Consider the following 55,678-nt stretch of genomic DNA (forward strand, 5'->3'; position numbering starts at 1 on the left):
AGCAGCATGGCGGCCACCATCGGCCCGGCGTACACCAGCGCCGACAGCAGCGCGGTCATGCCGTGCGCGTCGCCGCCCAGCAGGCGCTGGATATGCAGCGGCCAGAACGGGCCGCTCATCTCCATCGCCCCCATCGAGACGAACTGGATCGCCACCAGCCACGCGAGCGGCGAGACCTTAGCCCGCATGGCGGCCCGGGCGCAGCGGGTTGGGCAGGCGGCCTACCACGTCGGCGTGGCTGTCGGCCAGACGCATCCGGACGAAGGACTTGGCCGGCCAGTCGTCCTCTAGCAGCGCTTGCCGTTCGCTCTGCCAGCGTTGCGGCTCGACGCGGTCTTTGAGCGCGTCGAACTCGGCCGCCACCCGCTCGGCCATATCGTCCCACAGCAGGCGCTCGGCCACGCCCCAGTGGCGCGCGCACAACAGAGCCAGCTCGCCGAGGTGGCACATGAAGACGCAATGCAGCAGCTTGTCGCGCACGAAAGCGGCGTCGTCCACCAGCGTCATCTCCGGGTCGTGCAACTCCAGGCTCAGCCCGTGCGCCTGCAAGGTGGCGCGGTGGATGCGGATGTCGCCGAAGTCGCGGATCAGCAAGCGATCCATCCGGCCGTCGCGCCCCATGATGGCGAAGCTGTTCTGCTGATGCGCCTCGAAGCCGACGCCGTACACCAGATACATCGCGAGCAGCCCTTGCAGCGCGCGCGCGCAGTAGCGGCGGAAGAAGCGGCGCATCGCCACGGTGTCGTCCGCACCCTCGGCCAAGCGCACCCACTGGCGCAGCAGCGGCTGACCCTCGCCGTCCGGCGCGAACAGGCTGCCCACCGGGATGGCCATTTCACCCTCGGCCAACGTGCCGAGCGGGTTGTCGCGGAACAGGACCGCCAGGTGGCGCGAGCGTTCGTCGTCGGCCGGCTGCGGCGCGTAGTGCACGCCGTAGCGCTCGGGCAGCACGGCCAATACCTGGCCCAGCTGCGGCTCGCGCTTGAGGATGCTGCGCAGCAAATGGCTGACGCGCGGTCCCATCCGCGCCGAGCGCGGCGATACCGTGCGCTGCACGCTGGTCAGGCGCAGCGACACAGGCAGCTTCACCATAGGCGCGCTGCGGCTGTCCGGGTGCGCCACGGTGCGGAACGACATGGTCGGCGCCGCGGTAAACGCCGTCACCCCGGTCAACACCAGATCCTGGCTGGCGATCTCGGCGGCGAAGGCCTGCGGCAGATGCTGCTGCAACTGCCACGGGTGTACCGGCAGCGGCAGGTAGCCGGCCGGATCGAGTCCTTGCGCTTGCAAGGCTTGGGCAAACCGGCGCGCCGCTTCGGGAAACACCTCTTGCCACCACGCGGCAAAATCGTCGGCGTCTTCCAGGCTTTCCAGGTGGGCACAGCGGCGGTGCAAGGCGGCCAGCTGTACCGGCAGCCGGCTTTCGAATTCCGGCGACAGCGCGATCACTTCTTGCGGCGACAAGCCTAGCTTGGTCTTGTGGTTCGGGTGCCACGGGTGGCCCAGCGTGCCCCACTGTTCGAGCAAGGCGGTCGGGTTGACGCCGCCGAAGCCGGCGCGCAGCCAATGCAGCAGACCGGCCGCGCCTTCCCTGGCGATGTCCTGCTCCAGCGCCTGGTTCCAGCTGTGGTGGTAGGCCAGGCACAGCACGTCGTTATCCAGGCTGTCGTCCAGTTCTTCGGCCAGCCGCAGCAGGTCGAGCGCCTGCGGCGCCGGCTGAAACAGCTCGGACAAGGCGGCAAGCAGCTCGGACGGGTAGCACATCTCGCGCGGCTCGACGCCGGGCGTGCACAGCCACACTCGGCCCTTCGATTGCCAGCTGCGCATCGCGCCCGGTTTCAGCGCGTCGAAACGGAGCATCTTGCCGCTTTGCGGCAGCGCCAGCCAGCGGCGGCCCTCGCCGTCCGGCACCAGCTGGGCGGTATCGAGCAGCCCTTCGCGAAACAGCGCCTGAATCAGGCGCTGGAAGCTGCGTTCGCGCGCCAGCGGCACGGCGTGGGCCAGGTCGGTCACACTGGTCTGGCGTTTCTGGAAGGCCGGGGTCTCCAATGCTTCGCCCCAGCGGGCAAATGCCTGCTGAAGTTTGGGCAAGGCTGCGGTCATGATCGACTCCTCTGAAAGCGTGTTGTCGACAGGACCTGGTCGCGCCCCGTCTTATTAAAGAGGAATCATTATCATTAAGATCTTTCTGGGGCGCAACGCCTTCATGAACGAATCGGGGAGGGAGGCGCGTTCTTGGCGCCGGTCCGTGATGAGCGTGGTCAGGCCGCATAGTCGGCAAAAAGCCGCGGGGCGATAATTCCCCTGCGACTGTCCCAAGCCGGACGGAGCAGGCTTTAGCGGGCTCTAGCCCGTCTTGATCGGCTTGGATTTGAAATTGAGGTAGGGCTGCAGCGCCTTGATCAGCGCCGGGTCGTCGGGCTCGGTCGGGCTGGAGAACGGCGTCACCCGGTTGCCGTCGGGCGAAACCAGATATTTGTAGAAGTTCCAGCGCGGCTTCTGGCCGCTCATTGCGCTCAGGGCCTTGAAGAAGGGCAGCGCGTCGTCGCCGGTCACGTGGACCTTGCCGGCCATCGGGAAGGTTACGCCGTAGTTCGCGTAGCAGACCCTGGAGATGTCCTCGGCGCTGGCCTTTTCCTGGTGGAAGTCGTTGCTCGGGAAGCCGACGACGACGAGGCCGAGCGCCTCGTACTGCTTGTAGACCGCCTCGAGCTTGGAAAACTGCGGCGTGAAGCCGCATTCGCTGGCGGTGTTGACGACCAGCACCGGCCTGCCCTGGTAGGCGCACAGGTCGATGCTGCCGCCCAGCAAGGCCGGCACGCGGTGGTTGAGGACGGGCGGGCAGGCGGCCAGCGCGGTGTACGGGACGGCCAGCAGGAAGGCGAGCAGCGGGCGTTTCATGATGGCGCTCCCGGGCACAATACTTTGACTGTAGCTATCGCGGCGAGCGCATCCAATTAACTGATTTTAAACAGATTGTTTGCATGAAAAAACCGCTCCTACGAGCGGTTTGGCATGGGCGAAAGGCGGGGGACTCAGGCCTGGCCGGCTTCCTGGCGCGCGAGTTCGGCGTCGACGTCGAGTTCGCGCACCGCGGCGATCAGCTGCTCGAACTGGGCGGGGCTCATCGAGCCGGCCTGGTTGAACACCAGCGTGCGCTTCTTCAGCACCATCAGCGTCGGAATCGAGCGGATGTTGAAGTGCGCGGCGAGGTCCTGTTCTTCCTCGGTGTCGATCTTGGCGAAGGTGATGTCCGGGTGTTTCTCGGCGGCGGCTTCGAAGGTCGGGCCGAACATCTTGCACGGGCCGCACCAGCTCGCCCAGAAGTCGAGGATCACGATGTCGTCGGTGTCGACGGTGGCGTTGAACGCGTCGCCGGTGAGGTTGATGAGCGCCATGGCGGCTCCTTTCAAGACGGGTTGCGGCCGGGCGGTCGCCGGCCGGGTGTTTTTCAAGATGGGCGCGGCCGCGCGCGGATGCAAGGGCGCGCGCGGATTGTATTTCGTCATGCAGTCGATAGCGGGCGACTATCGGCGGGGCGCTCAGAAGCTGCGCTTGGCGTAGCTGTCGCGCTCGATCTCGACCGCCTCGACCGAGACCTGCAGGCCGGCGCGCGGCGCCACCGTGTGCTGGAGCGCGTCTAGCACGAGCACGGTCAGCCGGCGTCGCGTGGCGAGATCGCGCCCGGACAACAGTTGCAGCCTGACGTGGACGAAGGTCGCGTCGCCGCCGCCGTCGCCGATTTCCACCGTGTCGCAGCGCAGCGCGCGGCTCTTGATGTCGCCGGCGGCGAATTCGCCGCAGCCGGCGAGCGCGGCGTTGACGGCGACGAGCGCGGCGCGCGCGTCGAAGGCGGGTTCGAGTCCGGCGCTGTATTCCATCACGACGTGGGGCATGGAGCGGTCCTTAAAACGTTGGCCGAGCCGGGGCGGCCGGATCATCCGGCATGGCGGATGCGCCAGCACTGGTGGATCTTCTTGTTGCGGAAGTCTTCAGGCACCGACTGCGCGCTGATGTCCTCGATCGCGTATGCCTCGGCCAGGGCCGGATCGAGCTCGAAGCTCCTGAGGTTGTTCGAGAAGTAGAGCACGCCGCCGGGCGCCAACAAGCGCATCGCGCCGTCGACGAGGCGGCGCTGGTCGCGCTGCACGTCGAGGACGTCGAGCATCTTCTTGGAATTCGAGAACGACGGCGGGTCCATCACGATCAGGTCGAACGTCTTGCCCTGGAAGGCGGCGTCCTCGAGGTACTGGAACACGTCGTCGCGGATCAGCGCGTGTTTGGACAGGTCGAGCCCGTTCAGTTCGAAATTGCGGCGCGACCAGTCCTGGTAGGTGTTCGACAGGTCGACCGTCTCGCTTTCTACCGCGCCGCCGGCCGCCGCGTAGACGGTGAAGCTGCCGGTGTAGGCGAACAGGTTCAAAAAGCGCTTGCCGGCGGCCTCGTCGCGCACGCGTTTGCGCGTGTTGCGGTGGTCGAGGAACAGGCCGGTATCGAGGTAGGCGTCTAGGTTGACCCAGAAACGCTGGCCGGCCTCCTCGATGACGAAGTCCTCGCCGGCCTCGCCGGTCTTCTCATACTGGTTCTCGCCCTTCTGGCGGCGGCGCGTCTTGAACGCGACGCGCTCGGCGCCGGTCACCTGGCGCACCACGGCGAGGCATTCGGCGACCCAGGCGTCGTATTCGGCGTCTTCCATCTGCCAGCCGGTGTCGAACTCGGCGACGTGCGCGTGCGCGCCGTACACGTCGACCGCGAACGGGAATTGCGGCACGTCGCGGTCGTATATGCGCCAGGCGTCGAGCCCCTGGCGGCGCGCCCACTTGGCGAGGTGCTTGTAGTTCTTGGCGAGGCGGTTGGCAAACGCGGCGTAGTCATTCATGGATCAGGAGTCCGGCAATGAAAAAACGCGCCCGGGGAGCGCGTCGGCAGTACATAAGCTTGGCCGAGGCTCGGCCAACCCTGCAATGATACTTCAGTTGTTCTGGTCGAGCGCGACCAGCTTGCGGTACACCGGCTCGGGCACGTAGTGGCGGATCATGCCTTCCCAGCCGGCCGGGCCGACCAGGCCCTTGACCATGGTCGACGACACCTCGGCGTATTCGCGCGGCGGCAGCAGGAACACGGTGGTGATGTCGGCGTGCAGGTCGGAGTTGATGTAGCGCATCGTGCGCTCGTACTCGTAGTCGCTGGCGGTGCGGATGCCGCGCACGATGTAGTTGGCGCCGACGCTGCGCGCGTAGTTGACCAGGAACTGGTTCTCGAACACCTCGACCTTCAGTTTGGAAAAACCGCGCGTGACCGCGCGCAGCATCTCGAGCCGTTCGTCGACGCTGAAGGTGCAGTGCTTTTCCGGGTTGACACCGATCGCCACCGTCAATTCGTCGAACAGTTCGACTGCCTCGCGGATCATCCACAGGTGGCCGTTGGTGACCGGGTCGAAGCTCCCTGCATACACGGCTCGCTTCAAGGTTCTTTTCCTTATCGTTGAAGGTTGTCCCTGATCCGAATGTACCTTGTGCGCTGCAGCAGGTCAAAGTCGTCCGGGCCTCGCGGCGCCGGGCGGCTCGGTCAAGGCCGGCTATTGATCGCCTCGGCGTGGTGGCACGCACCGGCGTAGAGGCTCGGGTCGGAAGACTCGGCCAGCCCTGCGTCGATCGGCATGAAGCCGTCGGCCCGTTCAGCGTCTTTTCAGGACGACGCTGCCGACCGAATAGCCGGCGCCGAACGACGACAGCACGCCGATGTCGCCCCCGGCCATGTCCTGGCTGTGAAGGTGAAAGGCGATCACCGAACCGGCCGAGCTGGTGTTGGCGTACGAATCGAGGATGACCGGCGCCTCGCTCCGCGTCGCGTCGCGGCCGAGCACGCGGCGCGCGATCAGCTCGTTCATCGCCAGGTTGGCCTGGTGCAGCCAGAAACGCTTGACCTGCTGCGGGGCGATGCCGAGTTGGCCGAGGTGGGCGACGATATGTTCGCCGACCATCGGGCAGACCTCCTTGAATACCTTGCGCCCCTGCTGCACGAACAGCTTGTCGACGGCGCCGACGCCCTCGGGCGCGCAGCGATTCAGGAAGCCGAAGTTGTTGCGGATATGGTTAGAGAACTGCGTCGCGAGTTTGCCGCCGAGGACCTCGTAGACGTTGGCCGAGCGTGCGGTATCAAACGCCTCGAGCACCAGCGCGGTCGCCGCGTCGCCGAAGATGAAGTGGCTGTCCCTGTCGCGGAAGTTGAGGTGGGCCGAGCAAATCTCCGGGTTGATCACCAGCGCGAGTTTCGCCTGGCCGGCGACGATCGCCGCCACCGCGTTCTGGATGCCGAAGGTCGCCGACGAGCACGCGACGTTCATGTCGTAGGCGAAGCCCGCGGCGCCGAGCGCCTGCTGCACTTCGATCGCCACCGCCGGGTAGGCGCGCTGCAGGTTCGAGCAGGCGACGATGATCAGGTCGACTTCGCTCGCGGCGCGACCGGCAGCTTTCAATGCGTCGCGCGCCGCGGCCACCGCCATCTCGGCCTGTGCCGACAAGGCGTCGTTGCCGCGCTCGGCCAGGTTCGGCGCCATGCGCCGCGGATCGAGCACGCCGTCCTTGTCCATCAGGTAGCGCTGCTTGATGCCTGAAGCGCGCTCGATGAAGTCGCTGCTCGACTCGGCCAACGCCTCGATCTGGCCGCTGGCGATGTCGCCGGCGTGATCCATGTTGTAGTGCGAGACAAACTGGTTGAAGGCGGCGACCAAGGCGTCGTTGCCGACTGCGTGCGGCGGGGTGAACAGGCCGCTGCCGCTGATCACGACAGGTTTCATGGGGGCTCCCTTTGACGGCGGCCGGGCGCTTGGCGCCGCGAAGCTAATGCGACGCTGAGCAAACGCACGGTTTAAACGATTGTTTGGCCGCATCATACACCAAGCCCTATAAGCCACCGCGAGAAATCCATCCCCATCGACGCAGAAACCAAGTAAAATACTCAACTTTGCCGGCGCCACAGGGGTGGAACCCCGAGTCCGGATAGTTGACTAAATTAGTCGGATATTCGGTATAATCGTTTCACCACCCCAAGGGAGTTCGAGACTATGCGCCTCACCACCAAAGGCCGGTTCGCGGTCACCGCCATGCTGGATCTCGCGCTGCGCGAAGCGGGCGGTCCGGTGACGCTGGCGGGTATCAGCGAACGCCAGGGCATCTCGCTCTCCTACCTGGAGCAGCTGTTCGGCAAACTGCGCCGTGCGCAGCTGGTGGACAGCGTGCGCGGTCCAGGCGGCGGTTACACGCTCGCCAAGGTCTCGGCGGACATCTCGGTGGCCGATATCATCGTCGCGGTCGACGAACCGGTCGACGCCACGCAGTGCGGCGGTCGCGAGAACTGTCACGACAACCACCGCTGCATGACCCACGACCTGTGGACCAACCTGAACACCACCATTTTCGATTACCTCTCCCAGGTCACGCTGGCCGGTCTCATCGACCAGCAGCGGACCAAGGAGACGAACGTTTTGCAGGATAAACGCGAGGCCGGCGCTCATCGCCGCGCCTGTGCCGAGTCCGTCACCGGCGCGGCCTGAGTCGCCGGTTCCGTGGAGAAATGACAATGAGCGAGCTCAAGCTTCCTATCTACCTCGACTACTCGGCCACTACGCCGATCGATCCGCGCGTAGCCGAACAGATGATTCCCTACCTGACCGAGAAATTCGGCAACCCCGCGAGCCGCAGCCACAGCTTCGGCTGGGACGCCGAGCAGGCGGTGGAGAACGCGCGCGCCGAGGTGGCGAAGCTCGTCAACTGCGACCCGAAGGAAATCATCTGGACCTCGGGCGCCACCGAGTCGGACAACCTGGCGATCAAGGGCGCCGCCCAGTTCTACAAGACCAAGGGCAAGCACCTGATCACCGTGAAGACCGAGCACAAGGCGGTGCTCGACCCGATGCGCGAACTCGAACGCCAGGGCTTCGAGGTCACCTACCTCGGCGTCAAGGACAACGGCCTGCTCGACATCGAAGAATTCAAGGCGGCGATCCGCCCGGACACCATCCTCGCTTCGGTGATGTTCGTGAACAACGAGATCGGCGTGGTGCAGGACATCGCGCAGCTCGGCGAAATCTGCCGCGAAAAGGGCATCATCTTCCACGTCGACGCGGCGCAGGCGACCGGCAAGGTCGAGATCGACCTCGAGACCCTCAAGGTCGACCTGATGAGCTTCTCGGCGCACAAGACCTACGGTCCGAAAGGCATCGGCGCGCTGTACGTGCGCCGCAAGCCGCGCGTGCGCCTCGAAGCGCAGATGCACGGCGGCGGCCACGAAAGGGGCTTTCGCTCGGGCACGCTGGCGACGCACCAGATCGTCGGCATGGGCGAGGCGTTCCGCATCGCCCGCGAAGAAATGGCCAGCGAGAACGAACGCATCCGCATGCTGCGCGACCGGTTGTGGAACGGCGTGAAGGACATGGAAGAAGTCTACGTGAACGGCGACCTCGAGCACCGCGTGCCGCACAACCTGAACGTCAGCTTCAACTTCGTCGAAGGCGAGTCGCTGATCATGGCGGTGAAGGATCTGGCGGTATCGTCGGGTTCCGCGTGCACCTCGGCCAGCCTCGAGCCGTCCTACGTGCTGCGCGCGCTCGGCCGCAACGACGAACTGGCGCACAGCTCGATCCGCTTCAGCATCGGCCGCTTCACCACGGTCGAGGAAGTCGACTACGCGGTCTCGCTGATGCGCGGCAAGATCGACAAGCTTCGCGAACTGTCCCCGCTGTGGGAAATGTTCAAGGACGGCGTCGACCTCAACAGTGTTCAGTGGGCGGCCCACTGATTGACTTGTGAGGTGGGACGGGAAACCGACACCTCACCCTCACAGGAGAACGAAAATGTCTTACAGCACCCAGGTTCTGGATCACTACGAACACCCGCGCAACGTCGGTTCCTTCGAGAAGGGCGACGAGACGGTCGGTACCGGCATGGTCGGCGCCCCGGCCTGTGGCGACGTGATGAAACTGCAGATCAAGGTCGGCGAAGGCGGCGTGATCGAAGACGCCAAGTTCAAGACCTACGGCTGTGGGTCGGCGATCGCGTCGTCGTCGCTCGTCACCGAATGGGTGAAGGGCAAGACGCTGGATCAGGCGCTGTCGATCAAGAACACTGACATCGCCGAAGAACTGGCGCTGCCGCCGGTGAAGATCCACTGCTCGATCCTCGCCGAAGACGCGATCAAGGCGGCGGTGGCCGACTACAAGCAAAAGCACGGGGAATAAGGCTCGGCCAACCCCTACAGCGGCTACCGCCCTCCGGCACGAGGGCGGCCCGCCGTTTCGCTAAGTACGAATCCGACCAGAAAGCTTGCGATGGCGATTACCCTTTCCGAACGCGCAGCCCAGCATGTGTCCGCCTTCCTTGCCAAACGCGGCAAGGGGCTCGGCGTCCGCCTGGGCGTAAAGACCACCGGCTGCTCCGGCATGGCCTACAAGCTCGAGTTCGTCGATGCGGCGATCGACGGCGAGGACATCGTGTTCGAGAGCCACGGCGTGAAGGTGTTCACCGACGCCAAGAGCCTCGCCTACCTCGACGGCACCGAGCTCGACTACACGAAGGAAGGCCTCAACGAGGGCTTCAAGTTCAACAATCCGAACGTGAAGAACGAATGCGGCTGCGGCGAAAGCTTCCAGGTCTGAGCCGGCTGCCCCTATGAACGTCGACCCCTTGAACGCCGAGACCTTCGGCCAGGACTTCTTTACGCTGTTTGACCTGCCGCGGGCCTTCGCGCTCGACGCGCCGCTGCTCGACGAGCGCTACCGTGCCGCCGCCGGTGAAGTTCACCCCGACCGTTTCGCACGCGCCGGCGACGCCGAGCGTCGCGTCGCGCTGATGATGGCCACCCGCGTCAATGAGGCGTACCGGACGCTCAAGCAGCCGCTTTCCCGCGCGCGCTACCTCTTGACGCTGCACGGCGTCGACACCCAGGAAGAAACCAATACCGCGATGCCGGCGGCCTTCCTGATGGCGCAGATGGAGTGGCGCGAGGCGGTGATGGACGCAAAGGCCGACCGCGACGTCGACGCGCTCGAACGCCTGGCTCGCGAACTGCGCGGCGATGCGTCCGCATTGACAGCCGAATTGCAGACCGCGCTCGATACCGCCGGCGACCTCGACGCCGCCGCGCTCTTGGTGCGCAAGTGGCGCTTCCTCGAGAAGCTCGAGCAGGAAATCGGCGACGCCATCGAAGCGCTGCTGTTCTGATCGCGTCCGGGCCGGCAGGCTCGGCCAACCTCTGCCCTACACGAAGACACCCACATGGCACTGCTGCAAATCGCCGAACCCGGCCTGTCCGCCGCTCCCCACCAGCACCGCCTCGCGGTCGGCATCGACCTCGGCACCACCAACTCGCTGGTCGCGACCGTCCGCAGCGGCTCGGCCGTCTGTCTGCCCGATGAGGCCGGCCGCACGCTGTTGCCGTCGGTGGTGCGTTATCTGGAGAACGGTGAGGTCGCGGTCGGCTACGCCGCCCAGGCCGAGCAGAGCCGCGACCCGGCCAACACCGTCGTGTCGGTCAAGCGCTTCATGGGCAGGGGCCTTGCCGACCTGTCGCACGTCGCGCGCGAACCGTACCGCTTCGTCGACGCGCCGGGCATGGTGCAGCTGGTCACCCGCGCCGGCACCAAGAGTCCGGTCGAGGTGTCGGCCGACATCCTGCGCGCGCTGAAGGTCCGCGCCGAGGCGAGCCTCGGCGGCGATCTGACCGGCGCGGTGATCACCGTGCCCGCCTACTTCGACGACGCGCAGCGCCAGGCGACCAAGGACGCGGCCAAGCTCGCCGGCCTTGACGTGCTGCGCCTGCTTAACGAACCGACCGCCGCGGCGATCGCCTACGGCCTCGACAACGGCGCCGAGGGCGTCTACGTCGTCTACGACCTGGGCGGCGGCACCTTCGACGTGTCGATCCTCAGGCTGTCGCGCGGCGTGTTCGAGGTGATGTCGACCAGCGGCGACTCGGCGCTCGGCGGCGACGACTTCGACCACCGCATCTATTGCTGGGCGCTCGAGAAAGCTGGCCTGCACGGCCTTACCCCGCACGACACGCGGCTGTTGCTGACGCGCGCGCGCGAAGCCAAGGAGACGCTGACCGAACATATCGAGACGCGCTTCACCGCCTTGCTGTCCGGAGGCCAGGTCATCGACCTCTTGCTCGACCAGGCGACCTTCCACGCGATCAGCAAGACGCTGATCGACAAGACGATCACCCCGGTGCGCAAGGCGCTGCGCGACGCGAAGATCGGCGTCGACGACGTCAAGGGCGTCGTGATGGTAGGCGGCGCGACGCGCATGCCGCAGGTGCAGCGCGCGGTCGGCGACTACTTCGGCCAGACGCCGCTGACCAACCTCGACCCGGACAAGGTGGTCGCGCTCGGCGCGGCGATGCAGGCCAACGTGCTCGCCGGCAACAAGCGCGACGACGACTGGCTGTTGCTCGACGTGATCCCGCTGTCGCTCGGCCTCGAGACGATGGGTGGCCTCACCGAGAAGATCATCCCGCGCAACAGCACGATCCCGATCGCGCGCGCGCAGGAGTTCACCACGTATAAAGACGGCCAGACCGCGATGGCGATCCACGTGCTGCAGGGCGAGCGCGAACTGGTGTCCGATTGCCGTTCACTCGCGCGCTTCACGCTGCGCGGCATCCCGCCGATGGTTGCCGGCGCTGCGCGCATCCGCGTGACCTTCCAGGTCGACGCCGACGGCCTGTTGTCGGTGTCCGCACGCGAGCAGTCCAGCGGCGTCGAGGCGAGCATCGAGGTCAAGCCGAGCTACGGCCTGTCCGACGACGAGATCAGCCGCATGCTGAGCGACTCGATCGAGCACGTCCAGGACGACATCGACGCGCGCCGCCTGCGCGAAGCCATCGTCGACGCCGAAGCGCTGATCGACGCGACGAAGGGCGCGCTCGCCGCCGACGGCGACCTGCTCGACTTCGACGAGCGCGAGGCGGTCGACGCCGCGCTGGCCGCCGCCGCCGCCGCCGTCGCCGGCGGCGAAGTGGTCGCGGTCAACGCCACCACCGCCGCGCTCAACCACGCTACCGAAACCTTTGCCGCGCGCCGCATGGACCGCAACATCCAGCGCGCGCTCAAGGGCCACAATATTTCCGAACTCTAAGGACGAACGCATGCCCCGTATCATCGTTTTGCCGCATGCCGACCTGTGCCCCGAAGGCGCCGTGATCGACGACGCGCCGACCGGCCAGAGCATCTGCGAGACGCTGCTCGCCCACGACATCGAGATCGAACACGCGTGCGAGATGTCGTGCGCCTGTACCACCTGCCACGTGATCGTGCGTGAAGGCGGCGACTCGCTCGCCGAAGCCGACGAGCTCGAGGAAGACATGCTCGACAAGGCGTGGGGCCTCGAGCCGCAGTCCCGCTTGTCGTGCCAGGCGCTCGTCACCGACCAGGACCTGGTGGTCGAGATTCCGCGCTACACGATCAACCTCGCGCGCGAACACCACTGAGCGGCGCCGCGATGAGCGAAGCGCAACACGACAGCTCGGTCGCCCGCGTCGCCTCGACGTTGGCCGAGCTCGGTCTTTACGCCGAGATCCGCGAGATGGCCGAGTCGACCCGCACGTCGGCCGAGGCCGCCGCGGCGATCGGCTGCAGCGTCGCGCAGATCGCCAAGTCGATGGTGTTCCGCGAGCTCGAGAGCGGCCGCGCGCTGATCGTTGTCGCCAGCGGCAGCAACCGCGTGTGCACGAACAAGCTGGCGACCCTCACCGGCAAGACCATCGCTCGCGCCGACGCCGCCTTCGTGCGGGAGAAGACCGGTTTCGCGATCGGCGGCGTGTCGCCTATAGCTCATGTCAGCGAAGTCGACATCCTGCTCGACCAAGACCTGTTCCAATATGAAGAAATCTGGGCCGCCGCCGGCAGCCCGTATGCGGTGTTCCGCACCACCGCCGACGCGCTCGCGTCGGCGAGCGGCGCCCGCGTGGCCGATATCAAGGAGGGCTGAACGATGAAATGGACCGACACTTACGACATCGCGATCGAACTGGCCGACACCCACCCGGACGTCGACCCGAAGAAGATCAACTTCGTCGACCTGATGAACTGGGTGCTGGCGCTCGACGGTTTCGACGACGAGCCCGGCCACTGCGGCGAGAAGATCCTCGAAGCCATCCAGATGGCCTGGATCGACGAGGCCGAGTGAGGCCCGTCGCCTGACTCGAGCCGCTCGAACAAAACGCCCCGCAGCGCGGGGCGTTTTCTTTTGTGCGGTGCTCGGCCGGCTTACTTGAACTTCATGTCGTTGACGACGTTCTTCACGCCCGGCACGTCCTGCGCGATCAGGCCTGCCTTCAGCATCTGCTGGTCGTCGGTCATCGCGCCCTCGATCTTGACGTCGCCCTTCTTGCTCGTGACCTTGAGGTTCAGCGGCTTGAGCGACGCATCCTTGTCGAGCGCCGACTTTACGGTGGAGGCGAGCGCCACGTCGGGGTCGACCGCGGCTGCGGCGGCCTTCGGCGCGGTTTGCGGCGCGGTGGTGCTCGAGCAGGCGGCAAGCCACAGCGGGGCAACGAGCGAAATCAGCAGGGTGGCGCGATTCACAACGCGGTTCATGGTGTTCTCCAGTGTCGATCGAGTGTGTGGCGGGCCCCTGTCGGCAGGGGCGGTCTTGTCTAAACAAGCGTCGATTCTAGGAAAAAACGGTTAAGAAAATGTTTCGGTTCGATTGCCGTGTCGTGAAGGCCGCATCGGGCCGGGCTTTAGTGCATGAAATGCTAAAGTCATTCTGTGGGGCTGTCGCCGTGCGCCGGTTCGCCATTACACTGGAATCATCGCGAGGGCCGCCACCCGGCCCGGATTCCACGGGAGCTTTGCATGTTCAAACTGATCATCGGCAACAAGAACTATTCATCGTGGTCGCTCAGACCGTGGCTCGTCCTCAGGATGCTCGACGAGCCGTTCACCGAGCACCAGATCCCGCTGTACCAGGCCGACTCGAAGGAACGCATCCGCGCGGTTAGCCCGACCGGCAGGGTGCCGCTGTTGATCGACGGCCAGCTCGCGATCTGGGATTCGCTGGCGATCTTCGAGTACCTGGCCGAATGCTTCCCCGGCGCCAGGCTGTGGCCGCTCGACCGCGAGGCGAGGGCGCTGGCGCGCGCGGTGTCGGCCGAGATGCACTCGGGCTTCTTGGCGCTGCGCGAGAACTGTCCGATGGACATCACGCACGAGGGCAAGACGCTGCCGAACCTGCCGGCGGTGCAGGCCGACATCGAGCGCATCGTCGCGATCTGGGAGAATCTGCGCCAGCGCTTCCAGGACGACGGCCCCTTCCTGTTCGGCCATTTCACCTTGGCCGACGCGATGTACGCGCCGGTCGTCACCCGCTTCAAGACCTACGGCGTCGAGCTGCCGCCGGCGTCGCAGGCGTACAGCGATCACATCCTGAGCCTGCCGGCGATGCGCGAATGGTGCGCCGCGGCGCGTGCGGAGATCGCCGCCGGCATGCTTGCTCCTTATTGAGCACACCGTATTGAAAACCGCCTTGTCCGACGCCCCGCAAGGGGCGTTTTCTATGGCGAGTCCGACGTTGCGCTTGACGGTGACATTTAAGGTGTATTAAAAGTGCATCTATTGAATCCGCCGCCGCGCAGCGGCCGGGTTTCGCTTGCGCCGAAAAACATGTGTTGAAAATGCCACTAAAAGGAAGAACGATGCTGACCGAACAGACCCGCAGCCTTGTCAAAGCCACCGTGCCGGTCCTGAAGGAGCACGGCGTGACGCTGACCAGCCACTTCTACCGGCGCATGTTCAGCCACAACCCCGAGCTGAAGCACATCTTCAACCAGGGCCACCAGGCGTCCGGCCAGCAGCAGCAGGCGCTGGCCGGCGCGGTGCTCGGCTATGCCGAACACATCGACGATCCGTCGGTGCTGGCGCCGGTGGTGATGCGCATCGCGCACAAGCACGCCAGCCTCGGCATCCGCGCCGAGCATTACCCCATCGTCGGCGGCCACCTGTTGGCGTCGATCCGCGAGGTGCTGGGCGAGGCGGCCAGCGACGAGCTGATAGCCGCGTGGGCCGCCGCCTACGGCCAGCTCGCCGACATCCTGATCGCCGCCGAGGCCGAGCTGTATAAAGATTCCACGCTGGCCGACGGCGGCTGGTCGGGCTACCGGCCGTTCAAGGTGATGGAGCGCGTGGAGGAAAGCGGCGAGATCGCATCGTTCTACCTCGTGCCCGCCGACGGCGGCGCGCTACCCGCCTTCAAGCCGGGGCAGTACGTGTCGGTGCGGGTCTTCCTGCCCGAGCTGGGCCTCGCGCAGCCGCGCCAGTACAGCCTGTCCGACGCGCCGAACGGCCGTTATCTGCGCATCTCGGTCAAGCGCGAGGCGGGCGACGACGTCCGGCCGTTCGGCACGGTGTCGAACCACCTGCACGCCACGCTCAAGGCCGGCGCGGTGCTGGAGCTGTCGGCGCCGATGGGCGACTTCGTGCTGCACGAAGACCGCGGGACGCCGGTGGTGCTGATCAGCGCCGGCGTCGGCCAGACGCCGATGATGGCGATGCTGCAGACGCTGATCGCAGAGGACAGCCCGCGCGACATCGTCTACCTGCACGCTGCGCGCAACGAGGCGGCGCTGGCCTTTGCCGATACGCTGAAAACGCTGGCCGAGCCCTGTCCGCGGCTCAAGCACGCGCTGTTCGTAGAGGACGGCGTAGCCGACGGCAGGCATCGCCACGCCGGCCGCATCGAGCGTGACACCTTGGCCGAGCACGCGCTGACGGCAGGGGCCGACTACTATCTGTGCGGCCCGCTGCCCTTCATGAGCGCGCAGAAATCGGCGCTGCTGTCGCTCGGCGTCGCGCCCGAGCGCGTGCACTACGAGGTGTTCGGCTCCGACCCGCTGACGGTCTGACGGCTTGATTCCGGGCGGCGTCGCGCCTATGCTCGATCCGCCCGATTCCCACGATCCGAAGCCCATGCAACTGACCCGTTTTACCGACTTCGGCCTGCGCGTGCTGATGTACCTGGCCGTCGCGCCGCGCGACGTGCCGGCGACGATCCCCGTGATCGCCGAGCGCTTCGCGATCTCGCGCAACCACCTGGTGAAGGTGGTGCACTTCATGGCGCAGCAGGGCTGGATCGTCACCACGCGCGGCAAGGGAGGCGGCTTGCGGCTCGCGCGAGCGCCGGCCGAAATCAACCTCGGCGCGGTGGTGCGGCTCCTGGAGCCCGCGCACGCACTGATCGACTGCGCCGATCCGCCTTGTGCGCTGCGTTTCGGCTGTCGCCTGAAGGGCGTGCTCGACTCGGCGCTCGACGCGTTCTACGCGACGCTCGACGCGGTGACGCTGGCCGACCTGATGCAGGAGCCGACCGGCTCGGCCATCGTGCGGCTGCACGCGCTGTCGCCGCCGCCGGCCTGAACCATTCCTGCGCCGCCCCGGTTTCCGGGTTGCTCGCGTGATAAAAAAGCTCGGCCAACCCTCAAAGGGTTGGCCGAGCTTTTTCATGCCATCACCCCAAGGCCGACAGCCCCGGCAGGCTGGCGAAACTGGTCTCGCGCACCGTCGCGAGGAAATCGTCGAGGTAGGCGAGCCGCGCGTCGTCCTCGCGCAGCGCCGCGTACAGCTCGCTCTGCAATCCTTCGCCGATAGTCCTCGCGACCACGTAGCCGCGTTCCAGGTAGGGCACCACCGCCCAGAACGGCAGCGCGCTGATGCCGCGTCGGCTCGCGACGAGTTGCACGATGGCGACGGTCAGCTCGCTCGTGCGCCGCGTCGGGTTCACGCCGGCCGGTTTCAATACCTTCTTGATCAGGTCCAGCATGTCGTCGGGCACCGGGTAGGTGATCAGCGTCTCGTCGGCGAAGTCCTGCGCGTCGAGCGACTTCTTCGCCGCGAGCGGGTGATCCTTCGCCAGCACGGCGACCATCTCGTAAGCGAACAGCGGCCGGTGAGCGATGCCGGGCTGCGGTTCGGCGTCGGACACGATCGCCAGGTCGGCGCGGTTGGTCAGCAGCAGCCCTACCGGGTCGGCGTGGAAGCCCGACACGATGTCGAGCTCGACCGCCGGCCAGTGGCTGCGGAAGGTGTCCATCGCCGGCATCAGCCAGTCGAAGCAGGTGTGGCACTCGACCGCGATGCGCAGCTCGCCCGCCTCGCCCTCGCGGATCTGCGCGAGGTCGCGCTCGGCGCTCGACACCTGGGGAAGGATATGGCGCGCGAGCGTCAGCAGTCGTTCACCGGCCGGCGTCAGCTTCAGCGGCTGGCTCTTGCGGGCGAACAGTTCGAGCCCGTAGGCGGCTTCGAGTTGTTTGAGCTGGTGCGACAGCGCCGACTGCGTGAGGAATAGCCTCTCGGCGGCGCGCGATACGCTGCCGGTGTCGGCCAGCGCGACGAGGGTTTTCAGGTGGCGCAGTTCGAGCGGCGACTGGTTCATGAATGATCCTCATGTTTGATGCAAATATAATGCGTTTGAATCATAAACGAGCGCCGCGCATCATGCATCCGTTAACTGAAAAAAGGATTGCATGATGAACATTGTTCATAATCTGGGTTTTCCGCGCGTCGGCGCGAAGCGCGAACTGAAGTTCTGGCTGGAGTCGTACTGGAAGGGCGAGCTGCCGGCCGACGAGTTGCTGAAGAACGCGCGGTCCTTGCGTGAAAAACACTGGCTGCTGCAGCGCGGCGCCGGCGTGGATCGCGTGCCGGTCGGCGATGCGGCGCTGTACGACCACGTGCTCGACGCGCTGGTGCTGGTCGGCGCGCTGCCGAAACGTTTCGGCCTCGACGCGGCGTCGTTGGATCTCAAGGGCTACTTCACGCTGGCGCGCGGCGACAAGACGCACCACGCGATGGAGATGACCAAGTGGTTCGACACCAACTACCACTACCTGGTCCCCGAGTGGCGCGCCGACACCGCGTTCGCCGCCCACCCGGCGCGGCTCGTCGAGCAGGTTCGCGAGGCGAAGGCGCTCGGCGTCAGGCCTAAGCCGGTGCTGGTCGGCCCGCTGACGCTATTGTGGCTGGGTAAATCGAAGGACGGCAGCCAGCCGCTCGAGTTGGCCGCAACGTTGGCCGAGGCCTACGCCGGCGTGCTCGAGGCGCTCGCCGCCGAGGGCGTCGACTGGGTGCAGATCGACGAGCCGATCCTGGCGCTCGACCTGCCGGAAGAATGGCGCGCCGCGTTCGCGCCGGTTTACGCGAAGTTGGCCGAGGTGAAGGTCAAGCTCTTGCTCGCGACCTATTTCGGCAGCGTTGCCCAGCACGCCGCGCTGATCGACGCGCTGCCGGTCGCCGGCGTGCATCTCGACCTCACGCGCGCGCCGGAACAGCTGGCCGCCTTCCTGCCGGCCTGGCCGGAAAACCGCGTGCTGTCGGCCGGCGTGGTCAACGGCCGCAACGTGTGGCGCACCGATCTGTCTGCCGCGCTGGTGCAATTGGAGAACGCGCGCCAGAAGCTCGGCGACAAGCTGTGGATCGCGCCGTCTTGCTCGCTGCTGCACAGCCCGATCGACGCCGCGCAGGAAACCGAGCTCGACGTCGAGCTGAAGACCTGGCTCGCTTTCGCGGTGCAGAAACTGAACGAGCTGAAACTGCTGAAGCGCGGCGTGGTGCATGGTCGCGGCGACATCGCCAACGAACTGGCGGCGAGCGACTTCGTGCAGCAAAGCCGCAAGAACAGCCCGCGCGTGCATCGGCCGGAAGTGGCGGCGCGCCTGGCCAGCCTCGCGCCCGGGGCCGACCAGCGGGGCAGCGCCTATCCCTTGCGCGCCGAGAAGCAGGCGGCGTGGCTGAAGCTGCCGCTGTTGCCGACGACGACGATCGGCTCCTTCCCGCAGACCGCGGAGATCCGCGCCGCGCGCGCCGCGTTCAAGCGCGGCGAGCTGTCCGACGCCGATTACAAGACTGCGATGCAGAAGGAGATCGCGCTCGCGGTGCGCGAGCAGGAAGCGCTCGGCCTCGACGTGCCGGTGCATGGCGAAGCCGAACGCAACGACATGGTCGAATACTTCGGTGAGCAGCTGACCGGCTATCTGTTCACCCGCCACGGCTGGGTGCAGAGCTACGGCAGCCGCTGCGTGAAGCCGCCGGTGATCTACGGCGACGTCGCGCGCCCGGTCGCGATGACGGTCGAGTGGTCGGCCTACGCGCAGAGCCTGACCGACAAGCCGATGAAGGGCATGCTGACCGGCCCGGTGACGATGCTGCAGTGGAGCTTCGTGCGCGACGACGCGCCGCGTTCGCTGGTCTGCAAACAGTTGGCGCTGGCGCTGAACGACGAGGTGCTCGACCTCGAGGCCGCCGGCATCCGCGTGATCCAGATCGACGAGCCGGCGCTGCGCGAAGGCCTGCCGCTGAAAAAGGCCGACTGGGACGCCTACCTGGCGTGGGCCGGCGAGGCGTTCCGCCTGTCGAGCAGCGGCGTCGACGACGCGACGCAGATCCACACCCACATGTGCTACTCGGAGTTCAACGACATCCTGCCGGCGATCGCCGCGCTCGACGCCGACGTGATCACCATCGAGACGTCGCGCTCGGACATGGAGCTGTTGACCGCGTTCGGCGACTTCGAATACCCGAACGAGATCGGACCGGGCGTGTACGACATCCACAGCCCGCGCATCCCGGCCGAGGAAGAGATCGAGCGGCTGCTGACCAAGGCGCTCGCGGTGATCCCGGCGCGCCGCCTGTGGGTGAACCCGGACTGCGGCCTGAAGACGCGTGGCTGGCCCGAGGTGAAGGCGGCGCTCGCGAACATGATGACGATCACCCGCAACTTGCGCGAAAAGCTCGCCGCGACCGCCTGATCGGAGCCCGCTCAGCGCATTAGGCGCCGTCCCGCAAGGGGCGGCGCCTTTTTTGCGCCGGGACTATGCTGAAATCATTGCAAGGGGGAGGGGGACGCCATGTCGACCGATCTGACGCGCTGGCTCAGCGGCACGCTGCCCGGCAGCTGGCAGGACACCCTGGCTCTGGCCTTCGTCACGCTCTTGATGGGGCTCGCGCTGTACCGTTTCAGCCCGGACAGCCGGCGCCGGCTGCGGATGTCGCTGGTGCTGACCATCTTGCTGTTCGGCCTCTTGCGCTTGTCCCTGTGGCTGGGCAGCGACAGCCGCGCGATGAGTTGGGTGCTGCTCGCCGAGGTCAGCGTCGTGCTGCTCGGCCTGATCGTGCTGCGGGTGTGGGGCATGGTCGTGTGCCGGCTGGTGTTGCCGGTGGCGAGCCTGACGCCGCCGCGCATTCTCGAGGACATCCTCGTCGCCGTCGCCTACCTGGCGTGGGGGCTGGTGCTGTTGCGCCAGGCGGGTCTGGACCTGTCGCAGATCGTCACCACGTCGGCGGTGATCACCGCGGTGCTGGCGTTCGCGATGCAGGACACGCTCGGCAATATCCTCGCCGGCATCGCGCTGCAGCTCGACAACTCGGTCGACATCGGCGACTGGGTGAAGGTCGACGACGTCACCGGCCGCGTGGTCGAGATCAACTGGCGCGCGACCAGCGTCGAGACGCGCAACTGGGAAACGGTGGTGATCCCGAACAGCGTGCTGATGAAGCAGAAGTTCGTCATCCTCGGCAAACGCCAGGGCGCACCCGAACAGTGGCGGCGCTGGGTGACCTTCGACGTCGACTGGGACACGTTGCCGACGCAGGTGATCCAGCAGGTCGAACGCGCGCTGAACGAGGCGCACATCCCGCACGTCGCCGCCGAGCCGGCGCCCAACTGCGTGCTGATGGGCTTCGAGACCGGCTTCTGCCGCTACGCGGTGCGCTACTGGCTGACCGACCTCAACCTCGACGACCCGACCGATTCGCTGGTACGCGCGCACGTCGACGCCGCGCTCAGGCGCCACAACGTGCGCATCGCCGCGCCGCAGTTCAACGTGGCGATCACCAAGGAAAACGAGAAATACTTCGAGGCGCGCCACCGCCGCCACATCGAGGAGCGGCTCGCGGCGCTGTCGCGCGTCGACCTGTTCGCACCGCTGACCGAGGCCGAACGCGTGCAGTTGGCCGAGCAGCTGCGCTTCACGCCCTTCGTCAGCGGCGACACCATCATGCAGCAGGGCCAGGTTTCGCACCGGCTCTACATCCTGATCAAGGGCGAGGTCGAGGTGTGGATAGACGAGGGCCAGGGGCGGCAGCTGGTCGACGTGCTCGGCCCCGGCCAGGTGTTCGGCGAGATGGGGCTGATGACCGGCGAAGCGCGCAGCGCGACGGTGGTCGCGCGCGGTACGGTAGAGTGCTTTAGGCTCGACAAGGACGCGCTGCAGACCATCCTCAGCTCGCGCAAGGAACTGCTCGAGAGCCTGTCGCGCACACTGGAGAAAAGGTTGGCCGAGCGCCGAAAACGCCACGGTGTTCGCCCGGTGGTCGTGCCGACCCCCGAGCCCAGCAATGAGCTGGTGGATAAGATGCGGCGCTTTTTCGGGATGACGCGCGGCGGGCAGTGATCGACTAGGTCGTTTGGCTGAGCGGCTTGAGGCGGGCTCAGTCGCCGGCCGTCTCTACGTGCGGCTCGTGTCCCGCCTCCATCCCCAGCTCGTGCATCTTGCGCGTCAGCGTGTTGCGCCCCCAGCCCAAGAGGTGGGCCGCCTCGACCTTGCGCCCGCCGGTATGCGCGAGGCCGGTGCGGATGCAGGTTTCCTCGAAGCGCCGCGTCAGCTCGTCGATCAGGCCGACCTCGCCGCTGGCCAGCCGCCGCGCCAGTTCCAGCGCCAGACCCTGCGTCCAGCTCTGACCGCCGGTCGCCGTTGCGGTATCGACGGCGCCGCCCTCGCGCATCTCGGGCGGCAGGTCGGCGACTTCCACCGTCTGGCCGGGCGCCATCACCGTCAGCCAGTGGCAGACGTTTTCCAGCTCGCGCACATTGCCGGGGAAGGCGTAGCCCTTGAGCTTGTCCATCGCCGGCTCGGCCAACCTTTTCGGCTCGACGCCGAGGCTGGAAGCGCTCTTGGCGAGAAAATGCCGCGCCAAGAGCGGGATGTCCTCGTGCCGTTCGCGCAGCGGCGGCAGGCGCAGGCGGATCACGTTCAGCCGGTGATAGAGATCCTCGCGGAACAGACCCTGCTTCACGCGCTCTTCGAGGTACTGGTGGGTGGCGGCGATCACGCGCACGTTGGCCTTGATCGGCGTGTGGCCGCCGACGCGGTAGAAGTGACCGTCGGACAGCACGCGCAGCAGGCGCGTCTGCAGCTCGGTCGGCATGTCGCCGATCTCGTCGAGGAACAGCGTGCCGCCCTCGGCCTCCTCAAAACGGCCGCGCCGTGTCGCGGTGGCGCCGGTGAACGCGCCCTTCTCGTGGCCGAACAGTTCGGATTCGAGCAGGTCGCGCGGAATCGCCGCGGTATTGAGCGCGACGAACGGTTTGCCGGCGCGCGCCGAATGGCGGTGCAAGGCTTCGGCGACGCGCTCCTTGCCGGTTCCCGATTCGCCGGTGATCAGCACGGTGACGCTCGACTGCGACAGCCTGCCGATCGCGCGGAACACGTCCTGCATCGCCGGCGCCTGGCCGAGCAAGGCCGGCATCGCCTCGGGCGCCTTGTCGTTGCCGTCTTCGGCCTCGTTCTCGGCCAGCGCGCGTTCGATCAGCGAGACCGCGATGTCGACGTCGAACGGCTTGGGCAGGTATTCGAATGCACCGCCCTGGAAGGCCGCGACCGCCGAGTCGAGGTCGGCGTGCGCGGTCATCACGATCACCGGCAGGTTCGGGCAGACGGCCTTCACTTCGGCCAGAAACGCCAGGCCGTCGAGGCCGGGCATGCGGATGTCGCTGACGATCACGCGCGGCGTGACGCGCGCCAGCGCCGACAGCGCGTCGTCGGCGTTGGCGTAGCTTTGGTATTCGATGCCGGCGCGGGCGAGGGCTTTCTCCAGCACCCAGCGGATGGCCTTGTCGTCGTCGATGATCCAGACTGGAGCGGTCATGCGCGTCGTCCTTTAAGAAGACCGCTCAGCTTTCGCGGCTGAACGGCAAGAGTACGGTGAAAGTGGTCTGTCCCGGGCGCGACTCGAACTCGATCGCGCCACCGTGCTGGTGGACGAAGGCCTGCGCGAGCGTCAGCCCGAGGCCGGTGCCTTCGGCGCGGCCGGTGACCAGCGGGTAGAAGATGTGGTCGCGGATCTCGTCGGGGATGCCCGGGCCGTTGTCGACGATCTGCAGCTTCAGCGCTAGTGCGTGACGCTTGCGCGCGAGCGTGACCTGGCGTGCGACGCGCGTGCGCAGCACGATCTCGCCTTCGCCCTTCATCGCCTGCATCGCGTTCTTGGTGATGTTGAGCACGATCTGGATCAGCTGGCTCTTGTCGGCGATCAACAGTGGCAGGCTGACGTCGTAATCGCGGCGCACGACGAGGCCCTTCGGCGTCTCGGCGAGCAGGATGCTGCGCACGCGTTCGAGCACTTCGTGGATATTGATTTCTGAAAGCACGTGGCGCTGGTTCGGCATCAGCATGCGGTCGACCAGGCTCTGCAGGCGCAGTGCCTCTTCCTTGATCACCGCGGTGTACTCCTTGAGCTCCGGCCGGTCGGCGATCTCGTGTTCGAGCAATTGCGCCGCGCCGCGGATGCCGCCGAGCGGGTTCTTGATCTCGTGCGCGAGGTTGCGGATCAGTTCGCGGTTCGCCTGTTGCAGGAGCAGCAGGCGCTCCTCGTTGGCGATCTTCAGCTGCTGGTCGAGCGCGCGCATCTCGAGCAGCGCGAGCGCTTCGTCTCCCTCGAGCGGGGTGACGGTCAGCGCGACGTGCAACACGCTTTCCTGGTGCGCGAGGCCTAGCGCGAGGTCGTGTTCGATGAAGCTGGCGTGTTGCCTGAGCGTGGTGGCGACCGCCAGCGCGAGCGCTTCACTGTCGCGGAACAAGGTGGCGATGCGCTGGCGCGTCAGTTCGCGCCGCCCGAGCGCGAGCAGGTTTTCGCACGCCGGGTTGACGAACTGCACGGCGCCGTCGGCGTCGACGACCATGACCGGGGTGTCGAGCAATTCCAGGCCGGCAAAACGGGAGGGGTTCATGGCGATGCACACCTTCGGGGCGATACCGAAACAAAAGCAAGCGACGCGCCAGCGGGGATTAGGGATTACCCGTGACGGATTCCCCGCGCCGCGTACAAAAAAAGCCGAGTCGCCGGCGTTCGCAGCGGGTCTCGGCCCATTCCGGTGCCGTATGCAGACCGGTGTGCACGATTATGCACCGATTGGGTGCGTCAACTTATTGTTGGCCGAGTTCCTTCCTGATCGCGGCGACGTTCTTCTCGCGGTCGGTCACCGCGTCCTTCAGCTTCTGCACGCGGTCGAGGTACTTCTGGTAGTTCTTCTCGTTGCCGTTGCGCGTCGCCTCGCCGTCGGTCAGCGCCTTACGGGCATCGGCGAGCGCCTTCTGTTCGTTGCCCAGTTCGTCTTCGAGGATCTTGCGCCGGCCGGCGTCGCGCTGCTTCTGCGTGTCGGCGCTGACCTGCGGGTAGGCGCCACCGCCAGCCGAGCCCGCCGGGCGAGGCGTGCTGCTGGCGGAGCCGCCACTGCTACTGCTGCGCGGGGAGACCGCTGCCGGTTCGCCCGACGGGCGATAGCTGGATAGCGGCGCGAGGTCGACGCGCTGGCTGCCCCTCATCGGGACGTTGGTATAGGTGATGCGGCCGTTGGCATCGACGTATTTGTACACCGCAGCCTGGGTCGTGCCGCTGAGTAAAACCGCCAATACGAGGACGAGAGCTTTCATCGGGGTCCACTGGGGGAAGAGGGCTGGAAGGTCTGGAGCACGGTTGCCGCGTTTGCAAGCCGGCAGCCCTTTATGATAAGCAAAAGCATCGTGACCGTCATGCTTGGCGGACGAGCGCTCAAGAAAAAACCCGCCACACGGGCGGGTTTTCGATGATCGCAGGGCAGTGCAGGACCGCCCCGACGCCGATCAGGCGCTGTAGCTCTGTTCGAACTCCACCGGGTGCGGAATCATGCGCAGACGGTCCACTTCCTGCATCTTCAGCTCGAGGTAGGCGTCGATCCAGTCGTTGCTGAACACGCCGCCGCGGGTCAGGAACTCGCGGTCCGTGTCGAGGGCGGCTAGCGCTTCGTCGAGCGACGCGCAGACGGTCGGGATCAGCTTGTCCTCTTCCGGCGGCAGGTCGTACAGGTTCTTGTCGGCCGCGTCGCCCGGGTGGATCTTGTTCTGGATGCCGTCAAGGCCGGCCATCAACAGCGCGGCGAAGCACAGGTACGGGTTGGCCAGCGGATCCGGGAAGCGCGCCTCGATGCGGCGGCCTTTCGGGCTCGCCACGTGCGGGATGCGGATCGAGGCCGAACGGTTCTTCGCCGAGTAGGCCAGTTTCGTCGGGGCTTCGTAGTGCGGCACGAGGCGCTTGTACGAGTTGGTGCCCGGGTTGGTGATCGCGTTCAGCGCCTTGGCGTGCTTGATGATGCCGCCGATGTAGTACAGCGCGGTCTCGGACAGGCCGCCGTAGCCGTCGCCGGCGAACAGGTTCTGGCCGTCTTTCCAGATCGACTGGTGCACGTGCATGCCGGAGCCGTTGTCACCGAAGATCGGCTTCGGCATGAAGGTCGCGGTCTTGCCGTAGCTGTGCGCGACGTTGTGCACGACGTACTTCAGGATCTGGGTCCAGTCGGCGCGTTCGGTCAGCGTGCTGAAGCGGGTGCCGATCTCGTTCTGGCCGGCGGTCGCCACTTCATGGTGGTGCACTTCGACCGGCACGCCCAGTTCTTCCAGCACCAGCACCATGGCCGAGCGGATGTCCTGGAACGAGTCGACCGGTGGGACCGGGAAGTAGCCGCCCTTGACGCCCGGACGGTGGCCGGTGTTGCCGCCTTCGTACTCCTTGGACGACGACCACGCCGCTTCTTCGGCGTTGATCTTCACGAAGCAGCCGGACATGTCCTGGCCCCAGGTGATGGAGTCGAAGATGAAGAATTCGGGTTCCGGGCCGAAGAAGGCGGTGTCGCCGACGCCGGACGCCTTCAGGTAAGCTTCGGCGCGCTTGGCGACCGAGCGCGGGCAGCGGTCGTAGCCCTTGCCGTCGGCCGGGTCGACCACGTCGCAGGTCATGAACACGGTCGGCTCGTCGAAGAACGGGTCGATCTTGACGGAGGCCGGGTCGGCCATGAGCAGCATGTCGGAAGCCTGGATGCCTTTCCAGCCGGCGATGGACGAGCCGTCGAAAGCATGACCGTTTTCGAACCACTCTTCCGGCTCGGACAGTAGCACGTGAGCCGGGATGGTCACGTGCTGTTCCTTGCCGCGGGTGTCGGTAAAGCGCAGGTCAACGAATTTGACGTCATTGTCCTGGATCAGTTTTACAACGTCTGCAACCGCCATGTGTGTCTCCTAAGGCCTTCTGCAATAGATTGCATTGATATGGTGAAATCCGGTACGCCGAGATCAAAGCATGAAGCGTGCCAGGTCTGTGCGGGCCGGAAAATGCGATGGTGCCGGCGCTCTTTGCGCCTGCCTTGCCCGGTTTTGGTGCATGAAAAGCGTACTTGCACTGTGTTGGTGCATTTAGCCTTGCGTCTGCCCCCTCCCGGTGCGCGGCCCACAGTGTTATAACGCATTTAGGCCGGGGTGGGTTTGATATTTATGTGCCGCGGCAAGGAGAGATCACGATGAGTCAAAGCAAGGAAATTCTCGGCGTCGCGCACCAGCGCGCGCTCGACAATGCGCTGCCGTATTCCGGCGCGGTGACCCCGGAAGAGGCGGCGCGCCTGATGGGCGAATTGCCTAACGTGGTGCTGGTCGATGTCAGGAGCGCCGCCGAATGGCAGTTCGTCGGCACGGTGCCGGGCTCGGTGCGTATCGAACTGAAGACCTGGCCGGGTATGCAGCCGAACCCGCACTTTCTCGCGCAACTGAAGGAGCAGGTCAGCGCCGAGGCACTGGTGCTGTTCATGTGCCGCAGTGGCGTGCGTTCCGACGAGGCGGCGCGCATCGCGACCGGCGCCGGTTATAGCGAGGTGTACAACGTGCTCGAAGGTTTCGAGGGCGACAAGGACGCCGCCGGACATCGCGGCACCGTCGGCGGCTGGAAAGGACACGGCCTGCCCTGGGTGCAGTCCTGATCCGCGCGGGCTCGGCCAGGCTGATGGACGTTGCCAAGCCTGGCCGAGCCCTTGCTGCGTTGCGACATCCGGGCCGGCGACGGCTTGCATCGCGCCGCGCATCAAGGCAAAGTTCTACCATCGGCGGCGCCGTCACGCGGCCCGCGCCATGCATTTGCCTATAGGGATAAGTTTTCCATGACCGACCGTTATGCCGTGATCGGCAACCCGATCGCCCACAGCCAATCGCCGTTCATCCACGCCGAGTTCGCCAAGGCGACCGGCGAGGACATCGCTTACGAGCGCCTGTTCGCCGAACTCGACAAGTTCAAGGTCGTGGTCGACGAGTTCGTCGCCGCCGGCGCGAAGGGGCTGAACATCACGCTGCCGTTCAAGGGCGACGCCTTCCGCTACGCCGACGAGCTGACCGAGCGCGCGCGCGCGGCCGAGGCGGTCAACACGCTGACCTTCAAGGACGGCAAGGCCTACGGCGACAACACCGACGGCGTCGGCCTCACGCGCGACATCGCCGAGAACCTCGACTTCCCGATCAAGGGCCAGCGCGTGCTGATCCTCGGCGCCGGCGGCGCGGTGCGCGGCGTGCTGGTGCCGCTGCTCGAGCAGAAACCGTCGGCGCTGACCATCGCCAACCGCACGCTGATCAAGGCCGAGGCGCTCGCGCACCAGTTCGGCCAATTCGGCCCGATCGAAGCGGTCGGCTACGAGGCGCTCGCCGGCCGTACCTTCGACATCATCATCAACGCGACCTCGTCGAGCCTGTCGAACGACCTGCCGCCGATCCCGCGCGGCGTGTTCACCCCGCGCACGCTCGCCTACGACATGGTGTACAGCAAGGGTCTGACGCCCTTCCTCGCGCGCGCGCAGTCCGAAAACGCCGGCATGCTGGCCGATGGGCTGGGCATGCTGGTCGAGCAGGCGGCCGAGTCGTTCCGCATCTGGCGCGGCGTGCAGCCGGAAACGCGCGCGGTGACCAATCTGCTCAGGGATCTCTTGGCCTGACCCATGCGCCTTCTGCTTAAAATCGGGGCGGCCCTGTTGGCCGCCCTTGTTTTGTACAACCTGTGGATCTTCGGCCACATCGTCTACTGGCGTTCCAGCAACCCGTCGGCCAGCGCCTTCATGAACGAGCAGCTCGCCCGGCTGCAGGAAGACGACCCTGACGCCGAACTGCGCCATAAATGGGTGCCTTACGAACGGATCTCGGCCAACCTCAAGCGCGCGATCGTCGCGTCGGAAGACGCGAAGTTCGTCGACCACGAGGGTTTCGACTGGAACGGCATCGAGGCGGCGTTCGAGAAGAACATGAAGCAGGGCAAGATCGTCGCCGGCGGCTCGACCATCAGTCAGCAGCTGGCGAAGAACCTGTTCCTGTCGAGTCGCAAGACGCCGTGGCGCAAGCTCGAGGAGGCGGCGATCACCGTGATGCTCGAGGCGGTGCTCGACAAGCGGCGCATCTTCGAGATCTATCTGAACGTGATCGAGTGGGGCAACGGCGTTTTCGGCGCCGAGGCGGCCAGCCGTCACTACTTCGGCGGTTCCGCCGCGCGGCTCGCGCCGGCGCAGGCGGCCAAGCTCGCCGCGATGGTGCCCAACCCGCGCTTCTACGACGAACACCGCAACGCGCGGGGGCTGGCGAAGAAGTCGCGCATCATCCAGCGCCGCATGCGTTTCGCCGACGTGCCCTGACTAGACGGCCGTTACCGGCGGTAACGCCTTGTCCGGGATTTGCTTTTTGCGCCCCCGTCCGCCTGTCTGGCGGGCGGGGGTGTTCGTATGATAAAATCAACTGTTTTCTGTTTTTGGCCGCATAAAGCGGTTTAAATCATGGACTTGCCCAGTTATCCCTTAACCGAATCCCGCAATTCAGCTTCAACCCTATCCTGATTCCCGCCCGTTGACCGTGCGCGCCTAGCGTTCCACCGCCGACCGGCGGAAGGAGGCGTGCATGACCGTAGTAGAAAAAAAAACCACCGATCGTCTGCAAGACAACCTGGTTCAGGTCCAGCGCCTGATCGAGCGCCAGCGCCTGGTCGAAGGCCTGGTGCACCGCCAGGAGATGCCCAAGCACGATCTCGTCGAATCGATCGTCCACAAGCAGAACCTGGCCGAGCTCCAGCACAAGCTCGACGCGCAGCACCCGGCCGACATCGCCTACATCCTCGAGGCCTTGCCGCCCGAAGACCGCCTGCTGGTCTGGGAGCTGGTCAAGGCCGAGCGCGACGGCGAGATCCTGCTCGAAGTGTCCGACGCGGTCCGAGAAACGCTGATCGAGTCGATGGACCCGCACGAGCTGGTCGCCGCCGCCGAACAGCTTGACGCCGACGAGCTGGCCGACCTCGCGCCCGACCTGCCGCGCCAGGTCGTCTACGAGGTGATGGGCGCGCTCGACGCCGAAGAGCGTCAGCAGCTGCAGTCGGCGCTGTCCTACCGCGACGACCAGGTCGGCGCGCTGATGGACTTCGACATCGTGAAGATCCGCGCCGACGTGACGTGCGAGGTCGTGCTGCGCTACCTGCGCCGCTTCGACGAATTGCCTGAGCAGACCGACAAGGTGTTCGTGATCGACGACGAGGGCGTGCTCAAGGGCGTGCTGCCGATCCGCAAACTGCTGGTGTCCGACCCCGAGGCGCTGGTCGAGGACGTGATGGCGACCGAGGTCGTCGCCTTTCACCCCGACGAAGACGCCGAAGACGCGGCGCTCGCGTTCGAGCGTTACGACCTCGTGACCGCGCCGGTGGTCGACGCGAGCGGCAAGCTGATCGGCCGGCTGACCGTCGACGAGATGGTCGACGTGATCCGCGAGGAATCCGAGAGCGACATGCTCAATCTGGCGGGCCTGAAGGAAGAGGAAGACCTGTTCGCGCCGGTGATCGACTCGGTGAAGAACCGCTGGGCGTGGCTGGCGATCAACCTCGTCACCGCCTTCATCGCGTCGCGCGTGATCGGCGCGTTCGAGGGGTCGATCGAGAAGATCGTCGCGCTCGCCGCGCTGATGCCGATCGTCGCCGGTATCGGCGGCAACTCGGGCAACCAGAGCACGACGATGATCGTGCGCGCGCTGGCGATGGGCCAGGTACAGGCGAGCCAGGCGCTGCGCCTGTGGCGCAAGGAACTCGGCGTCGGCATCATCAACGGCCTGGTGTGGGGCGGCGTGCTCGGCTTGCTCGCGTGGTGGCTGTACGGCAACTTCGCGCTCGGCCTGGTGATGACGACGGCGATGACGCTGAACCTGATCCTGGCCGCGACCATAGGTGTGTTCACCCCGCTGACCATGACGCGGCTCGGCCGCGACCCGGCGGTCGGCTCGAGCGTGATGATCACCGCCTGCACCGATTCGGGCGGCTTCTTCATCTTCCTCGGCCTCGCCACCATCTTCCTTCTTTAAAGACCATGGCCAGTTTCGATTCCCTGCTGCGCGACGCCGGTCTGCCCCGGCTGGAGGCGCGCCTCCTGCTCGAGGCCGCGTCGGGGTTGACGCGTGCGCAACTGATCGCCCGCGGCGATGCCGAGGCGCCGGCCGACGTCGCCGCGGCATTCCGGACGTTGGCCGAGGCCCGCCTGCGCGGCGAGCCGATCGCCTACCTCGTCGGCGAGCGCGAATTCTACGGCCGGCCGTTCCGCGTCGCGCCCGGCGTGCTGATCCCGCGCCCCGAGACCGAACATCTGGTCGAGGCGGCGCTGGCGCGCGTCGGCAGAGACCGCCGGTGCAAGGCGGTCGACCTCGGCACCGGCAGCGGCATCGTCGCCGTCACGCTGGCGCTCGAGGCGCCGGCCTGGCGGGTGAGCGCGGGCGACGTTTCGCCCGCCGCGCTGGCGATCGCGCGCGACAACGCCGCGCGGCTCTTAGCGCCGGTGCAGTTTTTTGAAGGCAGCTGGTACGAGGCCTTGCCGACGGGCGAGCGCTACGACCTGATCGTCTCCAACCCGCCGTATATCGCGGCCGGCGACGAGCACCTCGACCAGGGCGACCTGCGCTTCGAGCCGCGCGGCGCGCTGACCGACGAGGCCGACGGCCTCGTCTGCCTGCGCGCGCTGGCCGATGGCGCGGTCGAACGGCTGCTGCCCGGCGGCTGGCTGATGGTCGAGCACGGCTACGACCAGGGCGACGCGGTGCAGGCGCTGTTCGTCGCGGCGGGGCTGGCTTCGGTGCAAACGTTGGCCGACCTCGCCGGGCTCGACCGCGTCACGCTCGGCCAACGTGGCGAGTCCTGATGCCCGGCCCGCTTCCCGATACTCCGCCGGCTGAAAACGCGTTGCGCGTCCCCGGCTGGCCGTTCTGGCTGGCGCTGCCCGCTTTCGTCGTCTTCCTGTTCTGGCCCGACGCCAACCGTGCGCTGTTCCTCGCCGCCAACCATGCGGGCGCCGCGCTGCCGGCTCTGTTCTGGCTCGGTCTGTCGGTGCTCGGCGAGTGGCCGGTGGTCGCCGCGCTGGTCTCGGTCTGGGCCGCGCGAAAGCCGGCGCGCTGGCCGGTGGCGCTGTTCGCCACGCTGCTGGCGTTGCTGGCGTCGACGGCCTTGAAGATGCTGTTCGCCGCGGCGCGCCCGCCGCTGATGCTCGCGGCCGACAACTTCTACCTGCTCGGCGCGATGCCGCACGGCGATTCCTTCCCCTCCGGCCACGCGACGGCCGCCGCCCTGATGGCAACCTTGCTGGGCGTGGGGCTGCGGCGCAGGGCGCGCGCGCTATGGTTGACGCTGGCGCTGGCGATCATGCTGTCGCGGCTGGCGGTCGGCGTGCACTGGCCGCTCGACCTGCTCGCCGGCGGGCTGCTCGGCTGGGCGTGCGCGCAAGGCTCGCTCACCTATCTGGGTGAATTGCGGCCGGGGGCGTGGCGATTGAATTTGGTAGCGACGGCTATCGTGCTGGCTTATGCAGCGGGGCTGCTGTCGCAGCCGAGCCTGGGAGGCGAGGGCGTCTGGCGCGTGCTGGTGGTGTCGGCGGCCGCAGCGGGTCTGGTCGCGTCGCGGCTTCGCGAGCGCGCTGCCGGACGGCGGATATAAAAAAGGGCTGGCCTCGGCCAACCCTTGCAGCGTTCTTTACGCTTGCGGCTTAGTGGTGATGACCGTGTTCGCCGTGGGCGTGGCCGTGCGTCACTTCGTCGGCGCTGGCTTCGCGCACTTCGGCGACGGTCGCCTTGAAGCGGATCGCCTGGCCGGCCAGCGGGTGGTTGGCGTCGACTACGGCCTTGCCGTCGGCGATGTCGGTCACGCGGAACAGCAGCACTTCGCCGGTTTCCGGATCGTCGGCTTCGAACATCATGCCGACTTCGATGTCGGCCGGGAACACGTCGAGCGGCTCGACGCGGACCAACTCTTCTTCCTGTTCGCCAAACGCGTCGTCGGCTTGCAGGGTGACGTCGATGGTCTCGCCCACAGCCTTGCCCTGCAGTGCCTCTTCCACGAGCGGGAAGATGCCGTCGTAGCCGCCGTGCAGGTAGCTGATCGGCTCTTCGGTCTTGTCGATCAGGTTGTTTTCCCCGTCGAACATTTCATAGTGCAGGGTCACAACGGTATTTTTGGCAATTTGCATGAGTGAGCTTTCCGTGAAAAATCGAACCAAAGGCGCTGGGCGGCACCGGCGTGCCAGGCACGCGACCGCCGGCCTGCTTGGCGCGCGCTAAAGGCGCTGCCTCCATTGTAAACCATCGCTTGCTACGCTACCGAGAAAAGCCATGAACCCCAATCCGTTGCTGGGCGGTCTGACGCCGCAACAATTCCTCGCCGACTACTGGCATAAAAAGCCGCTGTTGATCCGCGGCGCGCTGAAGGACGTCGGCCCCGAGGTCGACTTAGCCTGGCTGTCCCGTCTCGCCCAGCAAGACGATGTCGAGTCGCGCCTGATCGAGTGCAAGAACGGGCGATGGAACATCGAGCGCGGCCCGTTCCGCCCGGGACGGCTGCGCAGGCTGCCCGAGACCGACTGGACCCTGCTGGTGCAGAACGTCAACCACCACCTGCCGCATATCGCCGACATCCTGTGGCGCTTCGACTTCATCCCCTACGCGCGGCTCGACGACCTGATGATCAGCTACGCGCCGCCGGGCGGCACCGTCGGCCCACACTTCGATTCCTACGACGTGTTCCTGCTGCAGGTCGGCGGCCCGAAGCGCTGGCAGATCGCCGCGCAGGACGACATGGAACTCGTCGAGGGGGCGCCGCTGAAGGTCCTCAAGGACTTCAAGGCCGAGGAGGAATACATCCTCGAACACGGCGACATGCTCTATCTGCCGCCGCGCTATGCGCACTACGGCGTCGCGCTCGAACCGGGCATGACCTATTCGGTCGGCTTCAGGGCGCCGAGCGCGCAGGAGCTCGCCACGCAGTTCCTCGTCTACCTGCAGGACCATCTGTGCCTCGAAGGCATGTACGCCGACCCCGGCCTCGCGTGGCAGGCCGAGCCGGCGAAAATCGGCGAGTCCATGGTCGACCAGGTGCTGGACACGCTCAAGCGCATCGACTGGAAGCGCGAGGACGTGGCCGATTTCCTCGGGCACTACCTGACCGACCCGAAGGCGCACGTGTTCTTCGACGGTGCCGAAGACGAGCTCGACGCGGAGGCTTTCGCCGAGGCCGCGCGCGGGCGCGGTATAAGTCTCGATCTGAAGAGTCTTATCCTGTACCGCGATGGTGCGTTCTACTGCAACGGTGAAAAGCTGGAAGTTGAAGACGATGACGTTGCGCTGTGGCAACAGCTTGCAAATCGGCGTTGCATCGATGGTGACGCGCTCAGCGAGTCGATGCTGGAAATGTTGTATGAAGGTTGGCAGATAGGTTATTGGCATTTGCAGGGAGCTGTAGCACAATAGCGACGAAACCGATTCGTGTTCGAAAAAGCCGTGTTGCAATCTGTAAGGAAGCGACGGTAAGCCTCGCCTTTCCGGGCTTTGTTGCGATGCAGCAACCGAACAGGGGAATGTCGCTTTTTTATGGCTTGCCCCCTGCACAGGGTTTTTTTTCGTGCTACAATCCTGCGCACTGATGGTTTTGTGCCGTCGCTCACATTAAAATGGCGCGGCATCGCTAAGACGTCTCGTTCACCTTCAACACACTTCTATAGGTATAGAAAAATGAAACAGTCGCTCCTCGTTGCTGCCCTGCTGGCCGTTGCCCTGTCCGCTTGCGGCAAAAAAGAAGAAGCCGCTCCGGCTGAAGCTTCCGCTCCGGCCGTTGAGGCTTCCGCTCCGGCAATGGAAGCTTCGGCTCCGGCTGCTGACGCTTCGGCTCCGGCTGCTGACGCTTCGGCTCCGGCTGCTGCTGCTTCCGCTGCCCAGTAATTCCGGCGCGTGAAACAAAAAACCGGCCACCAAGGCCGGTTTTTTGTTGCCCGTCATTTCCGCGTCTTCCCTGTCGCGTGAAACGGTAAAAGAAAAGCCCGCCTTCCGGCGGGCTTCGTGCTTGGGCTTGGCCGAGCGATTACTGGAGCTCGTTGCGCAGCTTGCCGAGCAGCGTCCTGGTTTCGGCGTCGGGCAGTGCCGCGCCGCGCGAGTCGGTGATCATCAACACGCTCTGCGTGTCGCTCGCCGGCTTCACGACCACGCGGTAGTCGTTGTCGACCTTGCCGCCCGCCTGCGGCTTCTTGTCTTTCCAGAATGCGAGGCTGGACCAGAAACCGCCTTCGGCTTTCGCCTCGGCTTCGCTTTGTGCCGGGTGGACAAAGTAGGTGCCTTGCGAGCGGTCGCGGTCCGACACGACCAGGCCGACGCGGTCGAGCGCGAGGCCGATGCGGCGCCATGCGCGGTCGAAACTGTCGCCGACGACGAGCTTGTTGCCGTCGAGTTTGGCGCGCACATCGCCGGATGCGGCCGGCGCGGTGACGGTCTCGACCGCCTGTTTGGCCTTTTCGTTCTGGATGCCGAGGCGAACCATGAAACGGCCGAGGAAGGCGGCTTCGAGCTCCGGATCGGTCGGGCGCGGCTGCCACTTGGTGTCCGAGCGCGCCTCGTTGGTGTAGATCTCGTACATGCCGCGGTGCGAGAAGTACACCTCGGTGCCTTCGGTGGTCTTTTCGAGGCGGATGCGGAACTTGTCGCGTTCCGGCGTCGAGTAGACCGCGCCGAGGCCGACGGTTTCCATCAGCTTGCGCACGCCGTCGTTCGGCAGCTTGGCGCGGTTTTCCGCCCAGTCGGTTTCCATGACGCCGATTTCCGGCTCTTCGGTCTTGACGACGAAGCCGTTGTCCTGCCAGAACGCCTTGAGCACCGGCCACAGTTCCTGCGGGCTCTGTTTGCCGACCGCCAGCCAGCGCTGGTTGCCGTCGCGCGCCATGCGGACGTCCTGTACTTTGGCGAGCACTGCGCCGTCGACGGGCGCAGCTTGCGACGGCTTGGCCTTGCCGTCGCCTTGCGACTGCTGGTAGGCCGACAGCGACGCGGCGCCGCTGCCGGGGGTCGCGTAGCGGTTCTGGACTTGCGGCGCGGTCAGATCCGGCGGCACTTCCAGGCTGCTCTTCGGTGCCGCGCGATCGGACTTGTAGTCCAGCTTGGACATCGGATCGGTCGAGCTGCAGGCGGCGACGAGCACACTGCTCGCCAGCAGGGTGAGGGACGCGATGCGTTTCATGCGTTCTCCCGTAGGGGGTTAAAGGACGCCGGCCTGTTGCATCGCCGCTTCGAGCGGCGCGACCGAGGCTTCGGTCAGCGGCGTCAGCGGCAGGCGCTGGCCGTTACCGATCAGGCCGAGGCGCGCGAGCGCCCATTTGGCCGGGATCGGGTTCGGCTCGGTGAAGAGCTGCTTGTGCAGGCCTTGCAGGCGGTCGTTGATGGCGCGTGCTTCGCGGGTCTTGCCGGCGAGCGACGCTTCACACAGTTCGCTCATCGCCTTCGGCGCGACGTTGGCGGTGACCGAGATCACGCCGTGGCCGCCGCACAGCATGAAGGCCATGCCGGTGGGGTCGTCGCCGGAGTAGAGCGCGAAGCCTTCGGGCACGCGGCGGATCAGGTCGCACGCGCGGCCGATGTCGCCGGTGGCGTCCTTCAGTCCGACGATGTTCGGTACTTCGGTCAGGCGCAGCGCGGTGTCGTTGCTCATGTCGGCGACGGTGCGGCCCGGCACGTTGTACAGGATGACCGGCAGGTCGACCGCTTCGGCGATCGCGCGGTAATGGCGGTAGATGCCTTCCTGTGTCGGTTTGTTGTAGTAGGGCACGACCGATAGCGAGTAGTCGGCGCCGGCTTCCTGGGCCAGGCGCGCCAGCTCGATCGCTTCGGCGGTCGAGTTGCCGCCGGTTCCGGCGACGACCGGCACGCGGCCGGCCGCGTATTCGACCGTGGCCTTCACGACGGCGATGTGCTCGTCCACCGTCAGCGTGGCCGATTCACCGGTGGTGCCGACCGCCCCCAGGGCAGCGGTGCCATTCTGAATGTGGAATTCAACCAAACGCTTGAGGGACTCGAAATCGACCCGGCCATCGTCGAACATCGGCGTGACGAGAGCCACCTGGCTTCCGGTGAGCATAATTCAGCCTATTGAGTAGGGTACAAAGACGTCAGATTGTAGCGGAATTTGCCATGGCGGCAAAAGCGGCGCTCGGTGACGGTTTGCCGCACCGCCGCGTCGCCGTACGCCAGGCTTCGCCGAGCCCCTCAAAGCAGAGGGGGCTTTGTGCTAGAATGCCTAATTTTTCGAGTACTTACGGCTGTTTGCCGACAGGGAATCCGACGTGATCAGCACACAGAATATTACGATGCAGTTTGGCGCGAAACCGCTGTTCGAAAAGGTTTCGGTCAAGTTCGGCGAGGGCAACCGCTATGGCCTGATCGGCGCGAATGGTTCGGGCAAGTCGACCTTCATGAAAATCCTCGGCGGCGACCTCGAGCAAAGCGGCGGCGAAGTGGCGATCGAGAACGGCGTGCGCCTGGGCAAGCTGCGCCAGGACCAGTTCGGCTACGAAGACAAGCGCGTGCTCGACGTCGTGCTGATGGGCCACACCGAGATGTGGGCGGCGATGAGCGAGCGCGACGCGATCTACGCGAACCTCGAGGCGACCGAAGACGACTACATGCATGCGGCCGAGCTCGAGGCGAAGTTCGCCGAGTACGGCGGCTACACCGCCGAGGCGCGCGCCGGCGAGCTCTTGCTCGGTGTCGGCATCCCGCTAGAACTGCACAACGGCCCGATGAGCGAAGTCGCGCCGGGCTTCAAGCTGCGCGTGCTGCTGGCGCAGGCGCTGTTCTCGGATCCGGACGTGCTGCTGCTCGACGAACCGACCAACAACCTGGACATCAACACGATCCGCTGGCTCGAGCATGTGCTGAACGAGCGCAACTCGACCATGATCATCATCTCGCACGACCGCCACTTCCTGAACGAAGTGTGCACCCACATGGCCGACCTGGACTACAACACGATCCAGATCTACCCGGGCAGCTACGACGACTACATGATCGCGTCGACGCAGGCGCGCGAACGGCAGCTGTCGAGCAACGCCAAGGCCAAGGAACGCATCCAGGAACTGCACGAGTTCGCCGCGCGCTTCTCGGCCAACAAGTCGAAGGCCCGCCAGGCGACTTCACGTCTCAAGCAAGCCGACAAGCTGAAGTCGGAGATGGTGACCGTCAAGCCGTCGAGCCGCCAGAACCCGTTCATCCGCTTCGAGGTGGAAGACAAGAACAAGCTGCACCGCCAGGCGTTCGAGATCGCCGGCCTGTCCAAATCGTTCGACAAGCCGCTGTTCAAGAGCCTGAACCTGATCCTCGAAGCCGGCCAGCGCCTGGCGATCATCGGCCCGAACGGCGCCGGCAAGTCGACGCTGATGAAGCTGTTGGCCGGCGCGTTCGAGCCCAAGTTGGCCGAGGGCGTGAAGCCCGACCACGGCGCGATCAAGTGGGCGGAGAAGGCGCAGGTCGGCTACTACGCGCAGGACCACGAGGCCGAGTTCGCCAGCGACGAGACGCTGACCGACTGGATGCGCGAATGGGGTCAGGACGGTGACGACGAGCAGGTGATCCGCGGCACGCTAGGCCGGCTGCTGTTCGGCGGCGACGACGTGACCAAGGCGGTGCGCGTGCTGTCCGGCGGCGAGAAGGGGCGCATGCTGTACGGCAAGCTGATCCTGACCAAGCCAAACGTGATGCTGATGGACGAGCCGACCAACCACATGGATATGGAGTCGATCGAATCGCTGAACATGGCGCTCGAGAAGTACAAGGGCACGCTGGTCTTCGTGTCGCACGACCGGCAGTTCGTGTCGTCGCTCGCGACGCAGGTTCTCGAACTCGACGGCAACGGCGGTTACGAGCACTACATGGGCAACTACGAAGACTATCTCGCGAGCCGCGGCATCGAATAAGCGGGAAGGCCGTGTGTTTGCTGCGTAGCAGCAAGCGCAAGGCCCCCGGCGTTGACGACGCACAAAGTCAAGAAAAACAAGGCGAAGGCGCGGTCCTTCGCCTTTGTTTTGCCCGCGGCCCGGCGCTGCGCTATATTGCAGCGCAAGATGGGGCGACGGCGTCCCTGCGGCATTTCTAAAGACTTATGTACGATAAAAACCACCTACGCCCGACCGGTAGCGGCGCGGCGAAGGGGGCGAGGCGGGGGATAGCGTCAGCGCGCCAGTGAGCGGCCGACTTCTACATATCCTGGGGAAAGGAAGCACCATGCGTTTGAAAGGCAAAGTGGCGATCATCACCGGCGCCGCCAGTGGCATCGGCCTTGCCACCGCCGAGAAATTCGTCGCCGAGGGCGCGATCGTGGCGGTGTGCGACATCAACCCGGCCGCGGTCGAAGCCGCGGTCGCCGAATTGAAGGCGGCCGGCGGCGAGGCGGTCGGCTACCGGGTCGACGTGACCGACAAGGCGCAGATCGCCGACATGGTCGGCGACGTCAAGTCGCGCTTCGGCCGCATCGACGTGCTGGTGAACAACGCCGGCATCGTGATGGACGCGCAGTTGAGCAAGATGACCGATGACCAGTTCGACAGGGTGATCGACATCAACCTGAAGGGCGTCTACAACTGCGCGCGCGCGGTGGTCGACACGATGATCGAGCAGGGCAGCGGCGTGATCCTCAACGCGAGCTCGGTGGTCGGCGTCTACGGCAACTTCGGCCAGACCAACTACGCGGCGACCAAGTTCGGCGTGATCGGTTTCGTGAAGACCTGGGCGAAGGAACTGGGCAAGAAGGGGATCCGCGCCAACGCGGTGTGCCCGGGCTTCGTCGCGACGCCGATCCTGAGGTCGATGCCGGAAAAGGTGATCCACGCGATGGAGGACCGCGTGCCGATGAAGCGCATGGCCGAGCCGGAGGAAATCGCCAATGTGTACGCCTTCCTGGCCTCCGATGAGGCAAGCTACATCAACGGCGCGGCGATCGAGGTGACCGGTGGCCTGACGCTGTAGGCTCGGCCAACGTTGGCCTTAAAAAAACGCCCCGCGATGCGGGGCGTTTTGCATGGTGCTGCGTTTACAGGGTTGGCCGAGCCTTATTCATTGTCTTCTTCGCGGGTCAACAGCGAACTGTCGACGACGTGGCGCGACAGGTGCGGCGCGAAGATCTCGATGAAGCTGTAGGCGAAACCGCGCAGGTAGGCGTCCTTCCTGAGGCCGATCTTGGTCGTCGACGACTCGAACAGGTGCGCCGCGTCGATCGCGCGCAAGTTGACGTCGCGTTGCGGTTCGTAAGCCATCGTCGCGATGATGCCGATGCCGAGGCCGAGCGCGACGTAGGTCTTGATCACGTCGGTGTCGATCGCGGTCAGCACCACATTCGGCTCGAGGCCGGCGTCGGCGAACGACTTGTTGATCTTCGAGCGGCCGGCGAAAGCGAAGTCGTAGGTGACGATCGGGTAGGCGGCGATGTCGGCCAAGGTGATCGGTCTGTCGAGCGACAGCAGCGGATGATCCTGCGGCACGACCACGCTGCGGTTCCACTCGTAGCACGGCAGCATCGCCAGCTCCTTGTACAGCGCGATGCCTTCGGTCGCGACCGCGAGGTCAGCCTCGCCCGAGACGACCATCTCGCAGATCTGCGTCGGGCTGCCCTGCTTGATCGACAGCTTCACCTTCGGGTAGCGTCGCACGAACTCGGCGATGGTCGCCGGCAGCGCGTAGCGCGCCTGCGTGTGCGTGGTCGCGATGGTCAGCGCGCCTTCGGATTCGCGCGAGAATTCGTCGCCGACGCGCTTGAGGTTCTGCGCCTCGCGCAAAATCCGCTCGGAGATGCGCAGCACCTCCTTGCCCGGCTCCGACACCGATACGACGCGCTTGCCGTTGCGGATGAACACCTGGATGCCGAGCTCGTCCTCCAAGAGGCGGATCTGCTTGGAAATGCCCGGCTGCGAGGTGTGCAGCTTCTCCGCCGCCTCAGAGACGTTGAGGCCCTGTTTGGCGACCTCGACCAGGTAGCGCAGTTGCTGCAGTTTCATGGGGCCGCCCTTATAAAACCAAATGTAATTAAATACTAACACATTATTCTTTTGGGTTTATAAAGAGTGCTTTACCATTGTAGCCGTCCCAAATTGTCATTCTAGCGTTGGAGAAAAGGTCGATGAATTTTGAAGCCAAGCTGGCCGAGACAAGCCGGCTTCTCGAGGAAATTGCCCGCGAGCACGGCCCCGCGGTGTTCGCCAACAGCCTGGGCGCCGAAGACATGGTGCTCACCGACCTGATCGCCAAGCTGAAGCTGCCGATCGGCATCTTCAGTCTCGACACCGGCCGCCTGCCGGCCGAGACCTACACGCTGCTGCAGCAGGTGGGCGAGCGTTATCCGAGCCACCCGATCCGGGTCTACTTCCCCGATACCGCCGCGGTCGAGGCCTACGTCAACCAGAACGGCGTCAACGCGTTCTACGGCAGCGTCGAGATGCGCAAGTCCTGTTGCCACATCCGCAAGATCGAGCCCTTGAAGCGCGCGCTGTCGGGCAAGGCCGCGTGGATCACCGGCCTGCGCCGCGAACAGTCGCCGACGCGCCATGACCTGGGTGACCGCGAGTTCGACAAGGACAATGGCCTGATGAAGTTCAACCCACTGATCGAGTGGACCGAGAAGGAAGTTTGGGCCTATCTCCGCGACAATCAGGTACCCTATAACGCCCTGCACGACAAACACTACCCGTCGATCGGCTGTGCGCCCTGTACCCGGGCGATCTCCGTCGGCGAAGATGTCCGCGCCGGTCGCTGGTGGTGGGAGAACCCCGACAGCAAGGAATGCGGATTGCACGTGCAGCAGTCGGCCGTCTCGTTCATCAAGAAACCCTGAACGGGCCCTGACGAACGGCCCGAATACAGCCACAGAGTAAAGCCAGACTATGTACCGTTACGACGAAATCGACGCACGCATCGTGCGCGAGCGCGTGGAACAGTTCCGCGACCAGACCCGCCGCTTCCTCGCCGGCGAACTGTCCGAGGACGAGTTCCGCCCCTTGCGCCTGATGAACGGCCTCTACATCCAGCGACTCGCGCCGATGCTGCGCGTGGCCGTTCCCTACGGCCACCTGTCCAGCCGCCAGTTGCGCAAGTTGGCCGAGATCGCCCGCAAATACGACAAGGGCTACGGCCACTTCACCACGCGCCAGAACCTGCAGTACAACTGGCCGGCGCTCGAAGACGTGCCCGAGATCCTGTCCGAGCTCGCCGAAGTCGAGATGCACGCGATCCAGACCTCGGGCAACTGCGTGCGCAACACGACGACCGACGCGTTCGCCGGCGTCGCCGCCGACGAGATCATCGATCCGCGCCCGTACTGCGAAATCATCCGCCAGTGGAGCACGCTGCACCCGGAATTCGCCTTCCTGCCGCGCAAGTTCAAGATCGCCGTGTCCGGCAGCGAACAGGACCGCGCCGCGACCTGGGTGCACGACATCGGCCTGCACGTCGTGAAAACGGACGCCGGTGAAGTCGGCTTCAAGGTCATCGTCGGCGGCGGCCTCGGTCGCACCCCGATGATCGGCGAAGTGATCCGCGACTTCCTGCCGACCGCCCACCTGTTGACCTATCTCGACGCCGTGCTGCGCGTGTACAACCGCTACGGCCGCCGCGACAACAAGTACAAGGCGCGCATCAAGATCCTGGTCAAGGCGATGACGCGCGAAGCCTTCGCCGCCAAGGTCGAAGAAGAGTGGATCCACCTGAAGGACGGCCCGGCCACACTGCGCGCCGCCGACGTCGAACACTACGCGAGCTTCTTCACCGACCCGGCCTACGAGACGCTCGAAGCGAATCCGGCCGAATTCACCGCCAAGTTGGCCGAGGACAAGGCGTTCGCCCGCTGGGTCGAGCGCAACACCCGCGGTCACAAGCAGGCCGGCTACCGCTCGGTCGTGCTGTCGCTGAAGAAGACCGGCGTGCCGCCGGGCGACGCGACCGACGCGCAGATGGACGCCGTCGCCGACTGGGCCGACCAGTTCGGTTTCGGCGAGATCCGCGTCTCGCACGAGCAGAACCTCGTCCTGCCGGACGTGCGCGAGCGCGACCTGTTCGACCTGTGGCAGCTGGCGAAGGCCGCCGGCTTCGCGACGCCTAACGTCGGCCTGTTGACCGACATCATCTGCTGTCCGGGCGGCGACTTCTGCTCGCTGGCCAACGCCAAGTCGATCCCGGTGGCAGAAGCCATCCAGCAGCGCTTCGACGACTTCGACTACCTGCACGACATCGGCGACATCGAGCTCAATATGTCCGGCTGCATGAATGCCTGCGGCCACCACCACATCGGCCATATCGGCATCCTCGGCGTCGACAAGAGCGGCGAGGAGTGGTACCAGGTGACGCTCGGCGGCAGCCAGGGCAGCGGTGCCAGCATTGGCAAGGTGATCGGCCCGTCGTTCGCGCGCGCGCAGATGCCCGACGTGATCGAGAAGATTCTGTCGGTCTACGTCGACACACGCACCGAGGAAGAGCGTTTCCTCGACACCGTCCGCCGTATCGGCATCATCCCGTTCAAGGAGCGCGTCTATGCAAAACATAATTAAAGACGGCGCGGTCCTCGCCGCCGACGCGTGGCAGCTGGTCCGCCCCGACGCCGAAGGTCAGCTGTCGGTGCCGGACGCCGGTGACGTCATCGTGCCGCTGTCGGCCTGGTTGGCCGAGCCCGAACGCTGGGCGAGCCGCGACGGCCGCGTCGCCGTGTGGCTCGCCTCCGGCGACGAGCCCGCCGAGCTTGCCGCGTCGCTCGGAAAGCTCGAACTCGTCGCGGTCGACTTCCATGCCTTTACCGACGGCCGCGGCTACAGCATTGGCCGATTGCTGCGCGAGCGCTACGGCTTTGCCGGCGAGCTGCGCGCGATCGGCGACGTGTGGGAAGACCACCTGCATTACCTGTGGCAGGTCGGTTTCAATGCCTTCGAAATCAAGGACGGCAAAGCGGTCGAGGGCGCGCTGGCCGCGCTGGGGTCGTTCACCGACCGTTATCAGGCGACCTACCGCGAACCGCAGCCGCTGTTCCGGCGCCATCGCTCCTGACCCGCTTGTTGCTGAAATGTTACAAAAGTGGGCGGGTGTTGTATGCCCGCCACGCCCCTAGTGTTGTAAAACAGCTTAGTCGAACATCATCAGGCCAAGTGTTGACAGGGGGTAGTGTCATTTCTATAGTGCCGAGTAATGGCATTTTGTTGCACATGGACAACGGTTCTGCGCCGCAGGGGGCCAGTCCGTTGTGTCTGCGCCAGTCGGATCAAATCTTGATAACGAGGGAATAACATGACCAAACAGCTGAAACTGAGTGCTCTGGTTGCCGCCATGGTGATGTCCGCCAGCGCTTTCGCCGCCAAGCCGGGCTACACCGCCGACCAGACCACCGACGCCGTGACCCGCAACAGCTACGGCGAATGCTGGCGTACCAACTTCTTCGACAAGGCCACCGAAGGCCTGGTCGAGTGCGGCGACGCCGTGGCAGCCAAGCCGGCTCCGGTCGCCCCGGTGTACAGCAAAGAGAAGGTGACCCTGTCCGCCGAGGTGCTGTTTGACTTCGACAAGGCCACCCTGCGCGCCGATGCGAAAAACGAACTCGACCCGCTGGTCAACCGTCTGAAGTCCGACGCCAACCTGCGTAGCGTCGAAGTGGCCGGCCACACCGACTTCCTGGGTTCCGACAAGTACAACCAGGCGCTGTCCGAGCGCCGCGCCAACGCCGTGAAAGACTACTTCGTGGGCGCCGGCGTAGCGGCCGAGAAAGTCACCGCCGTGGGCAAGGGCGAGGCCGAAACCAAGCTGACGCAGGAATGCGAAGGCAAGAAGTTCAAGAAGCGCGCCGACCTGCAGGTTTGCCTGGCTCCGGATCGTCGCGTCGAAGTGACCATCGAGACCGTCAAGACCACCGTGCAATAACGGTTTGTCCGCAGTCTGAAAAAAGCCCTGCCTCGGCGGGGCTTTTTTGTTGCCCGCGCGCACCGGGGCCGCGCTTTACGCCCCGCCGGCCGCGCCGCTACAATCAAGAGTTTCCAAGCTGAAGACGGGCGATGCGGGTATACACGGGCTCCACGCGCAATGCAGGCCTCGCCGCTTGCGCGCTCACCATTGGCAATTTCGACGGCGTGCACCTCGGCCACCAGAACATGCTGGCGCGCCTGCGTGCCGAGGCGTCCGCGCGGGGTCTGCCGACGGCGCTGTTGACCTTCGAGCCGCATCCGCGCGAATTCTTCTCGCGTGACGACCCGCCCTCCCGGCTGTCGACCTTGCGCGACAAGCTCGATTTTCTCGCCGAGCAGCAACTGGTCGACGCCGTTTTCGTCTACCGTTTCAATAACGCGTTTTCCCGCATGTCGGCCGAGGCCTTCGTCGACCAGATCCTGGTCGGCGCGCTGAATACCCGTTATCTGTTGATCGGCGACGACTTCCAGTTCGGCGCCAAGCGCCAGGGCAACTTCGAGCTGTTGGCGTCCTGTCCCGACTTTATCACCGAGGCGATGCCGTCGGTGCTGGTCGCCGGCGAGCGCGCGTCGAGCACGCTGGTGCGCGAGCGCCTCGCGGCGGGCGACCTCGCCGCGGCCGAACGCCTGCTCGGCCGGCACTACCAGTTGTCCGGAAGGGTGATGCACGGCAAGAAACTGGGCCGTTCGCTCGGTTTCCCGACCGCCAACGTCCACCTGCCGCACCGCCGCCCGGCGCTCGAGGGCGTGTTCGTGGTCGAGGTCGACACGCCCGAAGGCCGTTTCGGCGGTGTCGCGAGCCTAGGCAAGAACCCGACCGTCGATCACGGCGACGAATACAAGCTGGAAGTGCACCTGTTCGACTTCGCCGGCGAGCTCTACGGCCGGCGGCTCAAGGTGCGCTTCCTGAAAAAGCTGCGCGACGAAGCGCGCTTTGAACACCTGGACGCGCTGGTGGAGCAGATCGAACGCGACGCCGCCAGCGCACGAAGCTATTTGACGAGTTTGCAGCGAGAGCAAGCATGAGCACCGATTACCGCAAGACCGTAAACCTCCTCGATACGCCGTTTCCGATGCGCGGCGATCTGGCGAAGCGCGAGCCCGCCTGGGTCAAACGCTGGCACGAGCAGAAACGCTACGAGAAGCTGAGAAAGCTGTCCGCCGGCCGCCCGAAATTCATCCTGCACGACGGCCCGCCGTATGCGAACGGCGACATCCACATCGGTCACGCGGTCAACAAGGTGTTGAAGGACATCATCGTCCGCTCCAAGACGCTGGCCGGCTTCGACGCGCCCTACGTGCCGGGCTGGGACTGCCACGGCCTGCCGATCGAGCTGATGGTCGAGAAGCTGCACGGCAAGGACATCCCGGCGGCCAAGTTCCGCGAATTGTGCCGCGAGTACGCGCACGAGCAGGTCTCGCGCCAGAAGAAGGACTTCATCCGTCTGGGCGTGCTCGGCGACTGGGAAAATCCGTATCTGACGATGGACTACAAGACCGAGGCGGACATCATCCGCACGCTCGGCAAGGTCCACGAGAACGGTTTTCTCTTTAAAGGCGAGAAGCCGGTGCACTGGTGCATCGAGTGCGGTTCGGCGCTGGCCGAGGCCGAGGTCGAGTACGAGGACAGGACCTCGCCGGCGATCGACGTCGGCTTCAAGGTGAAGGACGGCGTCAAGTTGGCCGAGGCCTTCGGTCTGGCCGCGCCGGTCGACAACGCCTACGCGGTGATCTGGACCACGACGCCGTGGACGCTGCCGGCCAACCAGGCGGTCGCCGTCAACCGCGAGCTCGCCTACCAGCTAATCGACACGCCGAAGGGCAAGCTGATCCTCGCCAAGGCGTTGGCCGAGGCGACGCTGGCGCGCTACGGCTTCGAAGGCGCGCCGGTGCTGGCCGAAACCCTCGGCGACCGTCTTGAATACCTCGAACTCGCGCATCCGTTCTACGGGCGCACCGTGCCGGTGATCTGCGGCGAGCACGTGACGCTCGACGCCGGTACCGGCCTCGTGCACACCGCGCCGGCGCACGGCCTGGAAGACTTCCAGGCCGGCCTGCAATACAAGCTGCCGGTCGAAAACCCGGTCGGCGACGACGGCCGCTACAAGTCGACCACGCCGCTGTTCGCCGGTCTCTTGGTGTGGGAAGCGAACGCGAAGGTGGTCGAAACGTTGGCCGAGCACGGTACGCTGATCCACCACAGCAAGCTCGAACACAGCTACCCGCACTGCTGGCGCCACAAGACGCCGATCATCTTCCGCGCGACCGCGCAGTGGTTCATCGGCATGGACAAGGCCGGCCACGCCGGCGACAGCCTGCGCGACCGCGCCGAGACCGCGGTCGATACCACCGAATTCTTCCCGGCCTGGGGCCGCGCGCGCCTGGAGTCGATGATCAAGAACCGCCCCGACTGGTGCGTGTCGCGCCAGCGCAGCTGGGGCGTGCCGATGACCTTCTTCGTCCACAAGGAGTCGGGCGAGCTGCACCCGAGGTCGGCCGAGCTCCTGGAAGAGGTCGCGCTGCGCGTCGAACAGCGCGGCATCGAGGCGTGGTTCAGCCTGGACGCCGCCGAGTTGCTCGGCGACGAGGCCGAAGACTACAAGAAGCTGTCCGACACGCTCGACGTGTGGTTCGACTCGGGCTCGACCCACTTCGCGGTGCTCAAGCAGCGCCAGGAACTGGCGTGGCCGGCCGACCTGTACCTCGAGGGCTCCGACCAGCACCGAGGCTGGTTCCAGAGCTCGCTGTTGACCGGTTGCGCGACCATCGGCCGCGCGCCGTATAAGCAGCTGTTGACGCACGGCTTCGTCGTAGACGGCAAGGGCCTGAAGATGTCGAAGTCCAAGGGCAACGTCGTCGCGCCGCAGAAGGTCAACGACAGCCTCGGCGCCGACATCCTGCGCCTGTGGGCCGCGTCGACCGACTACTCGGGCGAGCTGGCGATCTCGGACGAGATCCTCAAGCGCGTGACCGAATCCTACCGCCGCCTGCGCAACACGCTGCGCTTCCTGTTGGCCAACCTGTCGGACTTCGACCCGCTCGAACACACCGTGCCGTTCGCCGACCTGATGCAGCTCGACCAGTACGCGGTGATCGAGGCGCGCCACTTGCAGGAGCGCGTCGCCGGCGAACTGTACTCGCGCTACGCCTTCCACCACGCGGTGCAGGACATCGTCACCTACTGCTCGGAAGACCTCGGCGCCTTCTACCTCGACGTGCTGAAGGACCGCCTGTACACGACGCAGGCCGACAGCCGCGCGCGCCGCAGCGCGCAGACCGCGCTTTACCACATCACGCGCAGCTTCTTGCTCTTGATCGCGCCGATCCTGTGCTTCACCGCCGACGAGGCATGGGAGGTGTTTACCGGCAGCGACGAGGAATCGACGCTGTTCCACACGCTGCACGAGTTCCCGCAGCTGCCGGAAGGCGTCGAGGAGGAACTCGCCGCCAAGTGGCAAGCGATCCGTGCGTTCCGCGCCGAATTGAACAAGCAGCTCGAGGAAGAGCGCGGCGCCGAGAAGATCGGTTCGTCCTTGCAGGCCGAGCTCGACATCGAGGCCGACGGCGACCTGTACGAGAACCTCGCCAGCCTCGACGGCGACCTCAGGTACGTGCTGATCGTGTCTCGCGCCGACGTGAAGCAGGGCAGCCACACCCGCGTCGCCGTGACGCCGAGCGCGCACGCCAAGTGCGAGCGTTGCTGGCACTACCGTGCCGACGTCGGCGCTCGCGCCGACCACCCGACGATCTGCGGCCGCTGCGCCGACAACGTCGCGGGTTCCGGCGAGGTGCGCCGTCATGCCTGAGGAAAGCAGCATGCCGTTCGAGGCTCGGCCAAGCTGGTCGGCGCGCGTCGTCGCGTTCGCGCTCGCGCTCGCGGTGTTCGGGCTCGACCAGTGGAGCAAGCTCTACTTCAACGGCCACTACCAGTACGGCGAGGTGCGGCCGGTGATCGACGGCTTCTTCAACTTCACGCTCTTGTACAACCCGGGCGCGGCGTTCAGCTTCCTCGCCGACGCCGGCGGCTGGCAGAAGCATCTGTTCGCCGCGCTCGCGTTCGCGGTGTCGGGCTGGCTGGCGTGGAACATCGTCAAGGGCCGCTTCAGCGGCCTGATGAACTGGGCCGGCGGCCTGATCATCGGCGGCGCGATCGGCAACGTCGTCGACCGGCTGATCCACGGCCACGTGATCGACTTCATCCAGCTCTACTATCGCGACTGGTACTACCCGGCGTTCAACCTCGCCGATACCGCGATCTGCATCGGCGCGCTGCTGATGGTGATCGACAGCTTCAAAAAGCCGGCCGACGGCCGGCGCCAGGAATAAGGCCATGACACAGACCCTCAACATCATGCTCGCCAACCCGCGCGGCTTCTGCGCCGGCGTCGACCGCGCGATCGCCATCGTCGAGCGCGCGCTCGAGCTGTTCGGCGCGCCGATCTACGTGCGGCACGAGGTGGTGCACAACCGCTTCGTCGTCGAGACGCTGAAGGAAAAGGGCGCGGTGTTCATCGAGGACCTCGCCGACGTGCCGGCGGGCGCGACGCTGATCTACTCGGCGCACGGCGTGCCGCTGTCGGTGCGCGCCGAGGCCGAGTCGCGCGGCTTGAAGGTGTTCGACGCGACCTGTCCGCTCGTCACCAAGGTGCATGTCGAGGTGAAGAAGATGCGCGAGGCCGGCCTCGAGATCGTGATGATCGGCCACGCCGGCCACCCGGAAGTCGAGGGCACGATGGGCCAGAGCGACGGCGGCATGCACCTGGTCGAAACCGCCGCCGACGTCGCGACGCTCGAAGTCAACGACGCGGACAAGCTCGCCTACGTCACGCAGACGACACTGTCGGTCGACGAGACGCGCGAGATCGTCGACGCGCTGCGCGCGCGCTTCCCGTCTATCCAGGGTCCGAAGAAGGACGACATCTGCTACGCGACGCAGAACCGCCAGGACGCGGTGAAGGCGCTGTCGGCCGAGTGCGACGTCGTCGTCGTGGTCGGCTCGCCGAACAGCTCCAATTCGAACCGGCTGCGCGAAGTCGCCGCGCTGTTGGGCGTCGACGCCTACATGGTCGACAACGCCGGCTTGCTCGATCCATCGTGGTTCGCCGGCAAACAGAAGGTCGGCGTCACCGCCGGCGCCAGCGCGCCCGAGGTGCTGGTGCAGGCGGTGATAGCCCGCATCCGGACGCTGGGCGATGGCGGCGACGTGGTCGAACTGGACGGCGTCGAGGAAAACACGACGTTTGCGCTGCCGGCGGGTCTGCGTCAGTAAAAGCGCGCTTCGCGCTATCAGTCTATAAGCTCGGCCAACCTTTGAGGGTTGGCCGAGCTTTTTCATGTGCCGCGTAGCCGGGGATTGAAAAGAGCCGCGCCGACCCTATCTTTCGCGCATCGTCGACCAACCACTGACAAGCACAAGCATGAGCACCGTGACCGAAACCCTGGGCTTTCAGACCGAAGTCAAACAACTGCTGCAGTTGATGATCCACTCCTTGTACTCGAACAAGGAGATCTTCCTGCGCGAACTGATCTCGAACGCGTCCGACTCCGCCGACAAGCTGCGCTTCGAGGCGATCGCGAAGCCCGAACTGTACGAAACCGACGGCGAGCTCAAGATCGGCATCGCGCTCGACAAGGACGCGCGCACCGTCACTATCAGCGACAACGGCATCGGCATGAGCCGAGACGAGGCGATCGAGCACCTGGGGACGATCGCCAAGTCCGGCACGCGCGCCTTCTTCGACCAGCTTACCGGCGACGACAAAGAGGACGCCAACCTGATCGGCCAGTTCGGCGTCGGCTTCTACTCGGCCTTCATCGTCGCCGACAAGGTGGTGGTAGAGAGCCGCCGCGCCGGGCTGCCGGAATCCGAAGGCGTGCGCTGGGAATCCGAAGGGCACGGCGAGTTCTCGGTGTCGGCCGTCAGTAAGCCTGCCCGCGGCACCGAGATCGTGCTGCACCTGAAGGCCGGCGACGACGATTTCCTCGACGACTGGCGCGTGAAGGGCGTGGTGCGCAAGTATTCCGACCACATCTCGATCCCGATCGAGATGAAGAAGGGCAATGTTTACGGCGAAAACGGCGAGGTGGTCGTCTCCGACGAGTTCGAGGCGGTGAACCAGGCGTCGGCGCTGTGGACGCGCAGCAAGAGCGAGATTAGCGACGAGCAGTACACCGAGTTCTACAAGCACGTCGCGCACGACTTCACCGAGCCGCTGGCGTGGAGCCATGCGCGCGTCGAGGGACGCCAGGAGTACACCGAACTGTTGTACCTCCCGTCGCGCGCGCCGTTCGACCTGTACGAACGCGAACGCAAGCAGGGCGTGAAGCTCTACGTGCGCCGCGTGTTCATCATGGAAGACACCGAAAAGCTGATGCCGCACTACCTGCGCTTCGTTCGCGGGGTGATCGACAGCAACGACCTGCCGCTTAACGTCAGCCGCGAGATCCTGCAGGAGAGCCGAGACATCGACACCATCCGCGCCGGCTGCGTGAAGAAGGTGCTCGGCCTGCTCGAAGACCTCTCGGCCAACCAGGCCGACAAGTACGCGACCTTCTGGCGCGAATTCGGCCAGGTGCTGAAGGAAGGGGTTGGCGAGGACTTCTCGAACAAGGAGCGCATCGCCAAGCTGTTGCGCTTTTCGACCACGGCCAGCGATGAACAGGCCGTGTCGCTCGCCGACTACGTCGGCCGCATGAAGGACGGCCAGGACAAGATCTACTACATCACCGCCGACACGCAGGCCGCCGCGAAGCACAGCCCGCACCTCGAAGTGTTCAGGAAGAAGGGCATCGAGGTACTGCTGCTGACCGACCGCGTCGACGAGTGGCTGGCCGCCCACCTGACCGAGTTCGACGGCAAGCCGCTGGTGTCGGTCGCCAAGGGTGAGCTCGATCTCGGCAAGCTCGAGGACGAGGCCGACAAGGCCGCGCAACAGGCCGCCGAAACCGCCGCCCGGCCGGTGATAGCCAAGCTCAAGGGCGTGCTTGGCGACAAGGTCGCCGAGGTGCGCGCGACCGCGCGCCTGACCGACAGCCCGGCCTGCCTCGTCAACCCGGAACACGGCATGAGTTCGCATCTGGAGCGTCTGTTGAAATCGGCCGGCCAGGACGTGCCAAGCAGCAAACCGACGCTGGAGATCAACCCCGAGCACCTGCTGGTGCAGCGCCTGGCGGCGGAGCAGGACGGCGAGCGCATCGGCGACCTGGCCGAGGTGCTGTTCGACCAGGCCTTGCTGGCCGAAGGCGGCAAGCTCGACGACCCGGCCGGTTTCGTGAAACGCGTGAACAAGCTGATGCTCGAACTGTCCCGTTGAGCGATTAACCGTTCTATAAAGAAAACAGCGACCTGATATAGGGTCGCTGTTTTTTTATGGGCATCATAAAAACCGAAAATATCTTCATGGTGAGCTAATTGCCGGCAAGTTGATGCTTTTTGGTTACACTCGCAAGCTGCTGTTGCAATTACACAACTAACCGGCGGCGCAAAAACCTAGATAAATCAGGGTTTACCACAGCGTCGACGACGATTGCTTAAAAAAAGTGTCGCAAAAAAAAACATGCCTTTTGAGTCCGCGCGCGTTTTGGCCCTATAGTGGTCCCACTCCCGCAGCACAAAATAGCTTCGCATGGAGAGATTGGCGAACCGGCTGACCGGACCCCATGAAACACACACGCACTACGGAGAATAGAGTCATGAACAAGAAACTGATCGCCCTGGCCATCGCCACCCTGCCGGCCGTCGCCATGGCCGACGTGACCATCTACGGCCGCCTTGTCGGCGGCATCGAGCGCGACTCGATCACGCAGAACCAGAATGGTGTACAGCTCACGGCCGATAGCCAAGGTAACGTCACCGGCGCCACCGCCACCCCGAACAAAAAATCGACCCAGACCAACGTAGAAGACTACCTGTCGTGGATCGGCTTCAAGGGCCAGGAAGACCTCGGCAACGGCCTGAAGGCGATCTGGCAGGTCGAGAACTACATCGCGATCGACGGTACCGGTACGACTTTCCACAACCAGGGTACGTTCGCTTCGCGCGACTCCTTCGTCGGCCTGGCCGGCGGCTTCGGTAAAGTGCGCCTCGGCAAGCTGACCAACGCGCAGCGCGACATGTTCGACCTCGACGTGTGGAACAACTCGAACGGCGCCAACGCGCTCGACATCTTCAAGCGCGTCGCCTACCGCCCGAACAACTCCATCCGCTACGACTCGCCGGACTTCGCCGGCTTCAGCGGCAGCCTGCTGTGGGGGGCGGGCGAGAACAAAAATGCCGGTGCGGCAACCAACCCGAGTGGCAAGTCGTCTGACGTGGTGAACGCCGGCCTGAACTACCGCAACGCGGGCTTCTTCGCCCAGTACGGCTATGACAAGCGTAAAAATGCTAACAGCCCGTTCGGCAACCCGGAAGGCAAAGCGGCTTCCGCGCACACCGTGGAAGCCGGTTACGGCGCCGACGGCCTGCTCGTGAGCGCAGGCTTCCAGCGCACCAAGGGCTACCACTGGTCTGACCGCGCCTACTTCAACGAAACCGGCGGTTTCGCGACCGGCGCCGCCGATAGCCTGAGAACGCGCGAAGTGGCGCTGACCGCGGCCTACTCAATCGGCGCGTGGACGCCGAAAGTGTCGCTGGCCAAGGGCTTCGACCAGAAAGACGTTGACGGCAAGGTGAACGACAGCGGCTACAAACAGTACATCCTGGGCGTGGACTATGCGCTGTCGAAGCGCACCAAGCTGAGCGCGGCCTACGGCCACCTGTCGTTTGGCGAGAATGCGGACTACGCTGCGGCCAGCGGCAACGGTCCGTCGATCGACAACCTGCTCAACGTGAAAAAGCAAAGCACCACCTCGCTGAGCGTGGAACACTGGTTCTAAGCCAGCCTGCTCGGCGCGAAGTCAGTCTATTTAAAGGGAGGCCAACGGCCTCCCTTTTTTTCATGCGGCTCCCACATGCGCCACAGGCAAAAAAGCCGTCGAAGATCGACGGCTTTTTCGCGCCCGCTCGGGCCGTGTCAGATGACTGGCGGCACGGTCTCGGCGAACGACGGGCGCGCCTCGAGCTTCTGCTGCAACGCGGCCAGGTTAGGGTGGCGCTCCTTCCACGCCAGCTCGGGGAAGCGGAAGTCGAGGTAGCCGAGGCAGACGCCGACCGCGATGTCGGCGATGCCGTAGGCGTCGCCGTTGCACCACAGCTTGTCGCCGAGGTCGGCCGACAGTTGGGCGACGCCGCGTTCGACCTTGCCTTGCTGGCGTGCGATCCATTCCGGGCTCTGCTGCACGTGGGAGCGGCGTTTTTCGACGACGACGGCCGCTGCAGCGTCGCAGATGCCGTCGGCCAGCGCTTCCCAGCGGCGCGCGCCGAGCAGCGTGCGCGTGTCCTGCGGGAACAGCCGCGACACCGGCGAGATCGTGTCGAGGTATTCGACGATCACGCGCGAGTCGAAGATCGCGCTGCCGTCGTCGAGCACCAGCACCGGCACCTTGCCCAGCGGGTTGTACTGCGGCACGACGGTGTCGAGCGCCCACGGCTGCGTCTCCTCGAGCGGGCAGTCGATCTTTTTCTCGAGGAGGGCGATGCGCACCTTGCGGGCGAACGGGCTGGTCAGCGAAGCGATCAGTTTCATGATGGTGAACGGCGCGAAGAGGAGGGGCTTCTCAATTCAATTCTACCTTGCCCGACACCTCGACGGAAATCGTACTCTTGCCAGCCTGCCAGGTCGGCGGCGTGACGTCGGCTTCCATCGCCGGCGCGGCGGCCTTGTACATCGCGACCGGGTAGGGGACGACGCGCCCCTGCTCACCGAGCGTCAGTTCCTTGACGCTGATCGCCGGCTTGTCGATGGCTCGGCCAACCTCGGCGGCGCGCGCCTTGAATGCGCGGATCGCCTCGGGGATCAGCGCGGCCTCGGTCGCACGGCGCGCCTTGTCCGACACGCCGAACTGCACGTTCTCGAGTTGCAGATAGCCCTGCAGACGGCCGATCAGTGTCGCGAGTTCGGGCGTCTGCGGACCGCTGACCCTGATCTCGCCGCGACCCTGCCAGCCGCTGATGCGGCCGTTGCGGTCGTACTGCGGCCAGGTGCGCACCTGGCCGCCGCTGACGTCGACGCCCTTGAGCTTGCCGGCTTCGGCCAGCCCCTGCTTGAGCGTGCGGTTCAGCTTGTCGGCGAGGCGCGCCGGGTCGCTCTGGCCGTCCTGTGCGTAGAGCGTCGCGTTGATCTGATCGTTGTCGACCTCGCGCTCGGCGCTGCCCGACAGCGACAGCAGCGTCGATTCTGCGGCGGCGTAGGCGGGCATCGCGGTGCCCAGGGCGAAGCTCAGGAACAGCGGGTGCAGTGAACGCATGGATATCCTTTCGTCATGGCTTGCGACAGGGTAGGGCAAAAACAAAGCTCGGCCAACCCTAGGACAGGTTGGCCGAGCTTTTAGTTTGCGCCGGCTGGGATCAGCCGAGCAGCAGCGCGTCGTCCGAGATCGCCTCGCCGCGCACGCGCTCGAACATCGCCAAGAGGTCGGGCACGTCCATGCGCGAGCGCTCGTCGCCGGCGACGTCGAGCACCACGCGTCCCTGATGCAGCATGATGGTGCGGTCGCCGTGGTCGAGCGCCTGGCGCATCGAGTGCGTCACCATCAGCGCCGTCATCTTCTGCTCGCCGACGATCTGGTTGGTCAGTTCGAGCACGAAGGCGGCGGTGCGCGGGTCGAGCGCGGCGGTGTGCTCGTCGAGCAGTAGGATCTGCGACGGCTGCAGCGACGCCATCAACAGGCTGACTGCCTGACGCTGGCCGCCCGACAGCAGGCCCATGCGGTCCGCCAGCCGGTCTTCGAGGCCGAGCTTCAGCGTCGCGAGCTTGCTGCGGAAGTAGTCGCGCTCGGACGCGTTGGCGGCGACGCGAAAGCCGCGGCGCTGGCCGCGGCTCATCGCCAGCGCCAGGTTCTCCTCGATGGTCAGCCCCTCGCAGGTGCCGGCCATCGGGTCCTGGAACACGCGGGCGACGAGGCCGGCTCGCTGCCACGCGTTCAGGCGTGTGACGTCGCGGCCGGCGATCTCGAGCTTGCCTTCATCGACGATCAAATCGCCGCTGATCGCGTTCAGGAAGGTCGACTTGCCGGCGCCGTTGCTGCCGATCACGGTGACGAACTGGCCCTGCGGGATGTCGAGGTCGAGGCCGCGCAGCGCGCGCGTCTCGATCGGGCTGCCGGGGTTGAAGGTCTTGGTCAAGCCGGTCGCGCGCATCATTTGGCGGCCTCCTTCTTGTTCTGCGAGGTCGGCTCGACGTTGGCCGAGCGTTTCTTCGGCATCAGTTTGCGTTTGATCTTCGGCAGCACCAGCGCGA

The 55,678-nt window shown here is 65.6% G+C and carries 55 protein-coding genes (2 of these 55 only partly in view); 33 read left to right on the forward strand and 22 right to left on the reverse strand.

From position 1 onward, the window contains the following. The 8 genes from DWG20_RS08690 to DWG20_RS08725 all read right to left on the reverse strand — a co-directional run. Positions 1-188, reverse strand: the 5' end (the start) of a protein-coding gene (locus DWG20_RS08690; RefSeq protein WP_115433438.1) for an MFS transporter. 1,030 nt of this gene lie to the left of the window's left edge; the window shows 188 of its 1,218 coding nt (coding positions 1-188); its start codon is at positions 186-188; its stop codon lies off the left edge, out of view. Next, on the reverse strand, positions 178-2,103 hold the full coding sequence (locus DWG20_RS08695; RefSeq protein ID WP_115433439.1) for an IucA/IucC family protein: 1,926 nt from the start codon (positions 2,101-2,103) through the stop codon (positions 178-180). The genes DWG20_RS08690 and DWG20_RS08695 overlap by 11 nt, the downstream gene beginning before the upstream one ends. A gap of 243 nt (positions 2,104-2,346) precedes the next feature. Next, positions 2,347-2,901 carry a glutathione peroxidase gene (locus DWG20_RS08700; RefSeq protein ID WP_115433440.1) on the reverse strand — a complete coding sequence of 185 codons (555 nt, stop codon included), beginning with the start codon at positions 2,899-2,901 and terminating at the stop codon, positions 2,347-2,349. Positions 2,902-3,035: 134 nt separating this feature from the next. Then, positions 3,036-3,398: a thioredoxin gene (trxA, locus tag DWG20_RS08705; protein WP_115433441.1), complete on the reverse strand. Its 363-nt coding sequence runs from the start codon at positions 3,396-3,398 to the stop codon at positions 3,036-3,038. 144 nt (positions 3,399-3,542) lie between these two features. Further along, the gene (locus DWG20_RS08710) at positions 3,543-3,896 is read right to left on the reverse strand and encodes a 5-carboxymethyl-2-hydroxymuconate Delta-isomerase (RefSeq protein WP_220271943.1); all 354 of its coding nucleotides are present in this window, start codon (positions 3,894-3,896) and stop codon (positions 3,543-3,545) included. A gap of 41 nt (positions 3,897-3,937) precedes the next feature. Further along, positions 3,938-4,879 carry a class I SAM-dependent methyltransferase gene (locus DWG20_RS08715; protein ID WP_115433443.1) on the reverse strand — a complete coding sequence of 314 codons (942 nt, stop codon included), beginning with the start codon at positions 4,877-4,879 and terminating at the stop codon, positions 3,938-3,940. 93 nt (positions 4,880-4,972) lie between these two features. Beyond that, positions 4,973-5,467: a pantetheine-phosphate adenylyltransferase gene (gene coaD / locus DWG20_RS08720; RefSeq protein ID WP_115433444.1), complete on the reverse strand. Its 495-nt coding sequence runs from the start codon at positions 5,465-5,467 to the stop codon at positions 4,973-4,975. Between the two features lie 210 nt (positions 5,468-5,677). Then, entirely contained in the window at positions 5,678-6,799 is a 1,122-nt protein-coding gene (locus tag DWG20_RS08725; RefSeq protein ID WP_115433445.1) for a beta-ketoacyl-ACP synthase III, read from the reverse strand. A 267-nt stretch (positions 6,800-7,066) separates the two neighbouring features. Between DWG20_RS08725 and iscR the strand changes: the two genes are divergently transcribed. The 9 genes from iscR (at position 7,067) to iscX (ending at position 13,184) form a co-directional block, all read left to right on the forward strand. Then, positions 7,067-7,555, forward strand: coding sequence for a Fe-S cluster assembly transcriptional regulator IscR (iscR, locus tag DWG20_RS08730; RefSeq protein WP_115433446.1), 489 nt, complete (start codon positions 7,067-7,069; stop codon positions 7,553-7,555). Positions 7,556-7,581: 26 nt separating this feature from the next. Next, a complete protein-coding gene (locus tag DWG20_RS08735; protein ID WP_115433447.1) occupies positions 7,582-8,799 on the forward strand; it encodes an IscS subfamily cysteine desulfurase in 1,218 nt (405 codons plus the stop codon). A 55-nt stretch (positions 8,800-8,854) separates the two neighbouring features. Beyond that, positions 8,855-9,238: a Fe-S cluster assembly scaffold IscU gene (gene iscU / locus DWG20_RS08740; protein WP_115433448.1), complete on the forward strand. Its 384-nt coding sequence runs from the start codon at positions 8,855-8,857 to the stop codon at positions 9,236-9,238. A gap of 90 nt (positions 9,239-9,328) precedes the next feature. Then, positions 9,329-9,655 carry an iron-sulfur cluster assembly protein IscA gene (gene iscA, locus DWG20_RS08745; RefSeq protein WP_115433449.1) on the forward strand — a complete coding sequence of 109 codons (327 nt, stop codon included), beginning with the start codon at positions 9,329-9,331 and terminating at the stop codon, positions 9,653-9,655. A gap of 13 nt (positions 9,656-9,668) precedes the next feature. Then, positions 9,669-10,220 (forward strand): Fe-S protein assembly co-chaperone HscB, encoded by a 552-nt coding sequence (hscB, locus tag DWG20_RS08750; protein ID WP_115433450.1) that lies wholly within the window; start codon positions 9,669-9,671, stop codon positions 10,218-10,220. 54 nt (positions 10,221-10,274) lie between these two features. Continuing rightward, a complete protein-coding gene (gene hscA, locus DWG20_RS08755) occupies positions 10,275-12,134 on the forward strand; it encodes a Fe-S protein assembly chaperone HscA (protein WP_115433451.1) in 1,860 nt (619 codons plus the stop codon). Between the two features lie 10 nt (positions 12,135-12,144). After that, positions 12,145-12,486 carry an ISC system 2Fe-2S type ferredoxin gene (gene fdx / locus DWG20_RS08760; protein ID WP_115433452.1) on the forward strand — a complete coding sequence of 114 codons (342 nt, stop codon included), beginning with the start codon at positions 12,145-12,147 and terminating at the stop codon, positions 12,484-12,486. A gap of 11 nt (positions 12,487-12,497) precedes the next feature. Then, positions 12,498-12,986, forward strand: coding sequence for a YbaK/EbsC family protein (locus DWG20_RS08765; protein ID WP_115433453.1), 489 nt, complete (start codon positions 12,498-12,500; stop codon positions 12,984-12,986). 3 nt (positions 12,987-12,989) lie between these two features. Then, entirely contained in the window at positions 12,990-13,184 is a 195-nt protein-coding gene (gene iscX / locus DWG20_RS08770; RefSeq protein ID WP_115433454.1) for a Fe-S cluster assembly protein IscX, read from the forward strand. Positions 13,185-13,264: 80 nt separating this feature from the next. Here the strand turns inward: iscX and DWG20_RS08775 are convergent, their stop codons facing one another. Next, positions 13,265-13,594 carry a BON domain-containing protein gene (locus DWG20_RS08775; RefSeq protein ID WP_115433455.1) on the reverse strand — a complete coding sequence of 110 codons (330 nt, stop codon included), beginning with the start codon at positions 13,592-13,594 and terminating at the stop codon, positions 13,265-13,267. Between the two features lie 261 nt (positions 13,595-13,855). Here DWG20_RS08775 and DWG20_RS08780 point away from each other — a divergent pair, with 261 nt between their 5' ends. From DWG20_RS08780 to DWG20_RS08790, 3 genes are all read left to right on the forward strand, one after another. Next, positions 13,856-14,503 carry a glutathione S-transferase family protein gene (locus DWG20_RS08780; RefSeq protein WP_115433456.1) on the forward strand — a complete coding sequence of 216 codons (648 nt, stop codon included), beginning with the start codon at positions 13,856-13,858 and terminating at the stop codon, positions 14,501-14,503. Between the two features lie 191 nt (positions 14,504-14,694). After that, positions 14,695-15,900, forward strand: coding sequence for an NO-inducible flavohemoprotein (gene hmpA / locus DWG20_RS08785; RefSeq protein ID WP_115433457.1), 1,206 nt, complete (start codon positions 14,695-14,697; stop codon positions 15,898-15,900). A gap of 64 nt (positions 15,901-15,964) precedes the next feature. After that, positions 15,965-16,411: an RrF2 family transcriptional regulator gene (locus DWG20_RS08790; RefSeq protein ID WP_115433458.1), complete on the forward strand. Its 447-nt coding sequence runs from the start codon at positions 15,965-15,967 to the stop codon at positions 16,409-16,411. 91 nt (positions 16,412-16,502) lie between these two features. Here DWG20_RS08790 and DWG20_RS08795 read toward each other — a convergent pair whose 3' ends face one another. Then, entirely contained in the window at positions 16,503-17,426 is a 924-nt protein-coding gene (locus DWG20_RS08795; protein WP_115433459.1) for a LysR family transcriptional regulator, read from the reverse strand. A 94-nt stretch (positions 17,427-17,520) separates the two neighbouring features. Here DWG20_RS08795 and metE point away from each other — a divergent pair, with 94 nt between their 5' ends. After that, positions 17,521-19,797 carry a 5-methyltetrahydropteroyltriglutamate--homocysteine S-methyltransferase gene (gene metE, locus DWG20_RS08800; RefSeq protein WP_115433460.1) on the forward strand — a complete coding sequence of 759 codons (2,277 nt, stop codon included), beginning with the start codon at positions 17,521-17,523 and terminating at the stop codon, positions 19,795-19,797. Between the two features lie 99 nt (positions 19,798-19,896). Beyond that, positions 19,897-21,441 carry a mechanosensitive ion channel family protein gene (locus DWG20_RS08805; protein WP_115433461.1) on the forward strand — a complete coding sequence of 515 codons (1,545 nt, stop codon included), beginning with the start codon at positions 19,897-19,899 and terminating at the stop codon, positions 21,439-21,441. A 37-nt stretch (positions 21,442-21,478) separates the two neighbouring features. Here the strand turns inward: DWG20_RS08805 and ntrC are convergent, their stop codons facing one another. The 4 genes from ntrC to glnA form a co-directional block, all read right to left on the reverse strand. Then, positions 21,479-22,915, reverse strand: a complete 1,437-nt coding sequence (ntrC, locus tag DWG20_RS08810) for a nitrogen regulation protein NR(I) (RefSeq protein WP_115433462.1) — start codon at positions 22,913-22,915, stop codon at positions 21,479-21,481. Between the two features lie 25 nt (positions 22,916-22,940). After that, the gene (gene glnL / locus DWG20_RS08815) at positions 22,941-23,996 is read right to left on the reverse strand and encodes a nitrogen regulation protein NR(II) (RefSeq protein WP_115433463.1); all 1,056 of its coding nucleotides are present in this window, start codon (positions 23,994-23,996) and stop codon (positions 22,941-22,943) included. A gap of 196 nt (positions 23,997-24,192) precedes the next feature. Beyond that, positions 24,193-24,699, reverse strand: coding sequence for a DUF4124 domain-containing protein (locus tag DWG20_RS08820; protein WP_115433464.1), 507 nt, complete (start codon positions 24,697-24,699; stop codon positions 24,193-24,195). A 189-nt stretch (positions 24,700-24,888) separates the two neighbouring features. Further along, positions 24,889-26,307, reverse strand: coding sequence for a type I glutamate--ammonia ligase (gene glnA, locus DWG20_RS08825; RefSeq protein WP_115433465.1), 1,419 nt, complete (start codon positions 26,305-26,307; stop codon positions 24,889-24,891). Between the two features lie 287 nt (positions 26,308-26,594). On the opposite strand from glnA, the gene DWG20_RS08830 reads away from it, so the two are divergent. The 6 genes from DWG20_RS08830 (at position 26,595) to DWG20_RS08855 (ending at position 32,047) form a co-directional block, all read left to right on the forward strand. Continuing rightward, positions 26,595-27,047, forward strand: a complete 453-nt coding sequence (locus DWG20_RS08830; RefSeq protein ID WP_115433466.1) for a rhodanese-like domain-containing protein — start codon at positions 26,595-26,597, stop codon at positions 27,045-27,047. 177 nt (positions 27,048-27,224) lie between these two features. After that, complete coding sequence (gene aroE / locus DWG20_RS08835) at positions 27,225-28,046, forward strand: shikimate dehydrogenase (protein WP_115433467.1); 822 nt, start codon at positions 27,225-27,227, stop codon at positions 28,044-28,046. A 3-nt stretch (positions 28,047-28,049) separates the two neighbouring features. Continuing rightward, positions 28,050-28,733 carry a monofunctional biosynthetic peptidoglycan transglycosylase gene (gene mtgA, locus DWG20_RS08840; protein WP_115433468.1) on the forward strand — a complete coding sequence of 228 codons (684 nt, stop codon included), beginning with the start codon at positions 28,050-28,052 and terminating at the stop codon, positions 28,731-28,733. 259 nt (positions 28,734-28,992) lie between these two features. After that, entirely contained in the window at positions 28,993-30,432 is a 1,440-nt protein-coding gene (gene mgtE, locus DWG20_RS08845; protein WP_115433469.1) for a magnesium transporter, read from the forward strand. A gap of 5 nt (positions 30,433-30,437) precedes the next feature. Continuing rightward, positions 30,438-31,259: a peptide chain release factor N(5)-glutamine methyltransferase gene (prmC, locus tag DWG20_RS08850; protein WP_115433470.1), complete on the forward strand. Its 822-nt coding sequence runs from the start codon at positions 30,438-30,440 to the stop codon at positions 31,257-31,259. Further along, a complete protein-coding gene (locus DWG20_RS08855; protein WP_115433471.1) occupies positions 31,259-32,047 on the forward strand; it encodes a phosphatase PAP2 family protein in 789 nt (262 codons plus the stop codon). The genes prmC and DWG20_RS08855 overlap by 1 nt, the downstream gene beginning before the upstream one ends. Positions 32,048-32,096: 49 nt before the next feature. Here DWG20_RS08855 and DWG20_RS08860 read toward each other — a convergent pair whose 3' ends face one another. Next, on the reverse strand, positions 32,097-32,576 hold the full coding sequence (locus DWG20_RS08860; RefSeq protein ID WP_115433472.1) for an FKBP-type peptidyl-prolyl cis-trans isomerase: 480 nt from the start codon (positions 32,574-32,576) through the stop codon (positions 32,097-32,099). 142 nt (positions 32,577-32,718) lie between these two features. Between DWG20_RS08860 and DWG20_RS08865 the strand changes: the two genes are divergently transcribed. After that, positions 32,719-33,852, forward strand: coding sequence for a cupin domain-containing protein (locus DWG20_RS08865; protein WP_115433473.1), 1,134 nt, complete (start codon positions 32,719-32,721; stop codon positions 33,850-33,852). Between the two features lie 607 nt (positions 33,853-34,459). Here the strand turns inward: DWG20_RS08865 and bamC are convergent. Next, positions 34,460-35,605, reverse strand: a complete 1,146-nt coding sequence (bamC, locus tag DWG20_RS08875) for an outer membrane protein assembly factor BamC (RefSeq protein WP_115433475.1) — start codon at positions 35,603-35,605, stop codon at positions 34,460-34,462. A gap of 18 nt (positions 35,606-35,623) precedes the next feature. After that, complete coding sequence (dapA, locus tag DWG20_RS08880; protein WP_115433476.1) at positions 35,624-36,499, reverse strand: 4-hydroxy-tetrahydrodipicolinate synthase; 876 nt, start codon at positions 36,497-36,499, stop codon at positions 35,624-35,626. A 205-nt stretch (positions 36,500-36,704) separates the two neighbouring features. On the opposite strand from dapA, the gene DWG20_RS08885 reads away from it, so the two are divergent. Both DWG20_RS08885 and fabG read left to right on the forward strand, forming a co-directional pair. Further along, entirely contained in the window at positions 36,705-38,333 is a 1,629-nt protein-coding gene (locus DWG20_RS08885; protein WP_115433477.1) for an ABC-F family ATPase, read from the forward strand. Between the two features lie 307 nt (positions 38,334-38,640). After that, a complete protein-coding gene (fabG, locus tag DWG20_RS08890) occupies positions 38,641-39,381 on the forward strand; it encodes a 3-oxoacyl-ACP reductase FabG (protein ID WP_115433478.1) in 741 nt (246 codons plus the stop codon). A gap of 83 nt (positions 39,382-39,464) precedes the next feature. On the opposite strand, the gene cysB is transcribed toward fabG, so the two are convergent. Further along, positions 39,465-40,406 carry an HTH-type transcriptional regulator CysB gene (gene cysB, locus DWG20_RS08895; protein ID WP_115433479.1) on the reverse strand — a complete coding sequence of 314 codons (942 nt, stop codon included), beginning with the start codon at positions 40,404-40,406 and terminating at the stop codon, positions 39,465-39,467. Between the two features lie 122 nt (positions 40,407-40,528). On the opposite strand from cysB, the gene DWG20_RS08900 reads away from it, so the two are divergent. The 10 genes from DWG20_RS08900 to DWG20_RS08945 all read left to right on the forward strand — a co-directional run bounded on the left by DWG20_RS08900 (position 40,529) and on the right by DWG20_RS08945 (position 53,216). Next, on the forward strand, positions 40,529-41,239 hold the full coding sequence (locus DWG20_RS08900) for a phosphoadenylyl-sulfate reductase (protein ID WP_115433480.1): 711 nt from the start codon (positions 40,529-40,531) through the stop codon (positions 41,237-41,239). A 49-nt stretch (positions 41,240-41,288) separates the two neighbouring features. Beyond that, a complete protein-coding gene (locus DWG20_RS08905) occupies positions 41,289-42,947 on the forward strand; it encodes a nitrite/sulfite reductase (protein WP_115433481.1) in 1,659 nt (552 codons plus the stop codon). Beyond that, on the forward strand, positions 42,931-43,437 hold the full coding sequence (locus DWG20_RS08910; protein WP_115434773.1) for a DUF934 domain-containing protein: 507 nt from the start codon (positions 42,931-42,933) through the stop codon (positions 43,435-43,437). The genes DWG20_RS08905 and DWG20_RS08910 overlap by 17 nt, the downstream gene beginning before the upstream one ends. A gap of 237 nt (positions 43,438-43,674) precedes the next feature. Continuing rightward, the gene (locus DWG20_RS08915) at positions 43,675-44,301 is read left to right on the forward strand and encodes an OmpA family protein (RefSeq protein WP_115433482.1); all 627 of its coding nucleotides are present in this window, start codon (positions 43,675-43,677) and stop codon (positions 44,299-44,301) included. A gap of 131 nt (positions 44,302-44,432) precedes the next feature. Further along, the gene (locus DWG20_RS08920; RefSeq protein WP_115433483.1) at positions 44,433-45,368 is read left to right on the forward strand and encodes a bifunctional riboflavin kinase/FAD synthetase; all 936 of its coding nucleotides are present in this window, start codon (positions 44,433-44,435) and stop codon (positions 45,366-45,368) included. Beyond that, a complete protein-coding gene (gene ileS / locus DWG20_RS08925) occupies positions 45,365-48,148 on the forward strand; it encodes an isoleucine--tRNA ligase (RefSeq protein WP_115433484.1) in 2,784 nt (927 codons plus the stop codon). Before DWG20_RS08920 ends, ileS begins: the two co-directional genes overlap by 4 nt. 10 nt (positions 48,149-48,158) lie before the next feature. Then, positions 48,159-48,668: a signal peptidase II gene (gene lspA / locus DWG20_RS08930; protein ID WP_115433485.1), complete on the forward strand. Its 510-nt coding sequence runs from the start codon at positions 48,159-48,161 to the stop codon at positions 48,666-48,668. 4 nt (positions 48,669-48,672) lie between these two features. Continuing rightward, positions 48,673-49,611, forward strand: coding sequence for a 4-hydroxy-3-methylbut-2-enyl diphosphate reductase (gene ispH / locus DWG20_RS08935; RefSeq protein ID WP_115433486.1), 939 nt, complete (start codon positions 48,673-48,675; stop codon positions 49,609-49,611). A gap of 148 nt (positions 49,612-49,759) precedes the next feature. Next, positions 49,760-51,655: a molecular chaperone HtpG gene (gene htpG, locus DWG20_RS08940; RefSeq protein ID WP_115433487.1), complete on the forward strand. Its 1,896-nt coding sequence runs from the start codon at positions 49,760-49,762 to the stop codon at positions 51,653-51,655. Between the two features lie 379 nt (positions 51,656-52,034). Further along, a complete protein-coding gene (locus DWG20_RS08945) occupies positions 52,035-53,216 on the forward strand; it encodes a porin (RefSeq protein ID WP_181880881.1) in 1,182 nt (393 codons plus the stop codon). A gap of 137 nt (positions 53,217-53,353) precedes the next feature. Here the strand turns inward: DWG20_RS08945 and DWG20_RS08950 are convergent, their stop codons facing one another. The 4 genes from DWG20_RS08950 to DWG20_RS08965 form a co-directional block, all read right to left on the reverse strand. Further along, entirely contained in the window at positions 53,354-53,965 is a 612-nt protein-coding gene (locus DWG20_RS08950) for a glutathione S-transferase N-terminal domain-containing protein (RefSeq protein ID WP_115433489.1), read from the reverse strand. 31 nt (positions 53,966-53,996) lie between these two features. Then, complete coding sequence (locus DWG20_RS08955; protein ID WP_115433490.1) at positions 53,997-54,686, reverse strand: SIMPL domain-containing protein; 690 nt, start codon at positions 54,684-54,686, stop codon at positions 53,997-53,999. 100 nt (positions 54,687-54,786) lie between these two features. Then, positions 54,787-55,581: an ABC transporter ATP-binding protein gene (locus DWG20_RS08960; RefSeq protein WP_115433491.1), complete on the reverse strand. Its 795-nt coding sequence runs from the start codon at positions 55,579-55,581 to the stop codon at positions 54,787-54,789. Next, positions 55,578-55,678: the final stretch of an ABC transporter permease gene (locus tag DWG20_RS08965; RefSeq protein WP_115433492.1), read on the reverse strand. It continues 838 nt past the right edge of the window; only the last 101 of its 939 coding nucleotides appear in the window; its start codon lies off the right edge, out of view — the gene reads right to left on this strand; the stop codon is at positions 55,578-55,580. The genes DWG20_RS08960 and DWG20_RS08965 overlap by 4 nt, the downstream gene beginning before the upstream one ends.

The organism is Crenobacter cavernae, from assembly GCF_003355495.1.
Classification (GTDB): Bacteria; Pseudomonadota; Gammaproteobacteria; order Burkholderiales; family Chromobacteriaceae; genus Crenobacter; species Crenobacter cavernae.

Coding starts and splice junctions, on each gene's coding strand:
- DWG20_RS08695 (WP_115433439.1), bottom strand. CDS start 2,103: ATGACCGCAGCCTTGCCCAAACTTCAGCAGGCATTTGCCCGCTGGGGC.
- DWG20_RS08700 (WP_115433440.1), bottom strand. CDS start 2,901: ATGAAACGCCCGCTGCTCGCCTTCCTGCTGGCCGTCCCGTACACCGCG.
- trxA (WP_115433441.1), bottom strand. CDS start 3,398: ATGGCGCTCATCAACCTCACCGGCGACGCGTTCAACGCCACCGTCGAC.
- DWG20_RS08710 (WP_220271943.1), bottom strand. CDS start 3,896: ATGCCCCACGTCGTGATGGAATACAGCGCCGGACTCGAACCCGCCTTC.
- DWG20_RS08715 (WP_115433443.1), bottom strand. CDS start 4,879: ATGAATGACTACGCCGCGTTTGCCAACCGCCTCGCCAAGAACTACAAG.
- DWG20_RS08725 (WP_115433445.1), bottom strand. CDS start 6,799: ATGAAACCTGTCGTGATCAGCGGCAGCGGCCTGTTCACCCCGCCGCAC.
- iscR (WP_115433446.1), top strand. CDS start 7,067: ATGCGCCTCACCACCAAAGGCCGGTTCGCGGTCACCGCCATGCTGGAT.
- DWG20_RS08735 (WP_115433447.1), top strand. CDS start 7,582: ATGAGCGAGCTCAAGCTTCCTATCTACCTCGACTACTCGGCCACTACG.
- iscU (WP_115433448.1), top strand. CDS start 8,855: ATGTCTTACAGCACCCAGGTTCTGGATCACTACGAACACCCGCGCAAC.
- iscA (WP_115433449.1), top strand. CDS start 9,329: ATGGCGATTACCCTTTCCGAACGCGCAGCCCAGCATGTGTCCGCCTTC.
- hscB (WP_115433450.1), top strand. CDS start 9,669: ATGAACGTCGACCCCTTGAACGCCGAGACCTTCGGCCAGGACTTCTTT.
- hscA (WP_115433451.1), top strand. CDS start 10,275: ATGGCACTGCTGCAAATCGCCGAACCCGGCCTGTCCGCCGCTCCCCAC.
- fdx (WP_115433452.1), top strand. CDS start 12,145: ATGCCCCGTATCATCGTTTTGCCGCATGCCGACCTGTGCCCCGAAGGC.
- DWG20_RS08765 (WP_115433453.1), top strand. CDS start 12,498: ATGAGCGAAGCGCAACACGACAGCTCGGTCGCCCGCGTCGCCTCGACG.
- iscX (WP_115433454.1), top strand. CDS start 12,990: ATGAAATGGACCGACACTTACGACATCGCGATCGAACTGGCCGACACC.
- DWG20_RS08775 (WP_115433455.1), bottom strand. CDS start 13,594: ATGAACCGCGTTGTGAATCGCGCCACCCTGCTGATTTCGCTCGTTGCC.
- DWG20_RS08780 (WP_115433456.1), top strand. CDS start 13,856: ATGTTCAAACTGATCATCGGCAACAAGAACTATTCATCGTGGTCGCTC.
- hmpA (WP_115433457.1), top strand. CDS start 14,695: ATGCTGACCGAACAGACCCGCAGCCTTGTCAAAGCCACCGTGCCGGTC.
- DWG20_RS08790 (WP_115433458.1), top strand. CDS start 15,965: ATGCAACTGACCCGTTTTACCGACTTCGGCCTGCGCGTGCTGATGTAC.
- DWG20_RS08795 (WP_115433459.1), bottom strand. CDS start 17,426: ATGAACCAGTCGCCGCTCGAACTGCGCCACCTGAAAACCCTCGTCGCG.
- metE (WP_115433460.1), top strand. CDS start 17,521: ATGAACATTGTTCATAATCTGGGTTTTCCGCGCGTCGGCGCGAAGCGC.
- DWG20_RS08805 (WP_115433461.1), top strand. CDS start 19,897: ATGTCGACCGATCTGACGCGCTGGCTCAGCGGCACGCTGCCCGGCAGC.
- ntrC (WP_115433462.1), bottom strand. CDS start 22,915: ATGACCGCTCCAGTCTGGATCATCGACGACGACAAGGCCATCCGCTGG.
- glnL (WP_115433463.1), bottom strand. CDS start 23,996: ATGAACCCCTCCCGTTTTGCCGGCCTGGAATTGCTCGACACCCCGGTC.
- DWG20_RS08820 (WP_115433464.1), bottom strand. CDS start 24,699: ATGAAAGCTCTCGTCCTCGTATTGGCGGTTTTACTCAGCGGCACGACC.
- glnA (WP_115433465.1), bottom strand. CDS start 26,307: ATGGCGGTTGCAGACGTTGTAAAACTGATCCAGGACAATGACGTCAAA.
- DWG20_RS08830 (WP_115433466.1), top strand. CDS start 26,595: ATGAGTCAAAGCAAGGAAATTCTCGGCGTCGCGCACCAGCGCGCGCTC.
- aroE (WP_115433467.1), top strand. CDS start 27,225: ATGACCGACCGTTATGCCGTGATCGGCAACCCGATCGCCCACAGCCAA.
- mtgA (WP_115433468.1), top strand. CDS start 28,050: ATGCGCCTTCTGCTTAAAATCGGGGCGGCCCTGTTGGCCGCCCTTGTT.
- mgtE (WP_115433469.1), top strand. CDS start 28,993: ATGACCGTAGTAGAAAAAAAAACCACCGATCGTCTGCAAGACAACCTG.
- prmC (WP_115433470.1), top strand. CDS start 30,438: ATGGCCAGTTTCGATTCCCTGCTGCGCGACGCCGGTCTGCCCCGGCTG.
- DWG20_RS08855 (WP_115433471.1), top strand. CDS start 31,259: ATGCCCGGCCCGCTTCCCGATACTCCGCCGGCTGAAAACGCGTTGCGC.
- DWG20_RS08860 (WP_115433472.1), bottom strand. CDS start 32,576: ATGCAAATTGCCAAAAATACCGTTGTGACCCTGCACTATGAAATGTTC.
- DWG20_RS08865 (WP_115433473.1), top strand. CDS start 32,719: ATGAACCCCAATCCGTTGCTGGGCGGTCTGACGCCGCAACAATTCCTC.
- bamC (WP_115433475.1), bottom strand. CDS start 35,605: ATGAAACGCATCGCGTCCCTCACCCTGCTGGCGAGCAGTGTGCTCGTC.
- dapA (WP_115433476.1), bottom strand. CDS start 36,499: ATGCTCACCGGAAGCCAGGTGGCTCTCGTCACGCCGATGTTCGACGAT.
- fabG (WP_115433478.1), top strand. CDS start 38,641: ATGCGTTTGAAAGGCAAAGTGGCGATCATCACCGGCGCCGCCAGTGGC.
- cysB (WP_115433479.1), bottom strand. CDS start 40,406: ATGAAACTGCAGCAACTGCGCTACCTGGTCGAGGTCGCCAAACAGGGC.
- DWG20_RS08900 (WP_115433480.1), top strand. CDS start 40,529: ATGAATTTTGAAGCCAAGCTGGCCGAGACAAGCCGGCTTCTCGAGGAA.
- DWG20_RS08905 (WP_115433481.1), top strand. CDS start 41,289: ATGTACCGTTACGACGAAATCGACGCACGCATCGTGCGCGAGCGCGTG.
- DWG20_RS08910 (WP_115434773.1), top strand. CDS start 42,931: ATGCAAAACATAATTAAAGACGGCGCGGTCCTCGCCGCCGACGCGTGG.
- DWG20_RS08915 (WP_115433482.1), top strand. CDS start 43,675: ATGACCAAACAGCTGAAACTGAGTGCTCTGGTTGCCGCCATGGTGATG.
- DWG20_RS08920 (WP_115433483.1), top strand. CDS start 44,433: ATGCGGGTATACACGGGCTCCACGCGCAATGCAGGCCTCGCCGCTTGC.
- ileS (WP_115433484.1), top strand. CDS start 45,365: ATGAGCACCGATTACCGCAAGACCGTAAACCTCCTCGATACGCCGTTT.
- lspA (WP_115433485.1), top strand. CDS start 48,159: ATGCCGTTCGAGGCTCGGCCAAGCTGGTCGGCGCGCGTCGTCGCGTTC.
- ispH (WP_115433486.1), top strand. CDS start 48,673: ATGACACAGACCCTCAACATCATGCTCGCCAACCCGCGCGGCTTCTGC.
- htpG (WP_115433487.1), top strand. CDS start 49,760: ATGAGCACCGTGACCGAAACCCTGGGCTTTCAGACCGAAGTCAAACAA.
- DWG20_RS08945 (WP_181880881.1), top strand. CDS start 52,035: ATGAACAAGAAACTGATCGCCCTGGCCATCGCCACCCTGCCGGCCGTC.
- DWG20_RS08950 (WP_115433489.1), bottom strand. CDS start 53,965: ATGAAACTGATCGCTTCGCTGACCAGCCCGTTCGCCCGCAAGGTGCGC.
- DWG20_RS08955 (WP_115433490.1), bottom strand. CDS start 54,686: ATGCGTTCACTGCACCCGCTGTTCCTGAGCTTCGCCCTGGGCACCGCG.
- DWG20_RS08960 (WP_115433491.1), bottom strand. CDS start 55,581: ATGATGCGCGCGACCGGCTTGACCAAGACCTTCAACCCCGGCAGCCCG.